This is a genomic window from Leisingera sp. ANG-Vp (genome assembly GCF_000813725.1).
GTDB lineage: Bacteria > Pseudomonadota > Alphaproteobacteria > Rhodobacterales > Rhodobacteraceae > Leisingera.
Map to the genome: position 1 here is coordinate 1 of NZ_JWLD01000015.1, position 53,859 is coordinate 53,859.

The 53,859-nt window shown below is 62.8% G+C and carries 57 protein-coding genes (1 of these 57 only partly in view); 30 read left to right on the top strand and 27 right to left on the bottom strand.

Annotated elements, in window-relative coordinates:
• Window positions 1–40: 40 nt before the first annotated feature.
• Genes RA20_RS05815 through dapE form a run of 3 tightly spaced genes read right to left on the bottom strand, consistent with a single transcriptional unit; the run spans window position 41 to window position 2,177 of the window.
• Window positions 41–613: a TIGR04282 family arsenosugar biosynthesis glycosyltransferase gene (locus RA20_RS05815; protein WP_039125592.1), complete on the bottom strand. Its 573-nt coding sequence runs from the start codon at window positions 611–613 to the stop codon at window positions 41–43.
• The gene (locus tag RA20_RS05820) at window positions 610–1,035 is read right to left on the bottom strand and encodes a GNAT family N-acetyltransferase (protein WP_039125594.1); all 426 of its coding nucleotides are present in this window, start codon (window positions 1,033–1,035) and stop codon (window positions 610–612) included. Before RA20_RS05820 ends, RA20_RS05815 begins: the two co-directional genes overlap by 4 nt.
• Window positions 1,032–2,177, bottom strand: coding sequence for a succinyl-diaminopimelate desuccinylase (gene dapE, locus RA20_RS05825; RefSeq protein WP_039125595.1), 1,146 nt, complete (start codon window positions 2,175–2,177; stop codon window positions 1,032–1,034). Before dapE ends, RA20_RS05820 begins: the two co-directional genes overlap by 4 nt.
• Before the next feature lie 331 nt (window positions 2,178–2,508).
• Between dapE and RA20_RS05830 the strand changes: the two genes are divergently transcribed.
• From RA20_RS05830 to RA20_RS05840, 3 genes are all read left to right on the top strand, one after another.
• The gene (locus tag RA20_RS05830) at window positions 2,509–4,080 is read left to right on the top strand and encodes a Hint domain-containing protein (protein WP_039125597.1); all 1,572 of its coding nucleotides are present in this window, start codon (window positions 2,509–2,511) and stop codon (window positions 4,078–4,080) included.
• A gap of 3 nt (window positions 4,081–4,083) precedes the next feature.
• Complete coding sequence (locus RA20_RS05835; RefSeq protein WP_039125599.1) at window positions 4,084–5,157, top strand: Hint domain-containing protein; 1,074 nt, start codon at window positions 4,084–4,086, stop codon at window positions 5,155–5,157.
• Window positions 5,158–5,302: 145 nt separating this feature from the next.
• A complete protein-coding gene (locus RA20_RS05840) occupies window positions 5,303–6,322 on the top strand; it encodes a transporter substrate-binding domain-containing protein (protein WP_052248856.1) in 1,020 nt (339 codons plus the stop codon).
• Between the two features lie 9 nt (window positions 6,323–6,331).
• On the opposite strand, the gene RA20_RS05845 is transcribed toward RA20_RS05840, so the two are convergent.
• Window positions 6,332–6,679 carry a hypothetical protein gene (locus RA20_RS05845; protein ID WP_193748779.1) on the bottom strand — a complete coding sequence of 116 codons (348 nt, stop codon included), beginning with the start codon at window positions 6,677–6,679 and terminating at the stop codon, window positions 6,332–6,334.
• Between the two features lie 118 nt (window positions 6,680–6,797).
• Between RA20_RS05845 and RA20_RS05850 the strand changes: the two genes are divergently transcribed.
• A complete protein-coding gene (locus RA20_RS05850; protein WP_039125603.1) occupies window positions 6,798–7,331 on the top strand; it encodes a HutD/Ves family protein in 534 nt (177 codons plus the stop codon).
• Here RA20_RS05850 and RA20_RS05855 read toward each other — a convergent pair.
• The 4 genes from RA20_RS05855 to RA20_RS05870 all read right to left on the bottom strand — a co-directional run bounded on the left by RA20_RS05855 (window position 7,328) and on the right by RA20_RS05870 (window position 11,412).
• Complete coding sequence (locus RA20_RS05855; RefSeq protein ID WP_039125605.1) at window positions 7,328–8,695, bottom strand: formimidoylglutamate deiminase; 1,368 nt, start codon at window positions 8,693–8,695, stop codon at window positions 7,328–7,330. The two genes, RA20_RS05850 and RA20_RS05855, sit on opposite strands and share 4 nt — an antisense overlap.
• A 201-nt stretch (window positions 8,696–8,896) precedes the next feature.
• Window positions 8,897–9,724: a 2,3,4,5-tetrahydropyridine-2,6-dicarboxylate N-succinyltransferase gene (gene dapD, locus RA20_RS05860; RefSeq protein WP_039125607.1), complete on the bottom strand. Its 828-nt coding sequence runs from the start codon at window positions 9,722–9,724 to the stop codon at window positions 8,897–8,899.
• Between the two features lie 118 nt (window positions 9,725–9,842).
• A complete protein-coding gene (locus RA20_RS05865) occupies window positions 9,843–10,442 on the bottom strand; it encodes a GntR family transcriptional regulator (protein WP_039125609.1) in 600 nt (199 codons plus the stop codon).
• Between the two features lie 49 nt (window positions 10,443–10,491).
• Complete coding sequence (locus RA20_RS05870) at window positions 10,492–11,412, bottom strand: threonine/serine dehydratase (RefSeq protein ID WP_039125611.1); 921 nt, start codon at window positions 11,410–11,412, stop codon at window positions 10,492–10,494.
• A gap of 147 nt (window positions 11,413–11,559) precedes the next feature.
• Between RA20_RS05870 and RA20_RS05875 the strand changes: the two genes are divergently transcribed.
• The gene (locus RA20_RS05875) at window positions 11,560–12,408 is read left to right on the top strand and encodes an LOG family protein (RefSeq protein ID WP_039125710.1); all 849 of its coding nucleotides are present in this window, start codon (window positions 11,560–11,562) and stop codon (window positions 12,406–12,408) included.
• Between the two features lie 15 nt (window positions 12,409–12,423).
• Here RA20_RS05875 and RA20_RS05880 read toward each other — a convergent pair whose 3' ends face one another.
• Window positions 12,424–12,633 carry a hypothetical protein gene (locus RA20_RS05880; RefSeq protein WP_039125613.1) on the bottom strand — a complete coding sequence of 70 codons (210 nt, stop codon included), beginning with the start codon at window positions 12,631–12,633 and terminating at the stop codon, window positions 12,424–12,426.
• A gap of 291 nt (window positions 12,634–12,924) precedes the next feature.
• Here RA20_RS05880 and RA20_RS26300 point away from each other — a divergent pair, with 291 nt between their 5' ends.
• A complete protein-coding gene (locus RA20_RS26300) occupies window positions 12,925–14,166 on the top strand; it encodes a M12 family metallopeptidase (RefSeq protein ID WP_039125614.1) in 1,242 nt (413 codons plus the stop codon).
• A 31-nt stretch (window positions 14,167–14,197) separates the two neighbouring features.
• Here RA20_RS26300 and rlmN read toward each other — a convergent pair whose 3' ends face one another.
• The 3 genes from rlmN to RA20_RS05900 all read right to left on the bottom strand — a co-directional run bounded on the left by rlmN (window position 14,198) and on the right by RA20_RS05900 (window position 16,543).
• Complete coding sequence (gene rlmN, locus RA20_RS05890) at window positions 14,198–15,385, bottom strand: 23S rRNA (adenine(2503)-C(2))-methyltransferase RlmN (protein ID WP_039125616.1); 1,188 nt, start codon at window positions 15,383–15,385, stop codon at window positions 14,198–14,200.
• A 121-nt stretch (window positions 15,386–15,506) separates the two neighbouring features.
• The gene (locus RA20_RS05895; protein ID WP_052248851.1) at window positions 15,507–15,917 is read right to left on the bottom strand and encodes a lysozyme inhibitor LprI family protein; all 411 of its coding nucleotides are present in this window, start codon (window positions 15,915–15,917) and stop codon (window positions 15,507–15,509) included.
• A gap of 98 nt (window positions 15,918–16,015) precedes the next feature.
• On the bottom strand, window positions 16,016–16,543 hold the full coding sequence (locus RA20_RS05900) for an invasion associated locus B family protein (RefSeq protein WP_039125618.1): 528 nt from the start codon (window positions 16,541–16,543) through the stop codon (window positions 16,016–16,018).
• 191 nt (window positions 16,544–16,734) lie between these two features.
• Between RA20_RS05900 and RA20_RS05905 the strand changes: the two genes are divergently transcribed.
• Complete coding sequence (locus RA20_RS05905) at window positions 16,735–17,733, top strand: asparaginase (protein WP_039125621.1); 999 nt, start codon at window positions 16,735–16,737, stop codon at window positions 17,731–17,733.
• Window positions 17,734–17,769: 36 nt separating this feature from the next.
• Here the strand turns inward: RA20_RS05905 and RA20_RS05910 are convergent, their stop codons facing one another.
• From RA20_RS05910 to serB, 4 genes are all read right to left on the bottom strand, one after another.
• Window positions 17,770–18,090 carry a YciI family protein gene (locus tag RA20_RS05910; RefSeq protein ID WP_039125623.1) on the bottom strand — a complete coding sequence of 107 codons (321 nt, stop codon included), beginning with the start codon at window positions 18,088–18,090 and terminating at the stop codon, window positions 17,770–17,772.
• 33 nt (window positions 18,091–18,123) lie between these two features.
• On the bottom strand, window positions 18,124–18,561 hold the full coding sequence (locus tag RA20_RS05915; RefSeq protein ID WP_039125625.1) for an SRPBCC family protein: 438 nt from the start codon (window positions 18,559–18,561) through the stop codon (window positions 18,124–18,126).
• Window positions 18,558–18,878 carry an ArsR/SmtB family transcription factor gene (locus RA20_RS05920; protein WP_039125627.1) on the bottom strand — a complete coding sequence of 107 codons (321 nt, stop codon included), beginning with the start codon at window positions 18,876–18,878 and terminating at the stop codon, window positions 18,558–18,560. The genes RA20_RS05915 and RA20_RS05920 overlap by 4 nt, the downstream gene beginning before the upstream one ends.
• A gap of 262 nt (window positions 18,879–19,140) precedes the next feature.
• Window positions 19,141–20,016: a phosphoserine phosphatase SerB gene (serB, locus tag RA20_RS05925; protein WP_039125714.1), complete on the bottom strand. Its 876-nt coding sequence runs from the start codon at window positions 20,014–20,016 to the stop codon at window positions 19,141–19,143.
• Between the two features lie 279 nt (window positions 20,017–20,295).
• Here serB and RA20_RS05930 point away from each other — a divergent pair, with 279 nt between their 5' ends.
• Together RA20_RS05930 and serA are read left to right on the top strand one after the other, a co-directional pair.
• Window positions 20,296–21,450, top strand: a complete 1,155-nt coding sequence (locus RA20_RS05930; protein WP_039125629.1) for a phosphoserine transaminase — start codon at window positions 20,296–20,298, stop codon at window positions 21,448–21,450.
• 113 nt (window positions 21,451–21,563) lie between these two features.
• On the top strand, window positions 21,564–23,159 hold the full coding sequence (gene serA, locus RA20_RS05935) for a phosphoglycerate dehydrogenase (protein WP_039125631.1): 1,596 nt from the start codon (window positions 21,564–21,566) through the stop codon (window positions 23,157–23,159).
• On the opposite strand, the gene RA20_RS05940 is transcribed toward serA, so the two are convergent.
• Entirely contained in the window at window positions 23,131–23,610 is a 480-nt protein-coding gene (locus RA20_RS05940) for a hypothetical protein (RefSeq protein WP_241482216.1), read from the bottom strand. The two genes, serA and RA20_RS05940, sit on opposite strands and share 29 nt — an antisense overlap.
• Window positions 23,611–23,766: 156 nt before the next feature.
• On the opposite strand from RA20_RS05940, the gene RA20_RS05945 reads away from it, so the two are divergent.
• Complete coding sequence (locus RA20_RS05945) at window positions 23,767–24,495, top strand: metallophosphoesterase family protein (protein WP_039125633.1); 729 nt, start codon at window positions 23,767–23,769, stop codon at window positions 24,493–24,495.
• 81 nt (window positions 24,496–24,576) lie between these two features.
• Here the strand turns inward: RA20_RS05945 and tdh are convergent, their stop codons facing one another.
• The gene (tdh, locus tag RA20_RS05950) at window positions 24,577–25,605 is read right to left on the bottom strand and encodes an L-threonine 3-dehydrogenase (protein ID WP_039125717.1); all 1,029 of its coding nucleotides are present in this window, start codon (window positions 25,603–25,605) and stop codon (window positions 24,577–24,579) included.
• 17 nt (window positions 25,606–25,622) lie between these two features.
• Window positions 25,623–26,807 (bottom strand): glycine C-acetyltransferase, encoded by a 1,185-nt coding sequence (locus RA20_RS05955; protein ID WP_039125635.1) that lies wholly within the window; start codon window positions 26,805–26,807, stop codon window positions 25,623–25,625.
• 165 nt (window positions 26,808–26,972) lie between these two features.
• Here RA20_RS05955 and RA20_RS26085 point away from each other — a divergent pair, with 165 nt between their 5' ends.
• Window positions 26,973–27,194, top strand: coding sequence for a hypothetical protein (locus RA20_RS26085; protein ID WP_241482217.1), 222 nt, complete (start codon window positions 26,973–26,975; stop codon window positions 27,192–27,194).
• Window positions 27,191–27,373 (top strand): VOC family protein, encoded by a 183-nt coding sequence (locus RA20_RS26090; RefSeq protein ID WP_241482218.1) that lies wholly within the window; start codon window positions 27,191–27,193, stop codon window positions 27,371–27,373. The genes RA20_RS26085 and RA20_RS26090 overlap by 4 nt, the downstream gene beginning before the upstream one ends.
• Window positions 27,374–27,439: 66 nt before the next feature.
• On the opposite strand, the gene RA20_RS05965 is transcribed toward RA20_RS26090, so the two are convergent.
• A complete protein-coding gene (locus tag RA20_RS05965; protein ID WP_039125638.1) occupies window positions 27,440–27,646 on the bottom strand; it encodes a cold-shock protein in 207 nt (68 codons plus the stop codon).
• A 279-nt stretch (window positions 27,647–27,925) separates the two neighbouring features.
• Between RA20_RS05965 and RA20_RS25320 the strand changes: the two genes are divergently transcribed.
• A complete protein-coding gene (locus RA20_RS25320) occupies window positions 27,926–28,456 on the top strand; it encodes a hypothetical protein (protein ID WP_152618445.1) in 531 nt (176 codons plus the stop codon).
• A 64-nt stretch (window positions 28,457–28,520) separates the two neighbouring features.
• Here the strand turns inward: RA20_RS25320 and RA20_RS05970 are convergent, their stop codons facing one another.
• The gene (locus RA20_RS05970) at window positions 28,521–29,087 is read right to left on the bottom strand and encodes a helix-turn-helix domain-containing protein (RefSeq protein ID WP_039125640.1); all 567 of its coding nucleotides are present in this window, start codon (window positions 29,085–29,087) and stop codon (window positions 28,521–28,523) included.
• Between the two features lie 193 nt (window positions 29,088–29,280).
• On the opposite strand from RA20_RS05970, the gene RA20_RS05975 reads away from it, so the two are divergent.
• A complete protein-coding gene (locus tag RA20_RS05975) occupies window positions 29,281–30,456 on the top strand; it encodes an acetyl-CoA C-acyltransferase family protein (protein ID WP_039125642.1) in 1,176 nt (391 codons plus the stop codon).
• Window positions 30,457–30,548: 92 nt separating this feature from the next.
• On the opposite strand, the gene ubiB is transcribed toward RA20_RS05975, so the two are convergent.
• Entirely contained in the window at window positions 30,549–32,078 is a 1,530-nt protein-coding gene (ubiB, locus tag RA20_RS05980; RefSeq protein WP_039125644.1) for a 2-polyprenylphenol 6-hydroxylase, read from the bottom strand.
• 3 nt (window positions 32,079–32,081) lie between these two features.
• Window positions 32,082–32,834, bottom strand: coding sequence for a bifunctional demethylmenaquinone methyltransferase/2-methoxy-6-polyprenyl-1,4-benzoquinol methylase UbiE (ubiE, locus tag RA20_RS05985; RefSeq protein ID WP_039125646.1), 753 nt, complete (start codon window positions 32,832–32,834; stop codon window positions 32,082–32,084).
• Window positions 32,835–32,920: 86 nt separating this feature from the next.
• On the opposite strand from ubiE, the gene mutM reads away from it, so the two are divergent.
• From mutM to rarD, 5 genes are all read left to right on the top strand, one after another.
• Entirely contained in the window at window positions 32,921–33,772 is an 852-nt protein-coding gene (mutM, locus tag RA20_RS05990; protein ID WP_039125648.1) for a bifunctional DNA-formamidopyrimidine glycosylase/DNA-(apurinic or apyrimidinic site) lyase, read from the top strand.
• Between the two features lie 63 nt (window positions 33,773–33,835).
• Window positions 33,836–34,612 (top strand): enoyl-CoA hydratase, encoded by a 777-nt coding sequence (locus tag RA20_RS05995; protein WP_039125650.1) that lies wholly within the window; start codon window positions 33,836–33,838, stop codon window positions 34,610–34,612.
• A gap of 213 nt (window positions 34,613–34,825) precedes the next feature.
• Window positions 34,826–35,089 carry a 30S ribosomal protein S20 gene (gene rpsT / locus RA20_RS06000; protein ID WP_039125651.1) on the top strand — a complete coding sequence of 88 codons (264 nt, stop codon included), beginning with the start codon at window positions 34,826–34,828 and terminating at the stop codon, window positions 35,087–35,089.
• Between the two features lie 546 nt (window positions 35,090–35,635).
• Window positions 35,636–37,045: a chromosomal replication initiator protein DnaA gene (dnaA, locus tag RA20_RS06005; protein WP_039125653.1), complete on the top strand. Its 1,410-nt coding sequence runs from the start codon at window positions 35,636–35,638 to the stop codon at window positions 37,043–37,045.
• A 160-nt stretch (window positions 37,046–37,205) separates the two neighbouring features.
• Window positions 37,206–38,108, top strand: coding sequence for an EamA family transporter RarD (rarD, locus tag RA20_RS06010; protein WP_039125655.1), 903 nt, complete (start codon window positions 37,206–37,208; stop codon window positions 38,106–38,108).
• A 167-nt stretch (window positions 38,109–38,275) separates the two neighbouring features.
• Here rarD and RA20_RS06015 read toward each other — a convergent pair whose 3' ends face one another.
• Together RA20_RS06015 and rbfA are read right to left on the bottom strand one after the other, a co-directional pair.
• A complete protein-coding gene (locus RA20_RS06015) occupies window positions 38,276–39,025 on the bottom strand; it encodes a phosphodiester glycosidase family protein (protein WP_039125656.1) in 750 nt (249 codons plus the stop codon).
• Complete coding sequence (rbfA, locus tag RA20_RS06020; RefSeq protein WP_039125660.1) at window positions 39,022–39,417, bottom strand: 30S ribosome-binding factor RbfA; 396 nt, start codon at window positions 39,415–39,417, stop codon at window positions 39,022–39,024. Before rbfA ends, RA20_RS06015 begins: the two co-directional genes overlap by 4 nt.
• A gap of 86 nt (window positions 39,418–39,503) precedes the next feature.
• Between rbfA and dapB the strand changes: the two genes are divergently transcribed.
• Window positions 39,504–40,313: a 4-hydroxy-tetrahydrodipicolinate reductase gene (gene dapB / locus RA20_RS06025; protein WP_039125663.1), complete on the top strand. Its 810-nt coding sequence runs from the start codon at window positions 39,504–39,506 to the stop codon at window positions 40,311–40,313.
• 160 nt (window positions 40,314–40,473) lie between these two features.
• Here dapB and RA20_RS06030 read toward each other — a convergent pair whose 3' ends face one another.
• Window positions 40,474–40,662 carry a DUF1674 domain-containing protein gene (locus RA20_RS06030; protein ID WP_039125664.1) on the bottom strand — a complete coding sequence of 63 codons (189 nt, stop codon included), beginning with the start codon at window positions 40,660–40,662 and terminating at the stop codon, window positions 40,474–40,476.
• A gap of 78 nt (window positions 40,663–40,740) precedes the next feature.
• Here RA20_RS06030 and RA20_RS06035 point away from each other — a divergent pair, with 78 nt between their 5' ends.
• The 10 genes from RA20_RS06035 (at window position 40,741) to RA20_RS06080 (ending at window position 53,378) form a co-directional block, all read left to right on the top strand.
• Window positions 40,741–42,003 carry an RsmB/NOP family class I SAM-dependent RNA methyltransferase gene (locus RA20_RS06035; protein ID WP_039125666.1) on the top strand — a complete coding sequence of 421 codons (1,263 nt, stop codon included), beginning with the start codon at window positions 40,741–40,743 and terminating at the stop codon, window positions 42,001–42,003.
• Between the two features lie 100 nt (window positions 42,004–42,103).
• Window positions 42,104–43,846, top strand: coding sequence for a heparinase II/III family protein (locus RA20_RS06040; protein ID WP_039125668.1), 1,743 nt, complete (start codon window positions 42,104–42,106; stop codon window positions 43,844–43,846).
• A gap of 24 nt (window positions 43,847–43,870) precedes the next feature.
• Entirely contained in the window at window positions 43,871–45,460 is a 1,590-nt protein-coding gene (gene purH / locus RA20_RS06045; RefSeq protein WP_039125670.1) for a bifunctional phosphoribosylaminoimidazolecarboxamide formyltransferase/IMP cyclohydrolase, read from the top strand.
• 13 nt (window positions 45,461–45,473) lie between these two features.
• Complete coding sequence (gene lspA / locus RA20_RS06050) at window positions 45,474–45,956, top strand: signal peptidase II (RefSeq protein WP_039125672.1); 483 nt, start codon at window positions 45,474–45,476, stop codon at window positions 45,954–45,956.
• Window positions 45,957–46,011: 55 nt separating this feature from the next.
• Window positions 46,012–46,533: a DUF3035 domain-containing protein gene (locus RA20_RS06055; protein WP_039125673.1), complete on the top strand. Its 522-nt coding sequence runs from the start codon at window positions 46,012–46,014 to the stop codon at window positions 46,531–46,533.
• A 165-nt stretch (window positions 46,534–46,698) separates the two neighbouring features.
• Window positions 46,699–48,042, top strand: a complete 1,344-nt coding sequence (locus RA20_RS06060; RefSeq protein ID WP_039125675.1) for a M16 family metallopeptidase — start codon at window positions 46,699–46,701, stop codon at window positions 48,040–48,042.
• A complete protein-coding gene (locus RA20_RS06065) occupies window positions 48,039–49,358 on the top strand; it encodes a M16 family metallopeptidase (protein ID WP_039125677.1) in 1,320 nt (439 codons plus the stop codon). Before RA20_RS06060 ends, RA20_RS06065 begins: the two co-directional genes overlap by 4 nt.
• A gap of 294 nt (window positions 49,359–49,652) precedes the next feature.
• A complete protein-coding gene (gene pnp, locus RA20_RS06070) occupies window positions 49,653–51,785 on the top strand; it encodes a polyribonucleotide nucleotidyltransferase (protein ID WP_039125678.1) in 2,133 nt (710 codons plus the stop codon).
• Window positions 51,786–51,888: 103 nt separating this feature from the next.
• Window positions 51,889–52,686 carry a glycosyltransferase family 25 protein gene (locus tag RA20_RS06075; protein WP_039125680.1) on the top strand — a complete coding sequence of 266 codons (798 nt, stop codon included), beginning with the start codon at window positions 51,889–51,891 and terminating at the stop codon, window positions 52,684–52,686.
• Window positions 52,683–53,378: a hypothetical protein gene (locus RA20_RS06080; protein ID WP_039125682.1), complete on the top strand. Its 696-nt coding sequence runs from the start codon at window positions 52,683–52,685 to the stop codon at window positions 53,376–53,378. The genes RA20_RS06075 and RA20_RS06080 overlap by 4 nt, the downstream gene beginning before the upstream one ends.
• Before the next feature lie 71 nt (window positions 53,379–53,449).
• Here the strand turns inward: RA20_RS06080 and RA20_RS06085 are convergent, their stop codons facing one another.
• On the bottom strand, window positions 53,450–53,859 hold the 3' portion of the coding sequence (locus tag RA20_RS06085) for a peroxiredoxin (RefSeq protein WP_039125683.1). It continues 241 nt past the right edge of the window; only the last 410 of its 651 coding nucleotides appear in the window; its start codon lies off the right edge, out of view; its stop codon occupies window positions 53,450–53,452.

A 53,859-nucleotide genomic window follows, 5' to 3' on the forward strand; every position in this document is an offset into this window, starting at 1 on the left:
ATCACGGCGGGCAGGCGGCGTCATGGTGAAAAGCGCGGGCTCAGCGGCGGGGCAGGTCGGCGGCCGTATCGACGTCGCGCAGGGTATCGGTCAGCGCAATGCGGTGTCCGGGCAGGGTCTGCAGCGTGTCGGCCAGTGCATGTTCGCTGGACCAGCGGACGTTTTCGAACAGCGTGCGGGGCAGCCGGGCGGGATGCTTGGCCCCCACCAGCCAATAACCGCCGTCATTAGCAGGGCCGAAGACCGCGTCATGATCGCTAAGGGCTGAGAAAGCCCGGGCAATGTGGGGCCGGGTAATACCGGGGATATCGGCGCCGATCAGGCAGATCGGACCAGGCAGGGATTGCAGCATCCGTTTCATCCGTGCGCCCAGGTCGCCGTTGCCTTGCGGCAGACGGGGCAGATGAGAAGGCCAGGCTTTGGAAACCACTGCTCTGTCCGGCGCCACTGCCAGCACGACCTGCCAGCGGGGGTCCTGCAGGCGGCGGATCAGCCGGGCGGATTGATGGCGGAACCACCAGGTGGCGGGGATCACGCCGATGTCCTTGCCCAGCCGGGTTTTGACCCGGCCCGGTCGCGGCTCCTTGACCATGATCACCAGGGTGCGTTTCACGTGAAATCACGCACCATGTCGCGGTGGTCGATGCCGGCATCGTCATAGACCGGGCCAAAGGCGGTGAAGCCGAGCTTCTCGTAAAAGCCAATGGCGTGGAGCTGGGCGCCAAGCTTGGCCTTGGCAATGCCCGGCTGCTGCCTGGCGGTCTCCACCGCGGCTTCGATCAGCTTGGCGCCAAGGCCGGTGCCGCGGGCGGATTGCAGCACGCAAACCCGGCCGATCTTGGCAGTGCCGTCCTTGAAGACAATCCGTGCGGTGCCAACCGGGGCATAGTCCAGAACCGCCAGCAGGTGGGTGGCGGAGGCGTCCAGCGCATCCTGTTCCTCTTCCACCGGCACGCCTTGCTCCACCACAAACACCTGGTGGCGCAGGGCAAAGCAGGTCTCCAGGTCCTGGGTGACAGCGATACTCAGGCTCATGCGAAATAGTCCTGCAGAATGCGGGTGTAGATTGACTTCAGCTGGTGGATCTGGGCGACCTCCACCCGTTCGTCCACCTGGTGCATGGTCTTGCCGACCAGCCCGAACTCCACCACCGGGCAGTGGTTCTTCACAAACCGTGCATCCGAGGTGCCGCCGGTGGTGGACAGCTCGGGAGTGCGGCCTGTTTCCGCCGCAACCGCTGCCGCGACCAGTTCTGACAGGGCGCCGGGCGGGGTGATGAAGCTTTCACCGGAGATCTTCACCTCCATACCGATTTCAAGGCCGAACTCAGCCGCAATCTTGTCCGCTTCGCCCTGCAGCCACTTGGTCAGGCTGGCGCCGCTGTGCGAATCGTTGAAGCGGATGTTGACGGCCGAGGTGGCCTGCGCCGGGATTACATTGGTGGCCGGGTTGCCGGTGTCGATGGTGACCACCGCCAGGGTAGAGGCATCGAAGTGCGCGGTGCCCTGGTCCAGCTCGTGGCTGGCCAGCCGGTCCATCAGCCGCGCCATCGCGTTCAGCGGGTTGTTGGCGCGGTGCGGATAGGCGGAGTGGCCCTGCACGCCGGTCACTGTGAACCAGGCAGTGAGCGAGCCGCGGCGGCCGATCTTGATCATCTCGCCCATCTCGTTCGGGCAGGTGGGCTCGCCCACTAAGCAAACCGACATCTGCTCGCCCTCGCGCTGCATGTAGTCCAGCAGCGCGGTGGTGCCGTCCAGGGCGGGGCCCTCCTCGTCGCCGGTGATGGTGAGGATGATGGCGCCATCGGGCGGCGTTTCTTTGACGAAATCCACAGCGGCAGCGGCAAAGGCAGCCACGCCCGATTTCATATCCGTAGCACCGCGGCCGTACATGAAGCCGTCTTTCTCTTCGGCGCCAAAGGGCGGCATGGTCCAGGCAGCCTCATCGCCCAAGGGCACCACATCGGTGTGGCCGTTGAAGCCGAAAGTTTTCGCATGCCCCTTGGCGCCCCAGCGGGCAAACAGATTGGAAACCTCGCCGCGGTCGGTACGGGTGCAGTCGAACCCGGCCTCGCTCAGCAGTTTCTCCAGCAGCACCAGCGCGCCGCCTTCCTCAGGTGTCACCGAGGGGCAGCGGATCAGGTCGGCAGTCAGGCGGGCGGGATCGGTCTGCGGCATCGGTAGGCTCCTGGAATTCCGGTCCGCCATGGCTAGCGCGGAATGGCCCGGGGCGCAATTCACCGCTGCGGCAGGCCGCAGTCCGCAAATGTGGCGCAAAAGCAGCGGTTTTGCAGCGGAGAGCGGGCGCAGCTGACTCGCAGCCGTGGACCGTGTTAAGACATCGTTAATAAATGACCCGAGGCAGGGCATCCAAACGAGCATAACAGGCCGCAAAAGGCCAACCGGACCCCGGCAGCGCAACGCCGCTGCCCTTCTGTGATCCAGCAGCAGGCATTAAGCCTGCGCATCTCGTTTGTCCGGCCTCTGACAGGCAAGGGGTGGGCAGATCATGGCAACAGGCGCCGAACTCAATTATCAGACAAACGCCTCTGCGGTGCAGATGGCGCAGACTATTTTCGGCGACGGGGCCACCGTTGTCGGTGCCAGCTATTCTGGCTGGAGCCAGTCGTCGGCGATCTATTCAGGCGGCGATGCGCTCGCGCCTGGCGTTACCCCAAGCGACTCAGGCGTGATCCTGTCGACCGGGCGGGCCAGCCATTTCACCCGCTCCGGCGGTGATCCCAACCGCTCTACCCAGACCTCGACCAACACGCCGGGCGAAAGCAACAACCCGGATTTCAATGCCGCAGCTGGCAGCAATACCTTCGACGCTTCCTACCTGGATGTGAGTTTCATCCCCGATTCGGATGTGATGACGATGCAATTCGTTTTCTCCTCCGAGGAATTCCCGGAATTCCAGAATTCGGTCTATCAGGACGTGGTGGCAGTCTGGGTCAACGGCGAACAGGTGCTGCTTGAGGTCGGCAACGGCCAGGCCAACCCCAGCAACATCAGCTCCTCGATCAACGAGAACCTCTACGTCGACAACGCCGGCGATGATTTCAACACCGAGATGGACGGGTTCACCATCACCATGACCCTGACGATGAACGTCAATCCGGGCGAGGTGAACGATATCCGTATCGGCATCGCTGACGTCAGCGACAGCAGCTATGACAGTAACCTGCTGATTGCTGCCGACTCGGTGCAGACCGACCTGGTGGCGATGACCGACAATGTCTTTGTGGCACCGGACAGCAGCAAGACCATTGATGTGCTGGCCAATGATGTGAACAACTCCGGCGGCTCGCTGACTATCACCCATATCAACGGCACCGTGGTAAGCGCCGGCTCGGTGGTGACGCTGAACACCGGCCAGGAGGTGCAGCTGAATGCCGACGGCACCCTGACCCTGGTAGGCGACGGCGACGTCGAAGACTTCAACTTCACCTACGAGGTGACCAATGGCGTCAACTCCGATGTCGGTTTCGTCAACGCCAGCTCGATCCCCTGTTTTGTGGCTGGCACAAGGATCCGCACTCCTTACGGCGAGGTGCCGGTGGAGGAGCTGATGCCGGGTGATCTGGTAGAGACCCGCGACGATGGCGCCCAGCCGCTGTGCTGGAGCGGCGGCCGGTCGGTTGCGGCCGAGGGGGATTTTGCTCCGGTCCGCATTGCCGCAGGAACCTTTGGCGATCATGGCGAGCTGCTGGTCTCGCCGCAGCACCGTGTGCTGGTGCGTGGCGCCCATGCCGAGCTGTTTTTTGGCGAGGAAGAAGTTCTGGTGGCCGCCAAAGATCTGGTCAACGGCCGCAGCGTGGCCCGCTGCCCGGGCGGCGAGGTGACCTATGTGCATCTGATGTTCGACCGCCATCAGGTGGTCTATTCCGAAGGGCTGGCGACCGAAAGCTTCCTGCCCGGCCCGCAGATCCTTACCCTGTTCGAGCGGCCGGTGGCGGAGGAGATCTGCACCCTGTTCCCAGAACTCGATCCGGAGACGGGCGCCGGGTACAGTCCGTCGGCACGGCCGTCTCTGAAAGGGTATGAAGGCCAGCTGCTGGCGGCAGTCGAGGCGGCCTGACGGATGTCCTGGTTTGCGGTTTCCGGGGGCGGGCACAGCTGGTGCGATCCGCAGGCGCTGGTGGCAGCCGGGCTGCCGGACGGCGATTCCCTGCTGGTGCGCGGATCACTGATGCTGGAGTTCCACCTGCCGGAAACAGCCCGGCCGGAACCGCTGCTGCTTTACTCTCAGGAGGGCGACTGGCCGCTGCGGCTGGCTTTGCAGGCGGTGCCCGGCGGCGGATTGAGTTTTGTGCTGGAACAGAACGGCGCGGTGCTGCACCGGACCCTGAACCCGACCGCCGTGGGGCGCACCGGCGGGCTGCGGCTGATCTATGCCTGGGATGCGCCGGCCCGCCAGGGGCGGCTGACGCTGGAGCGGCTGGACGGCAGCCAGATGCAGATTGCCGCACTCTCGGCGCCGAAACCCTGGCGGCTGCGCGACCTGCAGGCGCTGGCCGGGCCGTTGGGATATTTGGCGCCGATCGTGGACTACCTGGCCTTGTCCAGCAGCCTTGAGCCCGCTGGCCCTGTCCCTGCGCTGCTGCCGTCCACGCCTGTTGCCACACCCGATGGCTACCGGCTGCTGAGCAGCCTGCAGCGGGGCGACCTGGTGCTGGCCAGCAGCGGCGAGGCGGTGCCGGTACTGCAGGTGGTGGAACGCCAGGTGCCGGCGCTGGGCGCTTTTGCGCCGGTGCGGCTCAGGGCGCCGTACTTTGGGCTGCAGCAGGATATCCACGTGGCGCCGTTCCAGCGTCTGGTGCTGTCCGGATCCGAGGTCGAATACCTGTTCGGCCAGCCTGCGGTTCTGGTGCCGGCCGGCAATCTGCTGGGAACCGGCACCGCCCTGCCTGGCGCGGCGGGGGCGCCGCTGATCTCCTACCGCCAGGCGGTGCTGCCGGACCACGAACCGCTGCTGGCCGCCGGGGCAATGACTGAAAGCCTGTTCCTGGGCCGCCTGCGCCGCGACCCCGAGCGGCTGGCGGCCAGCCTGCTGGCCCCTCTGGGAGCAAGCGCGCTGCCTGAGCACCGGCAGCCGAAATTCCCGGTGCTGCGCGCTTTTGATGCCGCAGTGCTGGCCGAACGGCGGACCGCCTGACACAGTTGCTGGAGCTTGTTCGGCATCCGCGCCAATGACGCTTGCGTGAAAAAGCCGAACCGCCTAAGGAATTTCAAACCGTCCCCGAGGCCTGCCGCTGAGCGTTTCCGTGCTGTACTTCCGCCTGACCATCGCCGCCCTGCTGATGCTTTGGGGCCAATTGCTTTCTGCGCAGGTGCTGACAGTCAATACCGTCACCCGCCCGCCGTTCTCGATGGTGGAGGAGGGGCGCGATACCGGTTTCTCGCTTGAGCTGCTGAAGATCCTGGCTGAGCGGTTGGACTGGGACTTCCAGATAAACCGGGTTTCAGGCTTCTCGGAAATGCTCGATGGCGTGCGCAGCGGCGAAGCGGATCTGGCGGCGGCCAATATCTCGATCACCGCGGCGCGCGAAGTGGTCATGGATTTCAGCCATCCGATCTTCGAAAGCGGGCTGCAGATCATGGTTCAGGCAGATGAGGTGCGCCAGCCGTCGCTGCTGAGTGCCTTGCTGTCTTGGGACCTGGCTGCCGCCATCGGCATTGCCTTCCTGCTGCTGTTCGGCGGCGGCATGCTGATGTGGGTGTTTGAACGCCGCGCCCAGCCCTATTTCGACCGCCCCCTGAACGAGGCCTGGTTTCCTTCCTTCTGGTGGGCGCTGAACCTGGTGGTGAATGGCGGGTTCGAGGAACGGGTTCCGCGCACGCCGGTCGGCCGCATGTTCGGCGTGGTGCTGGTGGTGTCGTCGCTGTTTATCGTCTCGGTCTTTGTCGCCAAGATCACTGCAGTGATGACAGTCGAGGCGATCAGCGGCTCGGTGAACTCGGTCAATGATCTGTACGGCAAATCCGTGGGCACCATCGAAGGCTCCACCGCCGCAGGCTTCCTGAACCGGCGCGAAATCGACTATGCCGCCTACACCGGGCTGGAAGACATGCTGCAGGGGTTTGAGCGCGGTGAGGTGTCAGCGGTGGTCTTTGATGCGCCGGTGCTGAACTTCTATGTCCGGCAGGGCGGCCACCAGTTTGGCCACACCATTGGCCAGCCGTTCCTGCGCGAGAACTACGGGCTGGTGTTTCCGGCGGGCTCTCCGCTGGTGGAAGATGTGAACCAGGCGCTTTTGGCGATGCAGGAGGACGGCAGCTATGATGCCCTCTACCGAAAATGGTTCGGCAGCCAGAACTGACGCCCCGGGTTAGTGAAAGACGGGTTCCTCACCGTCGAAGAACGGCGTCATCTGGGCGACGATCACGGCGTTCTCGTCCAGCGCCCGCTGCATCAGCCCGCGTTCCTCGTCACCGATCTCATGGCCTTCCGCTTCGCGCTCTTCCAGGGTGCCATAACCGGTCACATCCAGCGGCGCGGTATCGGCCTGCTTGAGGATCGCCACGGTTTCGCGCACGGCTTCGGCTTCGTCCACGCCGGAGGCATAGATCATCAGCGCAGCACCGGTGGCGCCGTCGGGCAGCCCGTCCCCGTCCTTGCGTCCGATCTGGACAAGCAGGGTATAGACTTGCTGGCGGGAGGGTTTCTTCTTTTCCATGCCGCCGCCATAGCGCCGGGGCAGGGGGATGGTCAATCCATTTGCTGCGGCCGGCTCTTGCAGGGGCCCGCGCTTCGCTATTATGTCTAGGCTTATTTCAGCCTGCGAGGTCTCCCCCATGCGCTTCTCCGCTCTCACCGCCGCGCCGGTGCCTTGGAAAAACGGCGGCGGCGTGACACGCGAGCTGGCTGTGCACAAAGCGAACGGCCGGATGGTCTGGCGCCTCAGCCTGGCGGATATCACCCGGGACGGCGCGTTTTCTGCCTTTCCCGGCCTTGCCCGTATCCACTGCATCGTGGAGGGGGCGGGGCACGTTCTGTCCAACGCAGAAACCCGCTTGGAGGCTGGTCTTCTGGAACCGCTTGCCTTTGACGGCGGCTTGGCTCTGGACTGCCGCCTGCGCAGCGGAGCCTGCAAGGCCTTCAACGTGATCTTTGACCCTGAGTTTGTGTTAGCGGAAGCCAGGGTTCTGAGGGATGGCGAGCTGCCCGAGGCCGCAGGCAGCCAGGTTTTCTTTGTCGTATCCGGGACTTTGGAACTCAACGAGGAAGGCTGTTTCGGTCCTGGTGAGGGGCATGCAACGGAAGGCGCCGCCAGCGGAGCAGTCTCCGGTGGCGGCGCGGTCATTCATCTGCGGTTCCAGCCTGTTTAGAGACTGTTGAGCAGGTCTTTGATTGCCGTTCTGTAACCTGCAACCACGCTGTCGCGGGCGATGTGGCGGCCCTGCTGCACCACGTGGCGCCCGGCGCTCCAGACATCGGTCACGGTGTCGTCGCCTGCCGCAAAGCACAGCCCGTCCAGCATCTGTTCCGGCTTCAGCGCGCACAGGGCCGATACGCTGCCGTCAATTGCCACCAGATCCGCCAGCGCACCTTCCTCGATCCGCCCCGCATCGCGTCCCAAAGCCTGTGCGCCGCCTTTTGCAGCGCCCATGTACAGAGTTTCGCCAACTGAGCCTTCACCCGGCACCAGCACATTGCGGGCCAGGTCGCGCAGGCGCTGGGAGTACTCCAGTGTGCGCAGCTCCTCAGGCAGGGAAATCCGCACGTTAGAGTCTGATCCAACCCCGAATGCGCCGTCATGCGCCAGGTATTCCACCCCGTTGAACGGACCGTCACCCAGGTTTGCCTCAGTGATCGGGCAGAGGCCGGCCACGGCGCCGGAGCGGGCCATGCCGATGGTCTCCGCGCTGGTCATATGGGTGGCGTGGATCAGGCACCATTTGCCGTCGACGGGCGTGTTGCCCAGCAGCCATTCCACCGGCCGGGCGCCCAGCCAGGCGCTGATATCGGCCACTTCCTTGGGCTGTTCGGAGATGTGGATATGCACCGGCAGCCCGTTCTGGATCTGCAGCACCTCCGCCAGATCCTCGGGGCAGGTGGCGCGCAGGGAATGCGGCGCAATGCCGACACAGGCGTCTTCGGCCAAGTCCCGCGCAGCTATCTCCCGGGCACGTGTGACGAGTTCAGAGAATTCGGAAACCGAGTTGCCAAACCGCTGCTGGCCCCCATTCAGGGCCTGCTTTCCTGCTCCGCCATAGGAGTAGAGCACCGGCAGATGGGTCAGGCCGATGCCGGTCTGTCTGGCCGCGGCAAACACACGCTCGCTCAGCTCAGTCATCGAGTCAAAATGCGCCCCGCCCGGCTGGTGGTGGACATAATGGAACTCGCCCACCGAGGCGTAACCGGCCTCCAGCATTTCCATGAACACCAGCGCGGCGATGGCCTCGTACTGCTCAGGCGTGATGCGGTCCATGAAGCGGTACATCAGCTCGCGCCAGGTCCAGAAGCTGTCCTTGCCGGCTGCTCGGTACTCGGTCATCCCGGCCATGGCGCGCTGGAAGCTGTGGGAGTGCAGGTTGCCGAGCGACGGCAGCAGCACGTCTGCTTGGGTGTCGCCGGCCTGCGGCTGGGCTGCGGTTTCCAGTGACGTGATCCGGCCGTCTTCGACCGTCAGCCGAATGTTTTCAGACCATCCCTGGGGCAGGCGGGCGTGCCGGGCGAATATTGTCTGCATCTGACCCTCTTATGTGTAGGTATAATATCAATAGCGGCAGGTTTATTGCGCGGCAAGGATTTTACAGAGGAGGGGCGCTGCCCCTCGGCCTGATGGCCTCACCCCGGGGTATTGGGGACCAGAAAGAAGCGGGAGGACTCCGGAAAAGAAAAACGCGCCCGGGGCGGGGCGCGTTCGGTGTTTTCAGAGATGCGGAGCGGATCAGTCGCGCAGCAGCTCGTTGATACCGGTCTTGGAGCGGGTTTTCTCATCGACGCGCTTCACGATCACGGCGCAGTAGAGGCTGATGTTGTTCTTGGAGGGCATCGAGCCCGCGACAACCACCGAGTAGGGCGGCACTTCGCCGTACATCACTTCGCCGGTCTCGCGGTCGACGATTTTTGTCGACTTGCCGATGAACACGCCCATGCCCAGAACCGAGCCTTCGCGCACGATGCAGCCTTCGACCACTTCGGACCGGGCGCCGATGAAGCAGTTGTCCTCGATGATGGTGGGGCCGGCCTGCATCGGCTCCAGAACGCCGCCGATGCCGACACCGCCCGAGAGGTGCACGTTCTTGCCGATCTGGGCGCAGGAGCCGACGGTGGCCCAGGTGTCAACCATGGTGCCTTCATCGACATAGGCGCCGAGGTTCACGAAGGAGGGCATCAGCACCGCGCCGGGCGCGATATAGGCGGACTTGCGGACGACGCAATTCGGCACCGCGCGGAAGCCTGCGGATTTCCACTGCTCTTCGCCCCAGCCGTTGAACTTGCTGTCGACCTTGTCCCACCAGCCGCCGGCCTGGGGGCCGCCTTCGTGGATTTCCATGTCCTTGATGCGGAAGCCCAGGAGCACCGCTTTCTTGGCCCATTGGTTCACGTGCCAGTCGCCGCTCTCCAGCTTTTCGGCGACGCGCAGGGACCCGGAGTCCAGCGCATTCAGGGTGTCTTCGATAGCTTCACGCTGTTCGCCGGTGGTGGCGGGAGTGATGGTGTCGCGCGCCTCCCAGGCGGCTTCGATTGCTGCTTCCAGCTGGGCGTTGGACATGGATGTTCCTCCGGCATCGGTTAGATTCGGGGTTACATAGCGGCAATCTGCCTGCAGGTCATGTCCGGATTACGTCCAAATTGCCGCCCCTGACGGCGTTTTGCCGGGTTGAGCCGTCTCAGCGCACCCGGCGCAGGTGGCGGCGCAGGATTTCGCAGGCTGCTGCCGGGTCGCGGCGGGCCATCGCCTGGACAAGTGCGGCGTGGTCGCTGTCCACCCGGCGGGTCCATTGGTGCTGCCAGTTGGCAAACAGATGCCGGGCAGCGGCGATGTGCAGATCGTCGATCGAGGCCAGCAGCCGGGGCATGCCGCACGGCGACAGGATCACCCGGTGGAAGGCGCGGTTGAGACGCTCCCAGTTTGCCATGTCCTCGGCGGCATCGCAGGCGAGCCGGGCTTCTTCTGCGGCCGCGATATCCGCATCTGTCAGGCGGGCAAAGGCGTGGGTCAGGGCCAGCACCTCCAGCGAAACCCGCATTTCGATCACTTCGCGGATCTCGGACGGGTCCAGGGCGCTGACCCGGGTGCCGCGGCGGGGTTCGGATTTGGCGAGCCCGTGGGCCTCGAGCCGCAGCAGGGCCTCGCGGACCGGCACATGGCTGGCTTCGAACTCGCGTGCGATATGGTCCTGGCGCAGCTTTTCACCGGCGGGCAGGCTGCCGGTGATGATGCGCTCGCTTAGCGCTTGGTAGATGGTATCGGCTATGGTTGCGGACATGGGGTTGGCGATAGCGGGGCCTCGCTAACCCTGCAAGGATTATCGAAGATTACCCGAGGGGGTCCGGAGCAATGTTGCCGCCGCAGATCAGAACCGCAACACGTTCGCCCGGCTCGGGGCGGTAAGCGCCGCACATCAGGGCTGCCAAGGCGGTGGCGCCTGCGGGCTCGGCCAGAATCCGCCGTTCGCGCCAGAGTGCGGCCTGGGCCTGGGTGATGGCGCTGTCCGGTACAGTGACGGACGCCGCGCCCTGCGCCGAGGCGAGTTCGAAGCAGATATTGCCGATCCGCTTGGCGCCAAGCGCATTGGCAGCAACGCCTGAGACCTCGACATCCACCGGTTCCTTGGCCTGCAGGGCGGCCTGCAAGGCGCGGGAGGTTTCAGGTTCCACCGCGACAATCTTTTTCATCCCCTGGAACCAGGCCAGCGCGCCGGCAATAAGCCCGCCGCCGCCGACGGCGATCAGCAGGGTGTCAGCTTCCAGTCCCTGCTCCTGCCATTCGGCAAAACAGGTGCCCTGGCCTGCCACAGTGGCCGGGGCGTCATAGGCGTGGACCTGCATGGCGCCGGTTTCCGCTTCATAGGCCTGGGCCTGTTCCAGCGCATTGGCGTAAGCGCCGGGCACCACCTGCAGATCGGCGCCGGTGCGCTTGATCAGGGAGATCTTGGCGGGGCCGGCCATTTCGGGCACGTAAATCCGCGCCTTGTGTCCCAGATGATGCGCAGCAAAGGCAGCAGCGGCGCCGTGATTGCCGCCCGAGGCGGCCACCAGCCCGGCGCTTGGCACCGGCTGGCTCAAGAGTGTGTTGAAGGCGCCGCGGGCCTTGAAGCTGCCGGTGTGCTGCATGTGCTCGAGCTTCAGCGCGACCGGGTAGTCCAGCCCGAAACCCTGCGTGTGCATCACGGGTGTGCGCTGCACATGAGGGCGGATGCGGTCTGCGGCTGCGGTGATTTCGTCCTGCCAGTTCATCTGTGGCCCTCCCTGTGTGACAAGCGCGAACCTTAGCCGCGGGACTGGCGGGTGCAAGACAAACAGTGCGTTCCTGCATTCTTGATTGGCGCTAACGGTTCAGGACGGCTACAAAGGGAGTCCTGTTGATTAATGCTGGGATTTTCCATGACCGAAGACCGCCACAGCCGTTTCCGTGATGCTCACTCTGACCGCGACCGGGCCGAGCATGTGCCCGTGACACCGCAAACCCAGGCGCCCGCCTACCGGCTGGCCTTTGCTGATGAGGAGTTCCTCTGCCGCGAGGAACTGCGGCCGGTCCGGCTGCAGTTGGAGCTGCTGAAGCCGGAGCTGATGCTGAACGAGCATGGGATCGAAAGCACGATTGTGATGTTCGGCGGCGCCCGCATCCCTGACCCGCAGCACAAGGATCAGGCACGGACCCAGACATTGGCGGATCTGTCGCATTTCTATGACGAGGCGCGGGAATTTGCCCGGCTGATGACTGAGAAGTCAAAGGAGAGCGGCGGGCGCAAGAATGTCATCGTGACCGGCGGCGGCCCGGGTGTGATGGAGGCGGGCAACCGCGGTGCTGAGGATGCAGGCGGCCATTCCATCGGCCTCTCGATTGTGCTGCCGCATGAGCAGGCGCCCAACGGTTATGTGACGCCGGATCTCAGCTTCAATTTCCACTATTTCGCGATCCGCAAGATGCATTTCCTGATGCGGGCGCGGGCGATCACCGTGTTTCCGGGCGGGTTCGGCACGCTGGATGAGCTGTTCGAAAGCCTGACCCTCATCCAAACCGGCCGCATGGAGCGGGTGCCCTTCCTGCTGTTCGGCAAGGATTTCTGGGAGAGAATCATCAATTGGGATGCGCTGGCTGATGCCGGCACCATCTCGGATCAGGACCTGGACCTGTTCCGTTTTGTCGACACCGCCAAGGAGGCAGTGGAGATTATCGACAACTGGCAGCCTGCGCCGCCGCGCGACAGCCTGCCGGGCCGGGAACGCTGACGAGGCGCGCCGGGATCAGGCAAACTCCGGCGGCAGCCGGCCGATTTCGGCGCCGGTGGTCAAACGGGTGAGAACCGGGGCGCCGGCCACGGTTTTCACGGCATATCCGTAGCCGCGCAGCCTGAATTTAAACTCTCGCGCACTCAAGGCCTTGCTGCGCTCGCTGCGGATCAGGTCCAGCACCGCGGGTTCGATTGGGGCGGGGGTGTAGTCCATCTGGGACATTTCGGGTTCCTTCTGAAATTCTGACTGTCCATGAATTGGAAACTGTCCATGAGGATTGGCGAAATTTCAGCCGCAATTGGGAAATAATAAGGCGCCTGCCGCGGCAGGCGCAGCGCGCTTGGCCATGGCGACCGGCAGAAATCCGCAGGAAAAGATCGCGGAATGTGCAAAAAGCTGCCACACTGGCAGGACCAATCTTTAGTTGGCCCTGCACCGTCCTGCGGCGGTCTTATCCAGGCCGCATTCGCCAGCAGGCCATTTCCCGGCAGGGCATAGTGGCGGAGCGTTCTTATGGCGGTGGTTACCGATTACACGGCACTTTTGTATTATACTTCCAACAGTTTTGGCCGCTGGAACAGCCTGAGCCGCCCGGGCACACCAGCTGTGGTAACCTATAGTTTCGTTGAAACCGATGAATTGGGCGACGCCGCCAGCGATCCCTACGGCGCCACCAGCTATTGGTCCTACAGCAATGCCCAGCGGACGGTTTTCCGGCAGGCCATTGAGGCGTATGAAGACGCCGCCGGGATTGTTTTTGTGGAAACCGGCGGCCGCGCCATGGTCAATGTGTTCGGCTACAGCGGCGGCACCGCGGCAGGCTGGGCAAACCTGCCCTGGGCCAGCAGCTTTGCCACCAGCCGGGGGGATGTGGCGATCCAGGGCAGCAGCATCTCTCCCGGCAGTTTCGGCTATGAAACCATTCTGCATGAGCTTGGCCACGCCGTTGGCCTGAAGCATCCGCACAGCGGTGATCCGGTGCTGGCAGAGCATCTGGATACCCAGGAAAACACGGTGATGACTTATAACTATGCTGGTTACAACGTCAGCGATCTGGGGCCATTGGACTTGCAGGCGCTGCAGCATATTTATGGCGGTGCCTCTGCAACCGCGGACTGGGATGTCCGGCTTGGGGCAGCCGGGCAGGTGGTGATTGACGCCAGCCACCGGTGGGAGACCCTCCTAGCGACCGGTCAGGACACCAACATCCACGCCCGCGGCGGCAATGACCGGGTGTTCGGGCGCGAGGGTGACGACAAGCTTCGCGGAGGCTGGGGCAACGACACTCTGAAAGGCGGTTATGGCTCGGATACGCTCTGGGGCCAATCCGGCGATGACGTGCTGATCGGAGCTGTGAACAAGGACAGCCGTTCCGGGTCCGGCAACGATGGCGATCTGCTACACGGCGGCAAGGGAAAGGACAAGATCTGGGGCAGCCGCGGTGAGGATACGCTCAAGGGCGGGTTCGGCAGCGACCGCCTCACCGGCGGCGACGGTTCGGATATCCTGAGCGGCGGCCAGCAGGGCGATGTCTTTGTCTTTGTGACCGCGGACTACTGGGAAGACGAGATCATCACTGACTTCGGAACCGGCAAAGACAAGATTGAGTTCTCCGGCACTCAGATTGACGAATTCAGCGACCTGACAATTTCCCAGCAGGGCGGAAGCACCTTCATCAGCTTCCAGGGGCAGCATGATGTCGAGCTGACCGGTTACACCGGTGCCCTAACCGCAGATCATTTCATTTTCACCTAGGCCGGCCAAGCGCGCCGGGGCCGGAGCCGGGTTACTTGAGCCCGGCTTCGGCCTCAATCTGCTTGCGGCTTTTGCGGGCGCGCTCGGTGGCAGACTTCAGCTGGCCGCAGGCCGCCATGATGTCATCGCCGCGGGTCTTGCGGATCGGCGAGGCGTAACCCGCCTGGTAGACGATATTGGCGAAGGCCCGGATCCGGTTGTTCGAGGACCGCTTGTAGGGGCTGCCCGGCCATTCGTTGAACGGGATCAGGTTGATCTTGGCCGGGATGTTGTAGCGCTTGATATGCTCGATCAGCCGGTGCGCGTCCTCGTCGGTGTCGTTCACCCCGTCCAGCATCACATATTCAAAAGTGATCCGCTCGGAGTTCGACGCCTTGGGGTAATCCGCCAGCGCCTGCAGCAGTTCGTCGATGTTCCAGCGCTTGTTGATCGGCACCAGCACGTCGCGGGTCTCGTTGGTGGTGGCGTGGAAGGAAATCGCCAAAAGGCAGCCGATTTCCTCGGCCGTGCGGGCAATCTCCGGCACCACGCCGGAAGTCGACAGGGTGATCCGGCGGCGGCTGAGCGAGATCCCTTCCGGGTCCATCGCAATCTTCATCGCGTCGCGCACATTGTCAAAGTTATAGAGCGGCTCGCCCATGCCCATCAGCACGATGTTCGAGAGCAGGCGGGTTTCGTCCTTGGGGGCGCCCGGCACCGGCCATTCCTCCAGGTCGTCGCGCGCCATCATCACCTGGCCGACAATCTCAGCGGGGGTCAGGTTGCGCACCAGCTTCTGGGTGCCGGTGTGGCAGAAGGAGCAGGTCAGGGTGCAGCCGACCTGGCTGGAGATGCAGAGCGTGCCGCGGTCATCCTCGGGGATATAGACCACCTCGACCTCATGGCCGCCATTGATCCGCACCAGGTACTTGCGGGTGCCATCGGTCGATACCTGCTTGCTTACGACCTCAGGAATGCGGATCTCAAATGTTTCGGCCAGCTGCGCGCGGTAGGCTTTGGCCAGGTTGGTCATATCCGCGAAATCGCGTTTGCCCCACTGGTAGATCCACTGCCAGATCTGGCCGACGCGCATCTTGGCCTGTTTCTCCGGCGTGCCGTGTTCGATCAGCACCTCGCGCATGCGCTCGCGGGTCAGACCGACAAGATTGATCTTGCCGCCCTCGGGCTCCTTGCGGGGCAGGGTCATTACGTCCTGGGTGATCGGCGCGCTGGCGGTCATGGCTAAAGACTCGGATGCTGGTGGGCGGATGCGGCTCTATATAGGATTTCGGCGAAAGATCAAAAGGAATCCTTGTGCGCAAAATGCGTGCGCAGATTTCAAGGGGCGGCCTGGATTGCGCTTACCTGGAAAACCGCACCAGTTCCTCGACCCGGGCGCGGCCCAGAGTGGTCCAGCAGGCCCGCGTGGCAATGCCTGCGTCTTCACGCACGTTATGGGCCTCGCCGGCGAAAGCGCAATGCGCAACCCGGAACGCCTCCCAGGCGGTCTGGCTTTGCATCAGCGCGGCCTCGATTGCTGTTCCGCCGTTAGTGTTGTCCCGTTCAGCAGCGGCAATCATGGCGGCTTCCAGCGCGTTGAACAGCGCCGCTTCCACGCCTTCTTCGTCATCGGCAACGCAGGATCCGATCTCTTCCTGGCTGCCTTCGCCGCATTCCAGCGCCGGATTGGCAAGCGCGGGCTTGGCCAGCAGCGCAACTGCCAGGCAAGCGGACGGGACAATAGCTGAGTTCAGCAGGGCAGGTTTCAGCATGTCGGGCACCTCCTGCCGTCTATGCTACGCGGCTTGCGGCTTTCAAACAAGAAAACCCCGGCGCAGGCCGGGGTTTGGTCTGTTTGCTGCCGGCAGTCTTACTTGCTGCAGCGCTTTTCCGCGTCTTCCACTGCAGCGGTAAAGCCCAGCAGCGAGAAGGTATCCTTGGTCTGGGTTCCGCGGGCCGAGCGCGCAGTCATCACTGCATTGGCGCCGCGCTTCATCGCGGTGATGATCTTGAGATCCTCGCCTTCCACCGGCCAGGCCCATTCGCCTTCAGTGAAAAGCTCAAACTGGGAGTCGCCGATGGCCATGTTGACGGTTGAGCCCGGTGCAAAGGGGTAGCCGCCGGTAAAGCTGATCGCCCCTTTGGCGTCATTCGATCCGCCAAAGGTAACAAACAGCTGGATCTCGCTGCGGCGCACCGCCACCACCCGGCCGTCGCGGGTGTTCACGGTTTCCTTCGGTGCGGACACGCCCCAGCATTCCGCCGGGTTGTCGCCTTCAAAGACGCTCCAATCCACATTCGCAGCGACCCGGTTGTTCGATGTCTCTTGCGCAAATGCAGTGGTTGCCAATGCTGCCAGACACAGGCCCGCAGCCACGCGGGCGAGTTTCAATGCCATTTGTCCCGACTCCAAGACTGTTCTCATACCTCAAAATCAAGCAAAGGGCCCGCAGCGTTCATCCGCTGTCTGGTCCCGATCCCCTCGCTTGCGCTACACAAGCACACTAACGTAACTAGCACCACGGGCGAAAGTGCGTTTTGGCAGGAATTCGCCCAGAAAAACTGCACGGAAACATGAGGGGAGACATCATGGCGAAACCTGTGCCCATGGCCGAAGTCTGGCGCGGCCCGATCCTGGAGAGCCTGCACCTGGGCCACGCCGTCATCTGCGACGACAGCGGCCAGGTGGTGCGCAGCTGGGGCGATCCGGATGCGGTGATCTATCCGCGCAGCTCCGCCAAGATGATCCAGGCGCTGCCGCTGATCACCTCCGGCGCCGCTGCGCGCTACGGGCTGACCTCCGAGCAGCTGGCACTGGCCTGCGCCTCCCACAACGGCGCCCATATCCATACGGACCGGGTGAACAGCTGGCTTGGCCAGCTGGGGCTCAGCGATGACGATTTCCGCTGCGGCCCGCAGCTGCCGGATGACATCCCGGCCCGCACCGAGCTGATCAAGACCGACAACAGCCCGTGCCAGGTGCACAACAACTGCTCGGGCAAGCACGCGGGCTTCCTGACCCTGAATCAGTATCTGGGCGGAAACGCGGAATATATCGACGTCAGCCACCCGGTGCAGCAGGCTTGCCTTGCGGCGTTTGAGGAAACCACCGGCCAGGACAGCCCCGGCTACGGCATCGATGGCTGCTCGGCCCCGAACTTTGCAACCACCGTCACTGGCCTGGCCCGGTCGATGGCCTGGTTCGCCAGTGCTTCAGACCGTTCCGACCGGCCGTCCGAGGCTGCACAGCAGCTGGTCGCAGCGATGACCGCCCATCCCGAACTGGTGGCCGGCGAAACCCGCTGCTGCACCAATCTGATGCGCGCCATGGGCGGTAAGGTGGCGGTCAAGACAGGGGCTGAGGCAGTGTTCATCGCGATTCTGCCCGAACAGAAGCTGGGCGTTGCGCTGAAGATCACCGACGGCACCACCCGTGCCAGCGAATGCGCGATTGCCGCGCTGCTGGTCAGCTTGGGCGTTCTGGAGGCAGACCATCCGGAGACCAAAAAGTACATGAACAAGGTGCTTTACAGCCGCCGCGGCCTGGAATGCGGTTCAATCCGTCCGGCAGCGGAACTGCTGTTTTGAAAAGTGATGCCCCGGTCCTGAGCCGGGGCATCTGCGTTACATATCCATCTCAATGATTTCGGCCACTTCAACCGAGCCGCTGCCGTCCACCACCATCGGGCAGCCCTTGGCCATTTCGCAGGCTGCGTTCTGGTCTGCGGCTTCGACCACCGTGTAGCCCGAGATCGGGTTTGCGCCGCCGTCATCCGTCACGCCGCCGCTGCTGACGGTCTTGGACAGTCCCACCGGCGCACCAGGGATCTTAAGGGCCTCTCCCATCGACCCCATCCAATTCTTCCAGGCTTCCATGACTTTGGCGCCTTCCTCCTCGCTTTCCGGGGTCTTGCCGCCGTGGTACGCAAAAATGAACTGTGGCATTGGTCTTCTCCCTTGGTTGCTGTGGATGATGGTTCAGGCGGCCTGGCCGAGCAGTGCCTCCAGCTTGCGCAGAGTGGAGGCCCAGCCTTTTTCGTGATTTGCGGCAACCTCATCATCTCCGAGGTCGCGGTGGTCGATCAGCAGCATGGCGCCGTCACCGGCGGCGGCGATGGTGAAGGTCACATGGCTCTCGGCGCCGCGGCTGCCGTCCTCGCCGTGCCAGGCCCAGGTGAAGCCGACAGATTTTGGCGCATTCACATGGGTGACCTGGCCGGACACATGAAAGCGCTGACCGTCGCTGTTCTGCATGACCGAGTGCCAGGGACCGGTGCGGCTGAAGTCCAGATCGTGTTCCGGGACTTGCACGCCTTCAGGCCCCCACCATTTCAGCAGCTTGTCCGGGGTGGTCACCCAATCAAACAGTTTCTCCGGGCTGACCGGGAAGGTCCGCTGCATCTGCAGGCCGCTCATCCATCGTCCTCCATCAAGGCTGCTTCCAGCCGGTCCAGGCTGCCCTCCCAGAAGGCCTTGCGGGAATGGGTCCAATCCGCAATCATCCGCAGCCCCTCCGGCCGGGCAGAATAGAGCCGCTTGGTGCCTTCCGCCCGCTGGCGGACCAGCCCGGCTTCGCGCAGCACTTTCAGATGGCGCGAAATCGCCGGCGCTGAAATGCCGGCCCCGGGGGCCAGATCGCCCGCAGGCAGTTCGCCTTGGGTGATCAGCTGATCAACGATCGACATGCGGGTTTCGTCTGACAGGGCGGCAAAGGATTTCAGAAGCGGTGTCATGCCAATATTATTAACGGATGCGTTAATTAATGGAAGGTCTAATTTTCCGGCCCGGTCCATCAGCCGGACTCTTGCGCAGTGCAAAAGAAGGCAGCGGATGTGCTCCCGCCCGTCGTCAGCCTGTTCTGCAAACAGGCCTCCTCCCGTTGGGCCAGGCTCAGCGCCATAGGCGCTGAGCCTGGCCCAAGGCCGCCAAGGTGTGGCTGCGCCAGCAGCCGCACCTGCGGGCGCGGGAGGGCTTCCTGGTTTGCCTGGGGAACGCTCAGCCCTGGAACCTGTCCTGGGAGTAGCCTTGGATATAGAGCAGTGCGGTCAGGTCGCCGTGGTTGATGCGGATATCGCATTCCGCTGCAACGGAAGGTTTGGCATGCAGGGCAACTCCGGAACCGGCGCGTTTCAGCATGCCCAGATCATTGGCGCCGTCACCCACGGCCATCACCTCCGTCTCGCGGAGTCCCAGCTGAGCGGTGATCTGTTCCAGTGCCTCCACCTTGGCCTCCCGCCCCAGGATCGGGCGTCCCGCCGCACCGGTCAGCTTGCCGTCTTCTACCAGCAGGGTATTGGCGCGGTTTTCGTCGAAGCCCAGATCTGCAGCAACTTTGGCGGTGAACGCCGTAAACCCGCCCGAGACCAGCGCCGCATAAGCGCCTTCCGCCTTCATCGTTGCCAGCAGCTGCCTGGCGCCGGGCATCAGGGTGATGCGCTCGGCCAGCACCTTGGCAATCACTGATTCCGGAAGCCCTTTCAGCAGCCCGACCCGTTCGGTCAGCGCGCCTTCGAAGTCCAATTCGCCGTTCATTGCCCGTGCGGTGATCTCCTTGACCCGGGCGCCGACACCCGCCTCCTCGGCCAGTTCGTCTATGCATTCCTGCTGGATCATGGTGGAGTCCATATCAGCCAGAAGCATCTTCTTTTTGCGCCCCTCAGCCGCCTGAATGACCAGATCGACGCCGATCTGCTGCAGGTCGTCCCAGACGCCCCAGCGGTTGTCCGGCATCTGTTCCAACGAAAACTCCGCTGCAACGCCCAGAGCCAGCCATTCGGCCTCGCCGCCGCCCCAGGCATTGCGCAGCGATTCGATCAGCGCGGGCTCCAACACCGGGCTGGCAGGGTTGCAGAGCAGGGTGGCAACAAACATCGGCGGGCTCCATTCCGTTTGGATTCCCTTTGTCATAGCGGCCCGTTTCCGGATCGGCCAGCCTGCCGGAAACCGTCAAAAACAGGGGCCATTATAAGGCAGGCCGCTTGCCCTCATTTTGAACCGGCTGTTTCCGATGGTGGAAAAACGTGTCGCAAAAAGCGTACTATTGGCCGTATTTTTCCAACTTTTCGGTTGCGTGCCGCGCTGCAGCACCCTAGCTCTGATGGCGGGACACCCCTCCCCAACGAGGGGCGCTTATCTGGAAGGGTAGCATTTATGGCTATTGAACAACCGGCATCGCGGCCGGCCAATCCGCGTTTTTCCTCGGGGCCTTGCGCCAAACCTCCTGTTTTTGATGTTGCTAAACTTGCCGGTGCGCCGCTGGGCCGCTCGCACCGCGCAGCTGTGGGCAAAGAGCGCCTGAAGGCGGCAATCGAAGGCACCCGCGAAATTCTGGGTATCCCGGCGGACTACAAAATCGGCATCGTTCCCGCCTCCGACACTGGTGCGGTGGAGATGGCGATGTGGAACCTTCTGGGTGCCCGCGGGGTTGAGATGCTGGCCTGGGAAAGCTTTGGCGCCGGCTGGGTCACTGACGTGGTGAAACAGCTGAAGCTGGACGCTACTGTGAAAACTGCCGACTACGGCCAGATCGTCGATCTCGGCACCGTTGATTTCTCTAATGACGTTGTCTTCACCTGGAACGGCACCACCTCCGGTGTGCGGGTGCCCAATGGCAACTGGATCCCGGCAGACCGTGAGGGGCTGACCATCTGCGATGCGACCTCCGCCGCCTTTGCGCAGCGTCTGCCCTGGGACAAGCTGGATGTGACTACTTTCTCCTGGCAGAAAGTGCTGGGCGGCGAGGCGGCCCACGGCATGCTGATCCTGTCGCCCCGTGCAGTCGAACGGCTGGAGAGCTACACCCCCGCCTGGCCGCTGCCCAAGATCTTCCGCCTGACCAAGGGCGGCAAGCTGATCGACGGCATTTTCCAGGGCGCCACAATCAACACGCCCTCGATGCTGGCGGTTGAGGACTACCTGCTGGCGCTGGACTGGGCCCGCTCCATTGGCGGTCTGGAAGGTCTGCGCGAGCGCGCCTATGCCAGCCTCGCCGCGGTGCAGAGCTTTGTGCAGGACAACCCCTGGATCGCCTTTCTGGCGGAACAGCCGGAAAACCGCTCCAACACCTCTGTCTGCCTCAAGTTCACCGACCCGCGCATCCAGGACGGCGCTGCCTTTGCCAAGGCCGTCGCCAAACGGCTGGAGGGCGAAGGTGTGGCCTATGACATCGGCGCCTACCGCGACGCGCCTCCGGGCCTGCGCATCTGGTGCGGCGGCACCGTGGAAGCCACTGACGTGGCGGCCTTGATGCCTTGGATCAAATGGGCCTTTGAGGCCGCGATCGCAGCCCAAACTGAGGCTGCCTGACAATCGTTCCGCCCGGCGGCACCGCCGGGCAGCGCCCGAGCCTTCCCACGGGAGGGCGCAGCCCTCTGCAAAACACATGGCCGTTACAGGCCCCCGCAAAAAGGACCAACCACATGGCTCCCAAAGTACTCGTCTCCGACAAGCTCTCGGAAACTGCCGTCCAGATCTTCCGCGACCGCGGCATCGACGTCGACTTCCTACCCGACGTGGGCAAGGACAAGGATAAGCTGGCCGAAATCATCGGCCAGTACGACGGCCTTGCCATCCGCTCCGCTACCAAGGTGACCGAAAAGATCCTGGAGAAGGCAGACAATCTCAAAGTCGTTGGCCGCGCCGGCATCGGCACCGACAACGTCGACAAGGAAGCTGCCTCCAAGCGCGGCGTCATTGTGATGAACACGCCGTTCGGAAACATGATCACCACCGCTGAACACGCCATCGCCATGATGTTCGCCACCGCCCGCCAGCTGCCCGAGGCCTCTGCCTCCACCCATGCCGGCAAATGGGAAAAGTCGAAATTCATGGGGGTTGAACTGACCGGCAAGACCCTCGGCGTGATCGGCGCCGGAAACATCGGCGGCATCGTCTGCGACCGTGCCCGCGGCCTCAAGATGAAGGTTGCGGCCTATGACCCCTATCTGAGCACCGAGAAGGCCGACAAAATGGGCGTCGAAAAGGTGGAGCTGGACGAACTGCTCGCGCGCGCCGATTTCATCACTCTGCATGTGCCGCTGACCGACCAGACCCGTAACATCCTGTCCAAGGAAAACCTGGAGAAGACCAAGAAGGGCGTGCGGATCATCAACTGCGCCCGCGGCGGCCTGGTGGACGAGGCCGCTCTGGCCGAACTCCTCACCTCCGGCCATGTGGCAGGCGCCGCCTTTGATGTGTTCTCGGTTGAACCGGCCAAGGAAAACGCCCTCTTCGGCCTGCCGAACGTGGTCTGCACCCCGCACCTGGGCGCCGCCACGACCGAGGCGCAGGAAAACGTTGCCCTGCAGGTGGCTGAGCAGATGTCCAACTACCTGCTGACCGGCGCTGTCGAAAACGCGCTGAACATGCCCAGCGTGACCGCCGAGGAAGCCAAGGTCATGGGCCCCTGGATCAAACTGGCCGACCATCTGGGCTCCTTCGTTGGCCAGATGACGGATGAGCCGATCAAGGCGATCAACATCCTTTATGACGGTGTGGCCGCAGGCATGAACCTGGACGCGCTGAACTGCGCGGTGATCGCCGGTATCATGAAGCGCTCCAACCCCGAGGTGAACATGGTTTCCGCCCCGGTGGTTGCCAAGGAGCGCGGTATTCAGATCTCCACCACCAACCAGGATAAGTCAGGCTCCTTTGACGGTTACATCAAGGTGACGGCCGTGACCTCGAAACGCGAGCGCTCGGTGGCAGGCACCGTGTTCTCCGACAGCAAGCCGCGGTTCATCCAGATCAAGGGCATCAATATCGAGGCCGATGTGGGCGCGCATATGCTCTACACCACAAACGAGGACGTGCCTGGCATCATCGGCACCCTGGGCCATACTCTGGGCGACAACGGCGTCAATATCGCCAACTTCACCCTTGGCCGGGCAGAGGCCGGCGGCGAAGCCATCGCGCTCCTTTATGTGGACGAAGCGGTTCCTGCCGAGGCCCGGGCCAAGCTGGCCGAGACCGGTCTGTTCAACCAGATCAAGCCGCTGGAGTTTGACGTCGCCTGAGCGACCGGAAGGTAACAGCCGACCGCCCCTGCACCCCGGTGCGGGGGCGGTCCCTCAGCTTCAGCGCGGGCACGAAAACCGCTTTTTTCGGTCGGCTGCGCAGCACAACACTCGCAAAAATCAGTATCGACAGCAGTGCCACTGCCGATCCTGCTTGTGCCAGCACCTCAGTTCGCTCCTGAATGGCCAGCGGGATACCCGGCACCAGCAGCACCAGGGCCAGCAGCGCGCAGCCCAGATGCCAGCGCGGCAATGCCCCTTCAGCCGCCTCGGGCAGCAGGTGGTAGTACAGCGCATAAATCGCGCAGCTGACCCAGCCCAGCAGGTTCAAATGCCCATGCGCCGGCGACAGAAGGTGATCCTGGCTCGCCGACATCTGGATGCCCCAAACCATGCCGCCAACCGCCGAGGCCACAGCGGCCAGCATGAACCATCGCGCAATTCCCTTCATCTCTTCCTCCCGGCTCCGTCTTAGGCAAAAGTCTCCCGGCTAATGGTGGCGCAGGCAGATCATTTGGCCAGTCCCCATTTCGGCAGCACCCGGGGGTTGAGCCCGCCAGCGCAATGCGCCATCACTGCCCCCAAGCCCGCACATAGGAGCCGCGCCATGTCCGCCCCCCTCTACGCCATCGGAGACATCCACGGCCAGCTTGCCATGCTGGAAGACGCGCTGCAGCGGATCAAGGCCGACGGCGGCGAGGGCGCCCGCATCGTCTTTCTCGGCGACTACACAGACCGCGGCCCTGAAAGCCGCGGCGTGATTGACCGGCTGATGCAGGGCCAGGCCGAGGGCCGCAACTGGATCTGCCTCAAGGGCAACCATGACCGGATGTTCTCGATGTTCCTGGAGGGCTACCCGCGCAACGATTCCCAGCTTCTGGTTGGCTATCACTGGCTGCATGAGCGGCTGGGCGGTATCGAAACTCTGCAGTCCTACGGGGTCGAAGTGGCCGAGGGCGACCGTATCTACCAGGTCCACAAACACGCCCGCGCTGCGGTGCCGCAGGCGCATCTGGACTTCCTGGACTGCCTGAAGCCGTACCACCAGGAGGGAGAGCTGCTGTTCGTGCACGCGGGCATCCGCCCCGGCCTGCCGCTTGAGGCGCAAAGCGAGGATGACCTGATCTGGATCCGCCAGGAATTCCTCAAGGACGAGTGCACCCACCCCTGGCTGGTGGTGCATGGCCATACACCAGAAAAACAGGCCGAGCATCGCGGGAACCGCATCAACCTCGACAGCGGCGCCGGTTACGGCCGCCCGCTGTCCGTGGCCGTCTTCGAAGGCCGTGACTGCTGGCTGCTGACAGATCAGGGCCGGGTGCCGCTTACCCCCTGATCCTTCCAGCTTCATTCTGGTCAAAAATACCCTGGGGGTGAGCGCCTTAGGCGCGAGGGGGCAAAGCCCCCTTCACTGGGGTCAGGACCAGTCCAGCACCACCTTGCCGCTCAAGCCCGATTTCATCGCCGCAAACCCTTCTGCGAAATCATCCACGCCAAAGCGGTGGGTGATCACCCGGCTCACATCCAGCCCGTTCTGCAGCATGGCAATCATCTTGTACCAGGTCTCGAACATCTCGCGCCCGTAGACGCCCTTGATGGTGATCGCCTTGAACACGATGCGGCTCCAGTCCACCGGAGACTGCCCCGGCGGAATGCCCAGAAGCGCAATCTTGCCGCCCATCACCAGCGCCTCAACCATCTGGTCCAGAGCGGCTTGCGAGCCCGACATTTCCAGCCCGACATCAAACCCTTGGGTCATGCCCAGTTCATCGATCACGTCCTGCAGCTCCTCCTGGGCCACATTCACCGGGTGTACCGTCGGCACCACATGCTCTGCCAGCTTCAGACGGTCCGGGTTGATATCGGTGATCACCACATGCCGCGCCCCGGCATGGCGTGCCACTGCGGCGGCCATGATGCCAATCGGCCCGGCGCCGGTGATCAGCACATCCTCCCCCAGCAGATCAAAGCTCAGTGCGGTATGCACCGCATTTCCCAGCGGGTCGAGGATCGCACCGATTTCATCCGGCACGTCATCCGGCAGCGGCACCACGTTGAAAGCCGGCAGTTTCAGATACTGGGCAAAGGCGCCCTGCTCATTCACCCCGATGCCGCGGGTGCCGGGGTCCAGGTGGAATTTGCCGGCCCGGGACTGACGCGAGTCATGCTCGATCAAATGCCCCTCGCCGGAACAGCGCTGACCCACTTCCAGACCGGTCACATCCTTGCCCAGCTCGACAATCTCACCCGCAAACTCATGGCCTGTGATCAGCGGCACCGGCACCGTATGCGCGGCCCATTCATCCCAGTTCCAGATGTGGATGTCTGTGCCGCAGATGCCGGTTTTCGTCACCTTGATCAGCACTTCGTCCGGGCCGATCTCCGGCACCGGCGCCTGCACCATCCACAGGCCCTCCTGCGGATGGCTTTTCTCCAGCGCCTTCATCGTGTTGGGCAGGCTCATCAGATCACCCCCAGCTCTTTGCCGACCTTGCCAAAGGCCGCCAGGGCCCGGTCCAGTTCGTCCCGGGTCAGGGCCGCATTCATCTGGGTGCGGATCCGCGCCTGGCCGCGCGGCACCACCGGGAAGAAGAAGCCGGAAACATAGACGCCTTCGTCAAACAGCCGTGCCGCCATGTCCTGCGCCAGCTGCGCCTCGCCCAGCATCACCGGGATGATCGGATGCTCACCCGGCAGCAGGTCAAAGCCCAAACCTTCCAGTCCCGCGCGCCAGTACTTGGCATTCTCGAACAGCTGCGCCCGCAGCCCGTCCCCTTCCTCCACCAGCCGGATCGCTTCCAGCCCGGCAGCAACAATCGATGGCGGCAGCGAATTGGAGAACAAATAGGGCCGCGCCCGCTGCCGCAGCAGGTCGATCACTGGCTGCGGCCCGGCGATATAACCGCCGATGGCCCCCCCAAGTGCTTTGCCCAAAGTTCCTGTCAGAATGTCCACATCCACCCCGAAATGCTCCGGCGTGCCCGCACCCGTCGCGCCCATGAAACCGGTCGCATGGCAGTCATCCACCATCACTACCGCGTCGTATTTGTCCGCCAGCGCCCGGATTTCCGGCAGCTTTGCCAAATAGCCGTCCATCGAGAACACCCCGTCGGTCGCGATCATGATATGGCGCGCGCCGTCTTCGCGGGCCTGCTTCAGCCAGGCTTCCAGATCATTCATATCGCTGTTCAGGTAACGGTAGCGCTTGGCCTTGCACAGGCGCACCCCGTCAATGATCGACGCATGGTTCAGCGAGTCCGAGATAATCGCATCTTCCGGCCCCAGCAGCGGCTCGAACAGCCCGCCATTGGCGTCGAAACAGGCAGCAAACAGGATCGCATCATCCTTGCCCAGGAATTTCGCAAGCCGGCTCTCCAGCTCCCGGTGAATGTCCTGTGTGCCGCAGATGAACCGCACCGAGGCCATGCCGAACCCTTTTGGCTCCATTGCATCCTTGGCCGCCTGGATCAGAGCAGGGTGGTCCGCCAGCCCCAGATAGTTGTTGGCGCAGAGGTTGATCACGTCCCGGTCCCCGACCGTGATTTCGCCCCCCTGCGGGGAGGTGATCATTCGCTCACGTTTATACAGCCCCTCGGCCTCGATCTGGGCCAGCGTGTTGGAGATGTCGGTCAGAAATGCGTTGGACATGAGCAAACTCCCTGGATGTCTCGAGTCGCGTGTCTAGCATAGCGGATGTGTTTCCGGAATACGGGAATTCGTTATCCCGGAAAAAAATCCGTGAAACTGGAACGTCTGGGTGAAATTCCGCCAAACCGACCTATCTGCCCCGGCAGCAGCAGGAAGGAGACAGCCATGGCGCGGATTACAGGCATCGGCGGGGTGTTCATCAAGGCGAGGGGCGACGCCAAGGCGCTGGCGGAATGGTACAGCGATCACCTGGGGCTGGAGCTCAATGACTTCGGCGGCGCCATCTTGAACTGGCAGGAGGATAGGCAGAGGATGGCGGCCTCACTGTCTGGAGCACCGCGGATGCGGACGGCGCCTGGTTCAGCCCCAGCGCTGCCGCCTTCATGATCAACTACCGGGTCGACGATATGGACGGCATGATCACGCAGCTGACCAAAGCGGGCATCCCGATCCTGCAAGGCCCCGAGGCCCACGAAAATGGGCGTTTCGCCTGGATCATGGACCCGGAGGGCAACAAGGTGGAGCTGTGGGAGCCCAGGCTCTGGGACGAAAAGAACAAGGTCTGATGGCCCGAAACGCAAAACGCGGCCCCCTTTCGGGAGCCGCGTTTCAAAACCGCTAAGCTGAAAAGCTTAGTCCAGCGACAGGTTCACTGCCGACTCGCGGCCGTCACGGCCGGGCTCGATGTCGAAAGTGACTTTCTGGTTGTCGGCGAGGCCGGTCAGGCCGGAACGCTCAACAGCGGAAATGTGCACGAACACATCTTTGCTGCCGCCGTCGGGCGCGATGAAGCCGTAGCCTTTGGTGGTGTTGAACCATTTTACGGTGCCGGTGGCCATATCCGTAGTCTCCTAAGTTTTTGCTGCCCGCGTCGGTGCGGCAGCCTGGCGTAGTTGGTCTGGATCGAGAGACTGAAAACGCCGGTTAGGGGAGACAGTGGATCGACAAGAATAACGTTAGCGCCTTCCATATGGGCTGTGGGGGTGAGTCTTTCAAGGGGATAGTGCTGAAAATGCTAGCAGGGGCGAATTTACGCCACTGAACTTAACCGGTATGCTGCCAGCTGTGAAACTTCATTAGATTTCATTTAGGTAGCTAAGTCGGATGGATTTTCCGGAATGAGCAGAATCTTTTCAGGTTTCGCACCGCCACGCATTCTCGCATTCGTACTCGGTGCAATTATTCTGGGAGTCTATCAAGGGTTTTGGAGACCGGTCCTGTTGGAGACACGGGACTATGGAGATGCAGTTCCGTTGTTGCTGGCGGCGGGGTGTTCGCTGATCCTCGGCTATACGCTTGCAATGCTCATTTGGTTGGTCCGGCAAACACGCGGGCAATTGTTTGAAACCTTTCGGCCATCGCGGGCCCGTTTGATCGCGGCCGTTTGCTTAGCTGCAGTAACACCAGTACTCGTTGTAAACTGGATGCCTATTGTGGCTGGCCTAGCTTTGGTGCCAAGTCGTGGCTTCAGCATAGATCATGTGTTTTGGTTCAGCCAATTTGTTCTGGCTGCGTACCCGGTAGCTGCAATGATCGTTCGCCATACATTTGAACGACGGCTGCTCCGGTTCGGGATGTTTGTATTGTGTTTTTGGTCAGTCTACGCCTGTCATCTGCTGTGGCGGGGAATTTTGAACTTCGTGATTTGAGGCCAAGCCAAAATCTCTCTCCAAAAATGCGGAGGAAGCCCGGGCCTCCTGAAGCTTTTGCCCCTCAAGCATTCTTCACTATCAGAAACACCCGCGCAGGCCCCTCGGGCGCGGTGATCGAATGCGCCACGTCAGCAGCATAGCGCGCGGTGTCGCCGGCCTGCAGATGGTCCTTGGCATTGCCGGAACTGACTGCAATCTCACCTTCCAGCACCGTCAGCTGCTCCATCGCGCCGCGGGTGTGGGGCTGGCTGGTCAGAGCGCCGCCCTTGTCGAAGCGGATGTCATAAACCTCGTGGCCGCCGGCCTCTTCCGGCGGTGACAGGATGCGGATGCGGCAGCCCTGGCCCATGTTCTCGATCTTAGGCACGTCCGCGGCGCGCAGCACCTCGATCCGGTCCTGCATGTCGCCTGCCTCCAAGAGGCCCGCAAAATCCACCTGCAGCGCGCGCGTGAGGTTCCACAGCGTTGCAATGGTAGGGGAGCTTTCGCCGCGCTCGATCTGGCTCACCATCGAGCGGCTGACGCCGGAGAGATTGGCCACCGCCTCCAGGCTGAGGCCCTGGGCGCGGCGGGCTTCCTTCAGGCGGGCGGGCAGCAGGGTCAGGATATCGTCTGTGTTTTCCGTCATGACGGATTCTCTGCGCTGATAGGGCGGGTTTGTCAAATGCTCTGGTTATTGGCGATGCTGCGCCGCGGCGGTGCACAGGGGGTGTACAAGGGGTGCACGGCAGGTGACGCCGCGTTGCGGTGACGGCACGTCCGGGCAGACAGGTCCATGCTGCGGGTGCATAGTGGCGGTAGACCTGAGGAGGAATGAGACAATGACCGACATCGTGATCCTGGACGGCGCCCGCACCGCTATCGGCACTTTCGGTGGCGCTCTGGCGGGCACCGCACCCATTGACCTGGCTGCAACCGTCTCCAAGGCGGCGCTGGAGCGCTCCGGTGTTGAGGGCGGCCAGATCGGCCATGTGGTGTTCGGCCACATCATCAACACCGAGCCCCGCGACATGTACCTGAGCCGGGTTGCAGCGATGCAGGCAGGGGTGCCGGATGCGGTGCCCGCGATGAACGTGAACCGGCTATGCGGTTCCGGCGTCCAGGCAATTGTCTCAGCCTATCAATCGCTTGCCATGGGGGATGCCGAGTTTGCGCTGGCGGGCGGCGCCGAGAACATGTCGCGCAGCCCCTACATCATCCAGCAAAGCCGCTGGGGCGCCAAAATGGGCGATGTGAAGTCGCTCGACATGATGCTGGGTGCGCTGAACTGCCCCTTCGGCACCGGCCACATGGGCGTCACGGCGGAGAATGTCGCCGATGAGCACGGCATCACCCGCGAGGAGATGGACGCCTTTGCCCTCACCAGCCAGACCCGCGCTGCTGCGGCCATCGAGGCGGGGTATTTCCAGTCTCAGATCACGCCGGTGGAGGTGAAGGTAAAGCGTGATCTGGTGCCTTTTGAGGAGGATGAGCACCCCAAGGGCACCTCGCTGGAGCAATTGGCCGGGCTGAGGGCGGTGTTCCAGAAGGACGGCCGGGTAACTGCCGGAAATGCCAGCGGAATCAACGATGGTGCGGCAGCGATGGTGCTGGCCACCGCCTCGGCTGCTGAGAAGGCGGGGCTGAAGCCGAAGGCACGGATCCTAGGTTATGCCCATGCAGGTGTGCGGCCTGAAGTGATGGGGATCGGCCCGGTCCCGGCGGTGCGCAATCTTCTGGAGAAGACCGGCCTGTCTGCCAGCGATTTCGACGTGGTGGAATCGAACGAAGCCTTTGCCGCACAGGCTTTGGCAGTGAACAAGGAACTGGGGCTGGATCCGGCAAGAGTGAACCCCAACGGCGGCGCCATTGCGCTGGGACATCCGGTGGGGGCGACGGGGGCGATCATCACTTTGAAAACACTGTATGAACTGGAACGCACTGGCGGCTCCAAAGGGCTGGTCACCATGTGCATCGGCGGCGGCCAGGGTATCGCGCTGGCAATCGAGCGGCTGTGACCGGCAGAAGAGGGGGCGCTGCCCCCTCGCGCCTCGCGGCGCTTACCCCCGGAGTATTTTGACCAGAAAGAAGCGGCGGGTTTTGCTGGTGGTCAGATCAGCAGCAGGACTATAGCCAGCAGGCCTGCACCGCCGGCCGCTCCGGCGAGAGCAGGTGCCAGCCAGCCGGCGGCGCCCCGGTTCGGCGAACCGTTCTGCTGTGCTTGGGCGATCAGGGCCTGCTCGACCAGGGCGGGCAAGCGGGGACCGAAGCGCGCCATCACCTTTGCAGTGTCCAGCAAATCGGAAACCACGGCGCGCGGGCCGATGGATTTCTTGATGTAGTCTTCGACCACCGGCCGGGCCGCTTCCCAGATGTTGATATGCGGGTCCAGCGAGCGGGCGACGCCCTCGACCACCACCATGGTGCGCTGCAGGAGGATCAGTTCGGTGCGGGTTTCCATGCCGAAACGCTCTGTGACTTCAAACAGATAGTTCAGAAGCCGCCCCATGGAGATCTGCGAGGCATCCATGCCGAAGATCGGCTCACCCACCGCGCGCAGGGCCCGTGCAAATTCATCGACGTCGCGGTTGGCGGGCACGTAGCCTGCCTCGAAATGCACCTCGGCCACGCGTTTGTAGTCGCGTTTGATGAAGCCATAGAGGATCTCGGCATAGACCCGGCGGGTGTATTCGTCGATGTGGCCCATGATGCCGAAGTCATAGGCGATGATATCGCCGTTGCTGGCCACCTTGAGGTTGCCCTGGTGCATGTCGGCGTGGAAGTAGCCGTCGCGCAGAGCGTGGCGCAGGAACAGGGACAGCACCCGGTCGGCCAGGATCTTGCGGTCATGCCCTGCAGCATCCAGCGCGTCGTTGTCTCCGAGAGGCACGCCATCGGCCCAGCCCATGGTCATCACCCGGCGGGCAGAATAGCCCCAGCGGATTTCCGGCAGTTGAAAGCCTTCGTCTTTGGCCGTGTTGGCCGCGAACTCCGAGGCGGCGGCGCTTTCCAGCCGCAGGTCCAGCTCGCCTTGCACGACACCGTCGAAATGCTCGATCACGTCCATCGGTTTCAGACGGCGCGCGCCAGGGGCAAAGAGATCTACAATGCGGGCCGCGAAATAGAAGGCGTCCACATCCTTGTTGAAGGCGCGTTCGATGCCGGGGCGGAGAACCTTGACGGCCACTTCCTCGCCGGTTTCGGCCAGGGTGGCGCGGTGCACCTGAGCGATGGAGGCGGCAGCCACCGGATCGCTGAAGTCCGAGAAAATCTCGGACGCGGGGCGGCCAAGTTCCTTTTCCACCTCGGCCAGTGCCTCGGCGCGGGAGAACGGCGGCAGCTTGTCCTGCAGCACACGCAGCTGGTTGGCCAGATCCTTGCCCACCACGTCGGGCCGGGTCGAAAGCACCTGGCCGAACTTGATGTAAGCAGGCCCCAGCGCGTTCAGCGCCCGGGTCTCCGGCGGCATCGAAGGGTCACCCTTGTAGCCCAGCCATTTGAACGGCCAGCCAAGGGTGCGGGCCAGGATGCGCAGTGGCTTGGGGGCCTCAAAGGCCTCCAGCACCGAATGCATGGCGCCGGTGCGCTCGAAAGTGGCGCCTGTGCGGATCAGGCGCAGGATATTATGGGGACCGCGCATGGATCAGATCTTCCAGCCGGAATGCAGGGCCGCGATGCCCATCGACAGGTTGCGGTATTTGGCGTTCCCGAACCCGGCCTTTTTGACCATGCCCAGGAAGGTCTCCTGATCGGGGAAGTTGCGGATCGATTCCACCAGATACTGGTAGCTGTCGTAATCGCCGGCGATGATCTGCCCCATGCGGGGGATCACGTTGAAGGAATAGAGGTCATAGAGCTTCTGCAGCCCGTCGTTTGGCAGCTGCGAGAACTCCAGCACCATCAGCCGCCCACCGGGACGCAGCACCCGGTAGGCCTCGTTCAGCGCCTCCTGCGGACGGGTCACATTCCGGATGCCGAAGGAGATCGTGTAGACGTCAAAGGTGTTGTCCTTGAACGGCAGCTTCATCGCGTCGCCGGTGACCCAGTCGAGGCTGTCGGCCATCTGCTCGGCCTCGGCGCGTTTGCGGCCCTCTTCCAGCATCGGGCGGGTGAGGTCCAGCACGGTAGAATGACCGTGGCCTGCACGTTTGAGGAAGCGGAAGGAAATGTCGCCGGTGCCGCCGGCCACATCCAACAGCCGCTGACCGGGGCGCGGTGCCAGCCAATCCATCATCGCGTCCTTCCAGACCCGGTGGATGCCGACGCTCATCACGTCGTTCATGATGTCGTATTTCGAGGCGACCGAGTTGAAGACCCCCTGCACGCGGCCTGCCTTCTCTTCCTCGCGGACGGTTTCGAACCCGAAATGGGTGGTGTTCTCGCTGGTGTTGCTCATCAGGCTTGCCGTTTGCTGAGTTTCGCCCTTGTTATAAGGCGCTGTGGGGCAGGCACAATGCGGCCCGTTGGTTCAGGAGGGGTGTAATGCCAGAATTGCCCGAGGTCGAGACGGTGAAACGCGGTTTGGCGCCTGCCATGGAAGGGGCGGTGATCACAAAGGCGGCAGTGAACCGCCCGGATCTGCGCTGGCCGTTCCCGGAGCGGATGGCGGAACGTCTGACCGGAGCGCGCGTGAATGGGTTGCGGCGGCGGTCTAAATATATCCTGGCGGACCTGGATACCGATGAAACGCTGCTTATTCACTTGGGCATGTCCGGGCGGATGACGGTGTCAGGCGATCCGCTGGGGCAGTTCGCTCATGAGCACCCGCAGGCGGAAAAGCACGACCATGTGGTGCTGGACATGGACAACGGAGCCCGCATCACTTTCAACGATCCGCGCCGGTTCGGGGCGATGGATCTGCTGGAGACCGCAACCGCCGAATCCCATAAGCTGCTGTCGGTGCTGGGGCCGGAGCCACTGGGCAATGACTTCCATGAGGACCATCTGGTTGCCGCTTTCAAAGGGCGCAACACGCCGGTGAAATCGGCATTACTGGATCAGGGAATCATTGCGGGCCTTGGTAACATTTACGTTTGCGAAGCGTTGTTCCGTGCGGGAATTTCGCCACGCCGCAAGGCCGGGCAGATTTCAGCGCAACGGGTTGCGGGGCTGGTTCCGATCATCCGAGAAGTGCTGCAGGATGCCATCAATGCAGGCGGGTCATCACTGAAAGATTTCCGGCAAGCATCTGGTGAGCTTGGATATTTTCAGCACTCCTTTGATGCTTACGGGCGTGAGGGCGAGCCGTGCCGGCGCGAGGGTTGCGCAGGGTCAATTGCCAGAATCACTCAGTCCGGACGCTCCACCTTCTACTGTGTAAAGTGCCAAAGATAGCTTGATCAGAGGGACCCTTTTGGTAAGGACTCAGGACTGAACGGAACAACCGAAAGAGAAATCATGGCCTACGAGACGATCACCGTCGATGTGCAGGACCACGTTTGCCTTATCAAGCTGAACCGCCCTGAGGCGATGAACGCGCTCAACCAGGAGCTCATTGGCGAGCTCTGCGATGCTCTTGAGGAAGCCGATGCCAGCGACAAGGTGCGCTGCATCGTACTGACCGGATCCGAGAAGGCCTTTGCCGCCGGTGCCGACATCAAGGAGATGTCGGAGATGAGCTTTACCGAGGTGTTTTCCACCAACCTGTTTGCCGATGCCAATGACCGCATCTCGGCAATCCGCAAGCCGGTGATTGCTGCAGTGGCCGGCTATGCGCTGGGCGGCGGCTGCGAACTGGCGATGCTCTGTGATTTCATTATCGCCGCTGAAACCGCCAAGTTCGGCCAGCCCGAGATCAACCTGGGTGTTGTGGCCGGCATTGGCGGAACCCAGCGCCTGACCCGTTTCGTAGGCAAGTCCAAATCGATGGACATGAACCTGACCGGCCGCTTCATGAACGCCGAGGAGGCCGAACGCGCAGGTCTGGTGTCGCGCGTGGTGCCGGCCAAGAAGCTGATCGAAGAAGCCACTGGCGCGGCCCAGAAGATCGCCGAAAAATCGCTGCTTACCGCAATGGCGGTGAAGGAAACGGTGAACCGTTCTTACGAACTGCCGCTGAACGAGGGGCTGCTGTTCGAACGCCGGGTGTTCCACTCGATGTTTGCCACCGAAGATCAGAAAGAGGGCATGGCTGCCTTCCTGGAAAAGCGCGAGGCGCAGTTCCGGGACAAGTAAAGCCCGGTCACGACATGGCAGAGCGGCAGGCCTGGAGGCTTGCCGTCTTGCTTTCAGGGGTGGCGCCCTTGCAATTCCCCGCGGAGTTGGATAAATGCCGCCGTCATACATGCGCGTGCAGCCCGCTCAGGCTAGAATCACACCGGTGAGTTGACCCGGGGCTGGCTGGCATTGCGTCCGATAGAAACAGAACCCGAGATAAGGTCAGACACCATGGCAAATTCGCCCCAGGCCAAAAAGCGCGCACGTCAGAACGAAAAGCGCTTTGCCGTCAACAAAGCCCGTCGTTCGCGCATCCGCACCTTCCTGCGTAAAGTTGAAGAAGCTATCGCTTCCGGCGACAAAGAAGCTGCAGCCGCAGCTCTGCGCGTCGCTCAGCCCGAGCTGATGCGCGGCGTCACCAAGGGTGTGTATCACAAAAACACCGCTTCCCGGAAAATTTCGCGCCTGTCCGCACGCGTGAAAGCACTGGGCTGAGATTCGCTCGCTAAAGCGGTCTCAAGAACTGTTGAAAAGATGTCAGGGCGCTGCAGATTGCAGCGCCTTGTTTTTTTGGAAAAGCCTTGGCGGGCTGCTGCAGGCGCGAGAGATTCTTTATCCACAAAGGCAGAGTCAACATCATAGTTTCGTTGCTGCCGCCCCCTCCGAATTGCTACCACTAAGTCAGCGATTCACTCGCTGGGGGGACAGGCTGCTTGCGGCAATCTTGACGGGCATCAAGGTTGTCAGGTTGTCCGGAACAGACGGCACACTAGTGTTTAGATCTGTCCGGGAGCCGCTGCTGTATTGGTTACCAAGCAGCAGCCTTGTCTCAATTGTGTGCGACACTGTTCGTGACGGCAAACCGCCGCATTCTGCGGCAGTTTTTGCTGTTTCTGACGGACATTTGCCTTCGGGCGATGCGGCCGGCCACGGTCCGCACACGGTATCCCTGTGCGTGAATACCCCCCGAGTGGTTGGGGGAAACGATAGAATTGGCCTGCAAATGGGCCGCTGCTTTTTTGGGGACGCGTGAGGCGCAGCATGACAGAAGAAAAATGGGGACAGCTCAGGAACCGGCTGTTGAAAACAGTAGGTCAGAACAATTTCACGACCTGGATTGAGCCTCTGGAGTTTGACGCTGTGGACGGCGGGGTTGCCGTCTTCAAGGTGCCGACGAATTTCATGGGGAATTACGTCAGCCAGAATTTTGCAGATCTGATTCTGCACGAACTGACCATGGCCGGCGAGCCGGTGCAGCGCCTGGCCTTCCGGGTCGCCGCAAACAGCCCGGCACGGCCGGTGGAGCAGGCTGCGGCCCCGGCATATGCTGGCGGGCAGGAGGACCTGGAGGTCCTGACAGCGCCTGCAGCGGTATCCGCGGCGGCAGCCGGCAAAGACACGCTGGAAGCGCTGCAAGCAGCGCCGCTGGATCCGCGTTTTACTTTTGACAGTTTTGTGGTCGGCAAGCCGAACGAGCTGGCCCACGCGGCTGCGCGCCGGGTTGGCGAGGGCGGTCCGGTCACCTTCAACCCTCTGGTGCTGTACGGCGGCGTCGGCCTGGGTAAGACCCACCTGATGCACGCCATTGCTTGGGAGCTGAAGGAAAAGAACCCGGCGCTGAACGTGCTGTATCTCTCGGCGGAACAGTTCATGTACCGCTTTGTGCAGGCTCTGCGCGAGCGCAAGATGATGGACTTCAAGCACCTGTTCCGCTCGGTTGACGTTCTGATGGTGGATGACGTTCAGTTCATCGCCGGCAAGGATTCAACCCAGGAAGAGTTCTTCCACACCTTCAATGCGCTGGTGGATCAGAACAAGCAGATCATCATCTCTGCCGACCGCGCCCCGGGTGAGATCAAGGATCTGGAGGACCGGGTGAAATCCCGCCTTCAGTGCGGCCTGGTGGTGGACCTGCACCCGACCGACTATGAACTGCGCCTGGGCATCCTGCAGACCAAGGTGCAGCAGCAGCGCGAGACCTATCCGGACCTGCGCATCGCTGATGGCGTGCTGGAGTTCCTGGCGCACCGGATTTCGACCAACGTGCGCGTGCTCGAAGGCGCGCTGACCCGGCTGTTCGCCTTTGCTTCTCTGGTGGGCCGTGAGATCGACATGGACCTGACCCAGGACTGCCTGGCCGACGTGCTGCGCGCCTCCGAGCGCAAGATCACTGTTGAGGAGATTCAGCGCAAGGTCTCTGAGTACTACAACATCCGCATGTCCGACATCATCGGCCCCAAGCGCCTGCGCTCCTACGCACGCCCGCGCCAGGTGGCGATGTATCTGTGCAAGCAGCTGACCAGCCGCTCTCTGCCGGAAATCGGCCGCCGGTTCGGCGGGCGCGACCACACCACCGTGATGCACGGCGTCAAACGCATCGAGGAGCTGAAGCTCACCGACGGCCAGATCGCTGAAGACGTGGAAATGCTGCGCCGCGCGCTGGAAGCCTGACGCGCATCCGCCCCCAAGTTTTACTGCGGCTCCGGTTTCCGGAGCCGTTTTTTTATTCAGTACCTGCACCCATAACGCGGCTGAATGCCCGGTATCACAGAAAACGAAGTTTCAAGCCCTGTAAAACCAGTCATAACAGCGCCCTGCACAGGAGCGCCGCATGACTCAGCAAACCCCTGAAAACACGGATACCCCCCGCGGGCTGGCTTTTGCCGTCACCGCCTATCTGCTGTGGGGCTTTCTGCCGCTTTACATGAAGGCGCTTTCGCATATTCCTGCGGCAGAGATTGTCACCCACCGGGTGATCTGGTCGGTGCCGGTGGCGGGTGCGCTGCTGATCATCCTGCGGCGGACCAAGGATCTGCAGGCGGCGCTGAAGAACCCACGGATGCTGGGTATGGCCTGTATCACTGCGGCGCTGATTTCCATCAACTGGGGGATCTATGTCTGGTCGATCGCCGCCGGGCGGGCGCTGGATGCCGCACTTGGTTATTACATCAACCCGCTGTTCAGCATTGCGCTTGGCGCGCTGCTGCTGCGCGAGCCGCTCAGCAAAGCACAGCTCGCTGCGGTTGCTTTGGCAGCCGCCGCGGTGGTGGTGCTGACGCTGGAAGCGGGGCGGGTGCCTTGGGTGGCGGTCAGCCTGACCCTGACCTGGGGCTTCTACGCGTTCTTCAAGAAATCCCTGCCGATCGGCCCCAACCAGGGGTTCCTGCTGGAGGTGCTGATTCTGCTACCCCCGGCGCTCGGTTACTTTGGGTATCTTACGGTCACCGGCAGCAGCAATATCGGTGCCTCTTTCTCCGATACCGCGCTGCTGCTGGGCTGCGGCGTTGTCACTGCAGTGCCACTGATCGTTTATGCCAACGGAGCCAAGCTGGTGCGGCTGTCGACGATGGGGATCCTGCAGTATATCGCACCGACGATGATCATGCTGGCGGCGGTGCTGCTGTTCGGCGAGGAATTCGGCCGCGCCCGGATGATCGCCTTCCCGATGATCTGGGCCGCATTGGTGATCTACACCGTGCCGATGCTGAGGCAGATGCGCAAACGGCCGGGTTGAGGAAGTGCCACAGAAACAAAACCGCCCGGCCGATAGGCCGGGCAGCGCCTGACCTTCCCCCTGGGAAGGCGCTATCGCGCCCACCCAAGGTCAGGCGCTGCCCTCAGAGATCTATTGATTCCAGGGGCGTAAGGCAGGCTAGTGTTGAATTTACAGCTAAGGCGGGCTTATTCGCCCGGCTGCGCGTCCTCTATCACACCCACAACCGGCCCCATCATGAAACCGGCATCGCTGCGCCCCAGCTGCGGCGCATGCAGGCGCGAGATATTGCCGTCGAAATACAGCGCATTGGGCAGCTTCAGGTGATCCCGGAACAGGCTGCCGAACTGGTGGAATGTCACCGCATTGCGCGAGATGGCAAAGACCACCCGGCTGCCATCCGCCGAGGTGCCGACGCCGTTGCGCACGTAGTAGCTGTCCGAATCGGGCAGGAACCGCGGATGCAATTCTCCGTCGATCACCAGCATCGGGCCCGATTGAGTGGCATGGGCACAGGACGGGGCCGATTTCTCAAAGGCCAGCGTTTCAAACACATCAGCCCGGCCCTCACGGATGCAGAAAACCCCATTGGGCAGCAGGCCGAAATTGCCGGGGCCTGCATTGGTCACCAGCCGCATCTCCTGATCGCCGTCCTCGACGTAGAGACCGACCGGTGAGCGGTCGCTGTGATACATCCCGGCATTGGTGGCAAAGGCCAGCGTTTTGCCGTCTTCTGCCAGGGCGCCGTCCAGAGTGGAGAAATGCCCGTAGACCTGCCCCTCGCCGTCGCGCAGGAACAGCCGCAGCTGCTCCTGGGAGGCATCGACTTCGCAGATCGAATAGCGGTTGCCGCCGTAGGCCACATCGCTGCAATCCACCGCGCCAGCGGCCGGGGCGGCCCAAAGCGCGGCCAGCAGCAAAGCGGCCCGGCGGATCACTCTTCCACGTCGCGGCGCACCGCGTCCTGGGACAGCATCCGGCGGGTGTCGTCCATCTGGTCAAAGGTCTCGTCCAGCCGGAAGCGCAGGTCCGGGGTGAACTTCAGCCCCAGCTTCTTGCCGACACTGCGGCGCAGCTCGCTCTTGTTGCGGGCCAGCAGTTTCAGCACGTCCTCCTGCCCCTTGCCGCCCAGCGGCAGCACAAAGGCGGTGGCGATTTTCAGATCGGGAGAGGTGCGCACCTCGCCCACGGTGATCGACATGCGGTTCAGGTCCGGGTCATGCACATCGCCGCGCGCCAGCACCTCGGAGAGAGTGCGGCGGATCAGTTCGCCGACGCGAAGCTGGCGCTGGGAAGGCCCGGGGCCGTCGTGGAATTTATTCTTAGCCATATTCTCGATCTATGCCGGATCGCAGCCTTTGCCAAGCGCTGCCCGGCACTGTAGGACAAATCCAGCTTGAACAAGGGAATTGGCCAATGACTCATAAACCAGGGATCGTGATCACCGGCGCATCGGGCCGTATGGGGCAGATGCTGATCAAGACGGTGCTGGAAAGCGATAAGGCCACGCTGGCAGGCGCGGTCGAGCGCGAGGGCCACGGCTGGGTCGGCCGCGACGTCGGTGAGGCGATGGGCGGGGTGCCGGTCGGCGTGACCGTGACCGCGGATGCTCTGGAGGCGTTCTCCAAGGCGCAGGCGGTGATCGACTTCACTGCGCCTGAGGCAACCCTGGCGTTTTCCAAGCTGGCGGCCCAGGCCCGTGCGGTGCATGTGATCGGCACCACCGGCATGACGGATGAACAGATTGCCCAGCTGGAGCCTGCGTCGCGCCACGCGGTGATCGTACGCGCGGGCAACATGAGCCTGGGTGTCAATCTGCTGACCCAGCTGACCAAGAAGGTCGCTGCGGCGCTGGATGAAGACTTCGACATCGAGGTGATCGAAGCGCATCACCACCACAAGGTGGACGCACCTTCCGGCACCGCGCTGATGCTGGGCGAGGCTGCCGCCGAGGGCCGCGGCGTCAAACTGGCAGATGTGCGCGATTCCGGCCGTGATGGCATCACCGGCGCCCGCAAGCGCGGCGACATCGGTTTCACCGCCATCCGCGGCGGCGACATCGTGGGGGAGCATGACGTGCTGTTTGCCGCTGCAGGCGAGCGCATTGTGCTGCGCCACCTGGCCACCGACCGGGCCATCTTTGCCCGCGGCGCGCTGAAAGCCGCGCTGTGGGGGCAGGACAAGGGGCCGGGCCAGTACGATATGGTGGATGTGCTGGGGCTCTAAGCGCAAACATGCGGCCTTGCCGGGCCGCTGTCTCCCCTTTCGGCGGCACAACTGCCTGACGGACTGTGGACAGGAGTACTTGTGCAAAAGAGAAGCCAAGGCTCTTCTTCTTTGAAGCAAGTACTCTGGGGGGGGCGGGGGCTGGCCCCCGCAGAAACGCTCAGAAATCGACGGCGATGCCCTTTTTCTCCCAATCGCCATAGCGTGCAGGATCGGGGCCGTCGCGGCCGCCCAGCTCTGTGGGGCGGGGTTCTTGCGCTTCGGCGGCCTTGCGGCGTTCCTCGGCTTCGGCCAGGGCGCGCAGGGCCGCGGGCGGCAGGTCTTTCTTCTCAGGGGTCTCTTCGCTCATCGCGGGTTCCTTTATGCTCCGCCCATGATATACGCCCCTGTCCGGCGCAAACAACCCGAGCGCCCTAGGAGTATCCAGATGTCCGATGCCAATCACGCCCGCCGCACCGCTGTCTACCTGCTGGATCAGGTCCTCGGAGAGGGGCGGCTGCTGGCGGAATGCTATGCCGCGGGTGCGCTTGAGAAGCTGGCGCCTGAGGAGCGGGCACGGGCGCAGCGGCTGGCGGTGGAAACCCTGCGCGGGCTGGAGCGGGCTGACCGGATCCTGAAGAAGCACCTGAAGAAGACGCCGCCGCTGATGGTGATGAACGCGCTGCGGCTGGGCACGGTGGAGCTGTGCGCAGGCGGTGCCGCGCATGGGGTGGTGAATGCGATGGTGGCGATTATTTCCAAGCACCGCCGCCACGGGCAGCTCAAAGGGCTGGTCAATGCGGTGCTGCGCAAGGTGGCAGAGGAAGGACCGGCGGAATGGGCCAAGCTGCGTATCCCGCGGCTGCCGAACTGGCTGCGCAAACCGCTGGTGCAGGCCTGGGGCGCGGAGGCGATGCTGGGTATTGAAGCTGCGCACTTTGCAGGTGCATCGCTGGATGTGACCGGCAAGCCGGGCGCTGATCTGTCCGCTTTGGGCGGAGAGGGGCTGCCGGCGGGCTCGGTGCGGATTGCCAGTGCGGGCCAGGTCTCGGCTCTGCCGGGCTATGACGCCGGGGATTGGTGGATTCAAGACGCTGCCGCTGCGATGCCGGCCCGTATTTTGAATGCGCAAGCAGGTGAGATCGTTCTCGAACTTTGCGCCGCGCCGGGCGGCAAGACCATGCAGATGGCCGCCGCAGGTGCGAAAGTGACGGCGGTGGATGCGTCGGAGCCGCGTATGGCTCGCCTCAAGGAGAATCTCGCCCGCACCGGGCTAGCGGCGGATCTGATCGTGGGGGATGCGCTGGAGCAGCGGGGCCAGTATGACGCCGTGCTGCTGGATGCGCCCTGTTCTGCCACCGGCACCATCCGCCGCCACCCGGACTTGCCGCAGGCCAAGGACGGCAGCGAGTTCGGCCAGCTGATCGAGCTGCAGGCGCAGCTGCTGGCGCATGCCTGGAGTCTGGTGAAGCCTGGCGGGCGGCTGATGTTCTGCACCTGCTCGCTCCTGCCCGACGAGGGCGAATGCCAGGTGGAAGAAGCGCTGGAGATGTTCGAGGACATGGCGGCTGACCGCGGCGCGCTGCAGATCGCGGGTGTGGAGCCGGAGTGGATCACCGAGGAAGGCGGGCTGCGGCTGCGTCCCGATTACTGGCCAGAGCGCGGCGGCATGGACGGCTTCTATATGGCCCTTCTGCGCAAATCCGCGTGACCCCGGGGCGCCTCCGGCATTCGCCGGTGACTTGCGCCGCACCCCGCGTTATGCTCGCGCCAAAACGCCCTGGTAACCCCCTGGCGCGAGGCAGAAGAGCATGTCCACTTACGACAGAATGGCAAGCCGCGGCACCCGGCTGCTGAACCGGTATTATGCTTGGCGGGCGCGCAGCCAGCCGGCTGCCACCGGCTTTGTCTCGCAGCCTGAGCCGCGCACCATCGGCAGCTTTGCCCGCGGGCGGCAGCTGGTGGCGGGAAACCTTCTGTTTGCGGGTTATCTGGTCGAATCGCCTGACACCGGCCTGTGGGAAGTCGCTGCCCCGGATGCCGCCTTTGACGCGGAGCGGCACGGGTTTGCCTGGCTCGACGATCTGGCTGCAGTGGGCGACTTCAAGGCCCGCGCTAAGGCGCAGCGCTGGGTTTGGGGCTGGATCGAACAGCACGGGCGCGGCGGCGGTCTGGCGTGGCTTCCGGACCTCACTGGCCGGCGGGTGATCCGCTGGATCAACCACGCGCTGTTCCTGCTAAGCGGTAAGGAAAAAGACGAAGCCGAGGCCTTTTATGGCGCGCTGGGGCGGCAGACCTGGTATCTGTCTCAGCGCTGGCAGGGGGCGGCGCCCGGCCTGCCGCGGTTCGAAGCCTTGTGCGGGCTGATTTATGCGGGCCTGTCTCTGCAAGGGCGCGAAGAACTGGCAGATCCGGCCGTCAGGGCGCTGGCTGCGGAATGCGAGTCTCAGATTGATGATCAGGGCGGCTTGCCGACCCGCAACCCTGAGGAACTGCTTGAGGTCTTCACCCTGCTGACCTGGGCGGCAGCAGCCTTGAACGAGGCCGGGCGGGCCGTACCGCATTCTCATTCCGCTGCTATTGAACGAATCGCGCCCACCCTGCGCACTCTGCGCCACTGTGATGGAAGCTTGGCGCGGTTCCACGGGGGAGGGCGCGGGCTGGAGGGACGGCTGGACCACGCTCTGGCTGCCAGCCATGTCGCAGAACGCCATGCCGATGGGCTGGCGATGGGGTTTGCCCGGCTTTCGGCGCGGCGTACATCGGTGATCGTTGACGCTTCCGTCCCGCCGAAAGGCAAGGCGTCGAACTACGGCCATGCCTCAACCATGGCATTCGAGCTGACCTCCGGGCGGCGTCCCTTAATCGTGAACTGCGGTTCGGGCGAAACTTTTGGCACCGAGTGGCGCCGGGCAGGAAGGGCTACTCCTTCACACACCACTCTTTGCATTGAGGGTCATTCCAGCGCCCGCCTCGCTGCGCCGCATAAGACCACAGGCCATGAGGAACTGATTGAAGCGCCAGACGACGTACCCTTGGAGGTCAGCGACCTGGCCAACGGTTTCCGGTTCCAGGGGGGGCACAATGGCTATGAGGCGCATTTCGGGCTGACGCATGCGCGTACGCTGGATCTGTCATTTGACGGAAGGGCATTGAGCGGCGAGGACATGCTGGTGGCGCTGGATGATGCGGCAAAGCGCCAATTCTCCAAGGTGCGGGACGCCAGTCCGGAGGGCGGTGTCGGCTTTGATATCCGCCTGCATCTGCACCCGGAGGTGGATACAGCCCTTGACTTGGGCGGCGCAGCAGTATCCATGGCGCTCAAGAGCGGGGAAATCTGGGTTTTCCGTCATGACGGCACTTGCAAACTGTCGCTGGAGCCGAGCGTTTACCTGGAAAAGACCCGCTTGAAGCCGCGTGCGGCAAAGCAGATCGTTTTATCCGGGCGGGCGATGGAGTATGCCACCCGCGTCCGGTGGACGCTCAGCAAGGCGCAGGAGACTGCGGTTGCCGTGCGAGACCTGAACCGGGACGAACCCGAGACGTTTGACTGAGCCTTTAAAAGGACCTGCCCTGCCATGACCGACCTTCACCCCGTACGCCGTGCGCTGCTTTCCGTATCCGACAAGACCGGCCTGATTGAGCTGGGCAAGGCGCTGGCTGCGCGCGGTGTTGAACTGCTGTCGACCGGCGGGTCCGCCAAGGCGCTGCGCGATTCCGGTCTGACGGTCAAGGACGTGTCCGAAGTGACCGGCTTCCCGGAAATGATGGACGGCCGCGTCAAGACCCTGCACCCGATGGTGCATGGCGGCCTGCTGGCGCTGCGCGACAATGACACCCATGTTGCCGCGATGAATGAACACGGCATCGGCGCCATCGACCTGCTGGTGGTGAATCTCTACCCGTTTGAAGCGGCGCTGGCCCGCGGTGCGGATTATGACGAGATGATCGAGAACATCGACATCGGCGGCCCCGCAATGATCCGCGCGGCCTCCAAGAACCACTTGTTTGTGAACGTCGTGACCGACGTGCAGGACTATGATGCGCTGCTGGCAGAGCTGGACGCAAACGACGGCCAGACCTCTTACGCTTTCCGCCAGCGCCTGTCGCAGACCGCCTATGCCCGCACAGCCGCCTATGACGCCGCCGTGTCGAACTGGATGGCCTCGGCAATCGAAGAGAAGACCCCGCGCCGCCGCGCCTTTGCCGGCGAGCTGAAGCAGACCCTGCGCTATGGCGAGAACAGCCACCAGGAAGCGGCGTTCTACACCGATGGCTCGAACCGCCCCGGCGTCGCCACCGCCGTGCAGCTGCAGGGCAAGGAACTGAGCTACAACAACATCAACGACACCGACGCGGCCTATGAGCTGGTGGCGGAGTTCGATCCGGCCGACAGCGCTGCCGTGGCGATCATCAAACACGCCAACCCCTGCGGTGTGGCCAAGGGCGCCACTCTGGCCGAGGCCTATCAGAAAGCTTTCGACTGCGACCGCACGTCCGCTTTCGGCGGCATCGTGGCGCTGAACCAGCCGCTGGACGCGGAGACTGCCAAGAAGATCACCGAGATCTTCACCGAGGTCGTGATCGCGCCGGGCGCATCTGATGAAGCGAAGGAAATCTTTGCCGCCAAGAAAAACCTGCGCCTGCTGCTGACCGACGGTCTGCCGGACCCGCGTAAAGCCATCACCGCCTATAAGCAAGTGGCAGGCGGTGTGCTGGTGCAGGACAAAGACGTTGGCTACGTCGGCATGGACGACCTCAAGGTGGTGACCGAAAAGGCCCCGTCTGATGCGCAGATGCAGGACCTGCTGTTTGCCTGGAAAGTTGCCAAGCACGTCAAGTCCAACGCCATTGTCTATGTGAAGGACAGCGCGACTGTGGGTGTCGGTGCAGGCCAGATGAGCCGTCTGGACAGTGCCAATGTGGCGGCTGCCAAGGCGGGCCGCATGGCCGCTGAGCTGGGGCTGGAAGAAAGCCTCGCCAAGGGTTGCGCTGTGGCGTCTGATGCGTTCTTCCCCTTTGCCGACGGCCTGCTGGAAGCGGCCGCAGCGGGCGGTGCCTGCGTCATTCAGCCGGGCGGCTCGATGCGCGATGACGAGGTGATCAAGGCGGCCAATGAAAAAGGCCTGGCCATGGTCTTTACCGGCATGCGCCACTTCCGCCACTAAGCAGAGCGATACAATGGCAGCACGCTGGATGATCTGGGGCGCGGCCCTGTCCTTGCTGGCCGATCAGGCCAGTAAATACTGGGTGATCCATGTGATGGGGCTGGATCAGCGCCACCGGATCGACGTGCTGCCGCCGTTCCTGAATTTCCGTTACGGCGAAAATACGGGCATCAACTTCGGCCTGTTCGGCGGCGGCGATGAGGCATCGCGCTGGATCCTGATCGCATTGTCGCTGATGATCTGCGCGGCGCTGGCGGTCTGGGTTCTGCGCGGCCAAGGCAAGTTCTGGGGCATGCAGCTGTCAGCCGGACTTGTAATTGGCGGCGCCCTGGGCAATGTCGCGGACCGGCTTCTGTATGGATATGTTCTGGACTTCCTCAACACATCCTGCTGCGGCATCCAGAACCCCTTTGTGTTCAATGTCGCCGATATCTTCATCTTTGCGGGCGCTGGAGGGCTGATCTTCTTTGACGGGCGGCGCAAAAAGCCTGCGTAGACCTTGGCCGGCAAATGGTTTAAAAGCGCCGGGAAACAGGCAGGAGTTTGGGGCAATGCGGATCCCGTTCGGAGTGATTGTTCTGGCTGGCGCGCTGGCAGTGGCCGGCTGCGCGCAAAAGGGGCTGCGTCTTATCGAGAAACCGGGCACCGGCCCGGATGAGTTCCTGGTCCTGCCGTCCAAACCGCTAAGCGCGCCGGAAGACTACAGCAGCCTGCCTGCGCCTACACCCGGCGGCAGCAACATCACTGACCCGACTCCGCAGGCCGAAGCCGTGGCTGCCCTGGGCGGCAATCCCTCGGCGCTGGTGCCGGGTGCGGGCGTGCCTTCCGGCGATGCTGCGCTGGTCACCGCCTCCAGCCGCTATGGTGTCGAGCAGGGGGTTCGCGAAACCGTGGCTGAAGAGGACGCAGCCTTCCGCCACCGCAACCGCCGGGTCGGCCGGATCAAGCTGTTTCCGGTTGACCGTTACGAGCAGCTTTACGAGAAGCAGACGCTTGACCCGCATGCGGCCAATGAGCAGTTCCGCCGGGCAGGCGTTGCCACACCCTCGGCGCCGCCCGAAGACAGTTTCTGATCCTCACTTTTCTGCCAGCCGATCTTGTAAGATGCCAGCAGCAGCGTAGGTTGTCAGCAGTCTTTCTGCTGGCCAAAAGCGGCGTTTTATGGCTGCAATAGGCGCCAGAGCAGTAACCGCACCCGCCTTGGCAAGGGCTGGGGTGCAGAAATTGGAGGATGCCAGATGATCCGGAGGATCACATTGGCCGCCGCAGCGCTGAGTGCTGCCCTGTCCGCCCCTTTGCGGGCCGAAGATGAGGCGGTAACCGCGTTCACCCTGGACAACGGCATGGACGTGGTGGTGATCGAAGACCACCGCGCGCCCGTGGTGCAGCAGATGGTCTGGTACAGAGCCGGGTCAGCTGACGAGCCGCCGGGCCAGTCCGGTGTTGCCCATTTCCTGGAGCATCTCCTGTTCAAGGGCACCGACAAACTGGCGCCGGGCGAGCTGTCGGCCACCGTGCGTGCCAATGGCGGCCAGGACAACGCTTTCACCAGCTACGACTACACGGCCTATTTCCAGCGTGTTGCCGCCGACAGGCTGGAGCTGATGATGCAGATGGAAAGCGACCGGATGACCAACCTCCGCCTCAGCGAAGCGGATATTGCAACCGAGCGCCAGGTTATTCTGGAAGAGCGCAACCAGCGCACCGACAATGACCCGGTGGCGCTGTTCCGCGAGCAGCTGCAGGCCGTGCAGTACCTGAACCATCGCTATGGCCAGCCGGTAATCGGCTGGCGCCATGAGATGGAAAGCCTCGACATGGCCGACGCGCTGTCCTTCTACCAAACCTATTACGCGCCCAATAACGCCATCCTGGTGGTCTCCGGCGATGTCGAGCCGGATGAGGTGAAGGCGCTGGCAGAAAAATACTATGGCGTGATCCCGGCGAACCCGGAGCTGCCGGAACGCTTCCGCAGCCAGGAACCGCCGCAAACCGCGGCGCGGCGCCTGACTTTTGAGGACCCCAGGGTTGCCCAGCCATATGTGCAGCGCTCCTACCTGGCACCCGAGCGTGACAGCGGCGCCCAGGAGAAAGCCGCAGCGCTTTATCTGCTGGCGGAGCTACTGGGCGGCGGCAACACATCTTATCTGGCCAACGCGCTGCAATTCGATCAGCAGGTTGCGGTCTACACCGGCGCCTATTACTCGGGCAGCGCGCTGGACGACACGTCCTTTACTTTCCTGGTCGTCCCGGCTGAAGGCGTCAGTATGGAAGATGCCGAGGCGGCGCTGGACACCACTATCGCCCGTTTCCTTGAAGAGGGTGTCGACGAAGCCCAGCTGGACCGTATCAAGCTGCAGCTTCGCGCTGCCGAGATCTACGACCGCGACAATGTGAACGGGATTGCCAACCGGTATGGCCAGGCGCTCAGCATCGGTTTGTCGGTCAAGGATGTGCAGGACTGGCCGAAGATCCTTCAATCGGTCACAGCGGATGAGATTATCGCTGCCGCCAATGAGGTGCTGCGCCCGCAGAGCTCGGTGACTGGCTGGATGATGCGCGATCAGGAGGTGACCCAATGAACCCGCTGAAGCTTTTTGCCGCGTCGTTGCTGGCTTGCTTTATGGCGCTGCCCGCCCTGGCCGGCATCAAGATCCAGGAAGTCACCTCTCCCGGCGGCATCACCGCTTGGCTGGTGGAGGATCATGCGATTCCCTTCTCGGCGCTGGAACTGCGTTTCCGCGGCGGAACATCACTGGATGCGCCGGGCAAGCGGGGCTCGGTTTATCTGATGACCGGGCTGCTGGAAGAGGGGTCTGGCGATATGGGCGCTCAGGAGTATACCCGGGCGCTGGAGTCTCTGGCTGCCAGTTTCTCCTATGATGCAGACAAGGATTCGGTGTCTATCTCTGCCCGCTTTCTGACCGAGAACCGTGCGGAGGCGGTGGCCCTGCTGCGTCAGACCCTGTTCGAGCCGCGCTTTGATCAGGACGCGCTGGACCGGGTGCGGGCGCAGGTTTTGGCCGGCTTGCGCTCGGACGCCAAGAACCCGAACAAGATCGCGGGCGAGGCTTTCTCCCGGATGGCATTTGGCGAGCATCCCTATGGCAGCGACGGCAAGGGCACGCTGGAGTCGGTCGCCGCTTTCAGCCGTCAGGACATTTTTGACGCCTATGAGGCCGTTTTTGCCCGTGACCGGCTCTACGTCAGTGCTGTCGGAGATATTACCGCCGAAGAGCTGGGCGTGCTTCTGGACGATCTGCTGGGCGCCTTGCCCGCAGAGGGCGCGCCGATCCCGGGCCCGGCGGACGTGGCAATCGAGGGCGGAGTCACGGTTGTCGACTTCGATACACCTCAATCGGTGGCGCTGTTCGGCCAAAAGGGCATCAAACGCGAAGATCCGGATTTCTTCACCGCCTATGTGATGAACCAGATCCTGGGCGGCGGCTCATTCGAGACACGGCTGATGACCGAGGTGCGGGAAAAGCGCGGGCTGACCTACGGGGTCTATTCCTACCTGGTGCCGCGCGATCTGGCGGCGGTCTACATGGGCTCGGTCGCCTCGGCCAATGGCAAGATGGCCGAGACCGTAGAAGTGATCCGGGGCGAATGGCGCCGCATGGCCGAGGAGGGTGTGACAGCGAAAGAGCTGAAGAACGCCCAGACCTATCTGACCGGAGCCTACCCGCTGCGCTTTGACGGCAATAGCCGCATTGCTTCGATCCTGGCGGGGATGCAGATGGATCATCTGCCAATCAGCTATGTGGAAACCCGAAATGACCGTATTGACGCGGTCACCCTGGAAGACATTAACCGTTTCGCGGCGGAGTTCATGGATCCCGAGGGGCTGCATTTCACCATTGCCGGCCGCCCGGAGGGGCTGGAAACCACGAACTGAGGCTGCTCCAAGCAATTGGCCAGTCAAGCCCATCGCCCGTTCCAAATGGATCGGGCGTTTTCTTTGATGCGGCTGGCCTCCGGCCGCCTTTTAGCTGACTCCTGCCGCTGCACCTCGCAGCTTTCCGCTTTTCCTTTCATTCGGGGGCAAACTGCTGTATGGGCGGGCCTATCTGAGACGATGTGCCCGGGCCCTGGCACGCGAAAGAAAGATAGATAGGGCCGGCGGCAATGGGGCCGCCACGCAAACGGGAGACCCGGAGGGCCGGGAGCGCTCCCAATCAGGATACGCTAGATGTTTAACGTTTCGAAAAAATCGATGCAGTGGGGCGAAGAGACGCTCACACTGGAAACCGGCAAGGTTGCCCGCCAGGCTGATGGCTCCGTGATTGCCACCCTGGGCGAAACCTCGGTCATGGCCAACGTGACCTTTGCCCGGCAGCAGAAGCCCGGCCAGGACTTCTTCCCGCTGACCGTGCACTACCAGGAAAAATACTATGCTGCGGGCAAGGTGCCCGGCGGCTTCTTCAAGCGCGAAGCGCGCCCGACCGAAAAAGAAACCCTGACCGCGCGTCTGATCGACCGTCCGATCCGCCCGCTGTTCGTCCCCGGCTTCAAAAACGAAGTTCTGGTGATGTGCACCGTGCTGTCCCACGACCTGGTCAACGACCCGGACATCGTTGCGATGATCGCGGCCTCCGCCGCTCTGACCATCTCCGGCGCACCGTTCATGGGCCCGATTGCCGGCGCCCGCGTTGGTTTTGTTGACGGCGAATACGTGCTGAACCCGACCGTCGACGACATGCAGGATCTGCGCCTCAACCCCGAGCAGCGCCTGGATCTGGTTGTGGCTGGCACCAAGAACGCCGTGATGATGGTGGAATCGGAAGCTTACGAGCTGACCGAAGCCGAGATGCTGGGTGCGGTGAACTTTGCGCATGAGCAGATCCAGCCGGTGATCGACCTGATCATCGCGCTGGCCGAAGAAGCCGCAAACGAGCCGTTCGACTTCACCCCGCCGGACTACTCCGAGCTGTTTGAAGCTGTGAAAGCCGCAGGCGACGCCGACATGCGCGCTGCCTTTGCCATCGCCGACAAGCAGGAGCGCACCGCCGCTGTTGCCGCTGCCCGCGAGACCATCAAAGCAGCTCTGAGCGAAGAGCAGCTGGAAGACGCCAACCTGGGTTCTGCACTGAAGAAGCTGGAAGCAGGCATCCTGCGCGGCGACGTTGTCAAAACCGGCAAGCGTATCGACGGCCGCCGCACCGACGAGATCCGCGACATCGTTTCGGAAACCTCGCTGCTGCCGCGGACCCACGGTTCGGCGCTGTTCACCCGCGGCGAGACTCAGGGCCTGGTTGTGACCACTCTGGGCACCGGCGACGATGAGCAGTTCATCGACGCGCTGCACGGCAACTTCAAATCCAACTTTCTGCTGCACTACAACTTCCCGCCGTACTCGGTTGGTGAAGTGGGCCGTGTCGGCTCCCCGGGCCGCCGCGAAATCGGCCACGGCAAGCTGGCTTGGCGCGCGCTGCAGGCGGTTCTGCCGGCCCCGACCGACTTCCCCTACACCGTGCGCGTGGTCTCCGAGATCACCGAATCCAACGGCTCCTCCTCGATGGCTTCCGTCTGCGGCGGCTCGCTGTCGATGATGGACGCAGGCGTGCCGCTGAAAGCACCGGTTGCCGGTGTTGCGATGGGCCTGATCCTGGAAGACGACGGCTCCTACGCGATCCTGTCCGACATCCTGGGCGACGAAGACCACCTGGGCGACATGGACTTCAAAGTGGCGGGTACCGAAAACGGCATCACTTCGCTGCAGATGGACATCAAGGTTGCCGGCATCACCCCGGAAATCATGGAAAAAGCCCTGGCACAGGCCAAGGACGGCAGGATCCACATTCTGGGCGAGATGGGCAAAGCGCTGTCCGAGACCAATGAATTCTCGGTCCACGCACCGCGCATCGAGACCATGCAGATCCCGACCGACAAAATCCGTGAAGTGATCGGCTCGGGCGGCAAGGTAATCCGCGAGATCGTTGAAGTGTCCGGCGCAAAAGTCGACATCAACGACGACGGCGTGATCAAGATCGCAAGCCCGAACGGCGAAGCCATCCAGAAGGCCTATGACATGATCTACTCGATCGTGGCTGAGCCGGAAGAAGGCGCCATCTACACCGGCAAGGTCGTGAAGATCGTCGACTTCGGCGCCTTCGTGAACTTCTTCGGCAAGCGCGACGGCCTGGTGCATGTCTCGCAAATCGAAAACCGCCGCCTGAACCATCCGTCGGACGTTCTGAAGGAAGGCCAGGAAGTGAAAGTGAAGCTGCTTGGCTTTGATGACCGCGGCAAGGTCCGCCTGTCGATGAAAGTTGTCGATCAGGAAACCGGCGAAGAGATCAAGCGGGAAGAAAAGGCCGAGTAATTCGGCCCGATCTTTGATATTCAACCCTGAAAGACCCCGGTGTATTGGCTGGGGTCTTTCGCGCTAACGGCGCAAGTGCCGGCCCCTTTACAGGCGGATCAGAATGACTGACCTTTCGATTTTCCTGATCAACCTCGACGCTTCCCCCGACAGGCTTGCCGCGGCGACCGACGCCATGGCTGCGCAAGGCACAAGCTTTACCCGGGTTTCCGGCTATGACGGGCGGAAAACCAATCCGCTTGATGTGCCTGAGTACGACGCTGCGGCTATGCGTGCCTATTTTGGGCGCGACATGAATGGTGGCGAAGTCGGCTGTTGTTTCAGCCACATCCGGGCGCTGCAAGCGTTTGTCGAGTCCGGCAAGCCTTATGGCCTGATTTTTGAAGACGACGTTAGCCCCGCCCCGCAGGCCATGGAGCTTACCCGTGCCCTGATAGAATGGCAGAACGAGCGCGGGACACCAGATTGGTACGTGGCCAATCTCGGGGCGGAGCGTTCCAAGATTTTGTCACCTGTCACAACACTCCGGGCAAACGGCTCGGAAGTTGTGCTGTATCGCGGCCATTACTTCCCGATGCTGGCCACCGCCTTGTTATGGACCCGCGAAGGCGCTTGCGCATTCCTCGAAATTGCGCTGCCGCTGAATTGCCCATACGACAATTTCCTGCGCAGGTGGCTCACTGCGAATGACATGGGGCTGACCACGCGCCCGCCGCTTTTCAGAACGACTGGCGCAGACAGCGATATCGACAAGTCCCACACCGCCAAGCGGCGCGGGACGGAAGGGCGCAGCAAAAACTACGGCTGGCTGAAAGCGAAACGGATGTGGGGCGATAAGTTCAGAGCGCTGGGGCATAAATCGCGCCGAAAATTTGGACTGAAAGGAAAGACAAACAGATGACAGTCCCCACCGTACACACGTTTTACCAATCGAATATTCCCAGCCGCATGGTGGAGGCGCAGGCGCAGGTCTTTGATCATCTCGGTATTCCGCTCAAGCAGTGGAAAGATGATAAGGCGCAGCACTGCGACTGGATCAATACCGTAATGCGCGACGACAGCCTGGGCGATCTTGCAGTTATTGCCGACATTGATGCTTTCCCTCTCAGCCGGGCTGGTTTTGACAGGCTGGTGGCGCAAGCGGAAACGGGCGCTGTGGCAGGGCTGGCCCAGGTCGCCAACCACAAGGATCCGACCCGGATCTACGCTGCGCCCATGTTCCTGGCGGTGAAGAGAGAGGTGTATTCCGCGCTTGGCTCACCGTCCATGTGCCGCACCAAGACCGGTGATGTGGCGCAAATCCTCACAGACAGAGCGGAAGAGGCGGGCGTAGAAGTGGCTTTGACCTATCCGAAGTTCGCCATTCTGCCCCGCTGGCCGCTGGCCGGTTACGGTGTGTATGGCATTGGGTCCTTTTATGGCGAAAATGATTTTTTTCACCTGTTCGAGGCCCGGCGCACCCAGACCCAGGAACTGTTCTACGCAGTTGCAGAGGGGGTTATCTCAGGGCAACACAATTGGCAGCGGTACCTCGAGATCATGGAGCAGGCCCCGCCGCCCCCCAAAAAGAAGTTTCTGGGCCTGTTCAGGTAGTTGGTCCGCTCCGGCGGCAAAACTGCCGGAGCGGGGCGGATCCGCATGGTTGCCGCATCAAAGAGCGCCGGTTACTCCGGCGCTTTCACTTTGCGCAGGTAGGGGAAGATGGTCTCGAACTCGCCGAACTTTGCCTTGGCGTCTTCGTTCGATACGGTAGGCGGGATGATCACGTCCTCGCCCGGCACCCAGTTGGCGGGGGTGGCAACACCCTTGGCGCTCATCTGCAGCCCGTCCAGCGCCCGCAGGATCTCTGCAAAATTGCGGCCCACGGTCATCGGATAGGTCATCGACAGTTTCAGCTGCTTGTCGGGGCCGATGATGAAGACGGAACGCACGGTGGCGCTGTCTGCAGGGGTGCGGCCGTCGGGCAGGTAAGCGTCGGCAGGCAGCATGTCATAGAGTTTGGAAACTTCCAGTCCGCCGTCGGCGATGATCGGGAAACCCGCGGCAGCATTGCCGTAGCTTTCGATGTCTTTCT

Excerpts from the sequence above, each read along its gene's own strand:
- RA20_RS05875 (WP_039125710.1), top strand. The coding sequence starts at position 11,560 with ATGACCGAAGACCGCCACAGCCGTTTCCGTGATGCTCACTCTGACCGC.
- RA20_RS05870 (WP_039125611.1), bottom strand. The coding sequence starts at position 11,412 with ATGAACTGGCAGGACGAAATCACCGCAGCCGCAGACCGCATCCGCCCT.
- RA20_RS06030 (WP_039125664.1), bottom strand. The coding sequence starts at position 40,662 with ATGAGCGAAGAGACCCCTGAGAAGAAAGACCTGCCGCCCGCGGCCCTG.
- dapE (WP_039125595.1), bottom strand. The coding sequence starts at position 2,177 with ATGCCGCAGACCGATCCCGCCCGCCTGACTGCCGACCTGATCCGCTGC.
- serA (WP_039125631.1), top strand. The coding sequence starts at position 21,564 with ATGGCTCCCAAAGTACTCGTCTCCGACAAGCTCTCGGAAACTGCCGTC.
- RA20_RS05930 (WP_039125629.1), top strand. The coding sequence starts at position 20,296 with ATGGCTATTGAACAACCGGCATCGCGGCCGGCCAATCCGCGTTTTTCC.
- RA20_RS05865 (WP_039125609.1), bottom strand. The coding sequence starts at position 10,442 with ATGTCCGCAACCATAGCCGATACCATCTACCAAGCGCTAAGCGAGCGC.
- serB (WP_039125714.1), bottom strand. The coding sequence starts at position 20,016 with ATGTTTGTTGCCACCCTGCTCTGCAACCCTGCCAGCCCGGTGTTGGAG.
- RA20_RS05945 (WP_039125633.1), top strand. The coding sequence starts at position 23,767 with ATGTCCGCCCCCCTCTACGCCATCGGAGACATCCACGGCCAGCTTGCC.
- RA20_RS05900 (WP_039125618.1), bottom strand. The coding sequence starts at position 16,543 with ATGGCATTGAAACTCGCCCGCGTGGCTGCGGGCCTGTGTCTGGCAGCA.
- RA20_RS05975 (WP_039125642.1), top strand. The coding sequence starts at position 29,281 with ATGACCGACATCGTGATCCTGGACGGCGCCCGCACCGCTATCGGCACT.
- pnp (WP_039125678.1), top strand. The coding sequence starts at position 49,653 with ATGTTTAACGTTTCGAAAAAATCGATGCAGTGGGGCGAAGAGACGCTC.
- RA20_RS05855 (WP_039125605.1), bottom strand. The coding sequence starts at position 8,695 with ATGCAGACAATATTCGCCCGGCACGCCCGCCTGCCCCAGGGATGGTCT.
- RA20_RS05905 (WP_039125621.1), top strand. The coding sequence starts at position 16,735 with ATGGCGAAACCTGTGCCCATGGCCGAAGTCTGGCGCGGCCCGATCCTG.
- RA20_RS05920 (WP_039125627.1), bottom strand. The coding sequence starts at position 18,878 with ATGACACCGCTTCTGAAATCCTTTGCCGCCCTGTCAGACGAAACCCGC.
- RA20_RS05940 (WP_241482216.1), bottom strand. The coding sequence starts at position 23,610 with ATGAAGGGAATTGCGCGATGGTTCATGCTGGCCGCTGTGGCCTCGGCG.
- ubiE (WP_039125646.1), bottom strand. The coding sequence starts at position 32,834 with ATGAGCAACACCAGCGAGAACACCACCCATTTCGGGTTCGAAACCGTC.
- RA20_RS05895 (WP_052248851.1), bottom strand. The coding sequence starts at position 15,917 with ATGCTGAAACCTGCCCTGCTGAACTCAGCTATTGTCCCGTCCGCTTGC.
- RA20_RS05965 (WP_039125638.1), bottom strand. The coding sequence starts at position 27,646 with ATGGCCACCGGCACCGTAAAATGGTTCAACACCACCAAAGGCTACGGC.
- RA20_RS05835 (WP_039125599.1), top strand. The coding sequence starts at position 4,084 with ATGTCCTGGTTTGCGGTTTCCGGGGGCGGGCACAGCTGGTGCGATCCG.
- RA20_RS05845 (WP_193748779.1), bottom strand. The coding sequence starts at position 6,679 with ATGGAAAAGAAGAAACCCTCCCGCCAGCAAGTCTATACCCTGCTTGTC.
- RA20_RS05880 (WP_039125613.1), bottom strand. The coding sequence starts at position 12,633 with ATGTCCCAGATGGACTACACCCCCGCCCCAATCGAACCCGCGGTGCTG.
- RA20_RS06040 (WP_039125668.1), top strand. The coding sequence starts at position 42,104 with ATGTCCACTTACGACAGAATGGCAAGCCGCGGCACCCGGCTGCTGAAC.
- rlmN (WP_039125616.1), bottom strand. The coding sequence starts at position 15,385 with ATGACCGCCAGCGCGCCGATCACCCAGGACGTAATGACCCTGCCCCGC.
- dnaA (WP_039125653.1), top strand. The coding sequence starts at position 35,636 with ATGACAGAAGAAAAATGGGGACAGCTCAGGAACCGGCTGTTGAAAACA.
- RA20_RS26090 (WP_241482218.1), top strand. The coding sequence starts at position 27,191 with ATGATCAACTACCGGGTCGACGATATGGACGGCATGATCACGCAGCTG.
- RA20_RS06035 (WP_039125666.1), top strand. The coding sequence starts at position 40,741 with ATGTCCGATGCCAATCACGCCCGCCGCACCGCTGTCTACCTGCTGGAT.
- rbfA (WP_039125660.1), bottom strand. The coding sequence starts at position 39,417 with ATGGCTAAGAATAAATTCCACGACGGCCCCGGGCCTTCCCAGCGCCAG.
- RA20_RS05995 (WP_039125650.1), top strand. The coding sequence starts at position 33,836 with ATGGCCTACGAGACGATCACCGTCGATGTGCAGGACCACGTTTGCCTT.
- RA20_RS05830 (WP_039125597.1), top strand. The coding sequence starts at position 2,509 with ATGGCAACAGGCGCCGAACTCAATTATCAGACAAACGCCTCTGCGGTG.
- dapB (WP_039125663.1), top strand. The coding sequence starts at position 39,504 with ATGACTCATAAACCAGGGATCGTGATCACCGGCGCATCGGGCCGTATG.
- RA20_RS05840 (WP_052248856.1), top strand. The coding sequence starts at position 5,303 with ATGCTTTGGGGCCAATTGCTTTCTGCGCAGGTGCTGACAGTCAATACC.
- tdh (WP_039125717.1), bottom strand. The coding sequence starts at position 25,605 with ATGAAGGCGCTGGAGAAAAGCCATCCGCAGGAGGGCCTGTGGATGGTG.
- rarD (WP_039125655.1), top strand. The coding sequence starts at position 37,206 with ATGACTCAGCAAACCCCTGAAAACACGGATACCCCCCGCGGGCTGGCT.
- RA20_RS26300 (WP_039125614.1), top strand. The coding sequence starts at position 12,925 with ATGGCGGTGGTTACCGATTACACGGCACTTTTGTATTATACTTCCAAC.
- RA20_RS06055 (WP_039125673.1), top strand. The coding sequence starts at position 46,012 with ATGCGGATCCCGTTCGGAGTGATTGTTCTGGCTGGCGCGCTGGCAGTG.
- RA20_RS05955 (WP_039125635.1), bottom strand. The coding sequence starts at position 26,807 with ATGTCCAACGCATTTCTGACCGACATCTCCAACACGCTGGCCCAGATC.
- mutM (WP_039125648.1), top strand. The coding sequence starts at position 32,921 with ATGCCAGAATTGCCCGAGGTCGAGACGGTGAAACGCGGTTTGGCGCCT.
- RA20_RS06065 (WP_039125677.1), top strand. The coding sequence starts at position 48,039 with ATGAACCCGCTGAAGCTTTTTGCCGCGTCGTTGCTGGCTTGCTTTATG.
- RA20_RS25320 (WP_152618445.1), top strand. The coding sequence starts at position 27,926 with ATGAGCAGAATCTTTTCAGGTTTCGCACCGCCACGCATTCTCGCATTC.
- lspA (WP_039125672.1), top strand. The coding sequence starts at position 45,474 with ATGGCAGCACGCTGGATGATCTGGGGCGCGGCCCTGTCCTTGCTGGCC.
- ubiB (WP_039125644.1), bottom strand. The coding sequence starts at position 32,078 with ATGCGCGGTCCCCATAATATCCTGCGCCTGATCCGCACAGGCGCCACT.
- RA20_RS05910 (WP_039125623.1), bottom strand. The coding sequence starts at position 18,090 with ATGCCACAGTTCATTTTTGCGTACCACGGCGGCAAGACCCCGGAAAGC.
- purH (WP_039125670.1), top strand. The coding sequence starts at position 43,871 with ATGACCGACCTTCACCCCGTACGCCGTGCGCTGCTTTCCGTATCCGAC.
- RA20_RS26085 (WP_241482217.1), top strand. The coding sequence starts at position 26,973 with ATGGCGCGGATTACAGGCATCGGCGGGGTGTTCATCAAGGCGAGGGGC.
- dapD (WP_039125607.1), bottom strand. The coding sequence starts at position 9,724 with ATGTCCAACGCCCAGCTGGAAGCAGCAATCGAAGCCGCCTGGGAGGCG.
- RA20_RS06080 (WP_039125682.1), top strand. The coding sequence starts at position 52,683 with ATGACAGTCCCCACCGTACACACGTTTTACCAATCGAATATTCCCAGC.
- rpsT (WP_039125651.1), top strand. The coding sequence starts at position 34,826 with ATGGCAAATTCGCCCCAGGCCAAAAAGCGCGCACGTCAGAACGAAAAG.
- RA20_RS05820 (WP_039125594.1), bottom strand. The coding sequence starts at position 1,035 with ATGAGCCTGAGTATCGCTGTCACCCAGGACCTGGAGACCTGCTTTGCC.
- RA20_RS05850 (WP_039125603.1), top strand. The coding sequence starts at position 6,798 with ATGCGCTTCTCCGCTCTCACCGCCGCGCCGGTGCCTTGGAAAAACGGC.
- RA20_RS06075 (WP_039125680.1), top strand. The coding sequence starts at position 51,889 with ATGACTGACCTTTCGATTTTCCTGATCAACCTCGACGCTTCCCCCGAC.
- RA20_RS06060 (WP_039125675.1), top strand. The coding sequence starts at position 46,699 with ATGATCCGGAGGATCACATTGGCCGCCGCAGCGCTGAGTGCTGCCCTG.
- RA20_RS05915 (WP_039125625.1), bottom strand. The coding sequence starts at position 18,561 with ATGAGCGGCCTGCAGATGCAGCGGACCTTCCCGGTCAGCCCGGAGAAA.
- RA20_RS05970 (WP_039125640.1), bottom strand. The coding sequence starts at position 29,087 with ATGACGGAAAACACAGACGATATCCTGACCCTGCTGCCCGCCCGCCTG.